Here is a 54,789-nt window from a genome sequence, read left to right as displayed (position 1 = left end):
CGCTTCAAGGGTGAGCTGATGGAGGCCAGCGCGGCGCTGGCCGCTGCCGGGATCGCGCCGGTGACGCTGGCCGCGAAAGAGGGCCTGGCGCTGATCAACGGCACGCAAGTGTCGACCGCACTCGCCCTGCATGGCCTGTTCATGGCCGAGCGCCTGGTGGAAGCGGCGATGGTCACCGGCGCCCTGTCGGTGGACGCCGCGCGCGGCAGCGACGCCCCGTTCGATGCCCGCATCCACGCGGTGCGCGGCCAGCCGGGCCAGATCGCCGCCGCCGCCATCTACCGCGAACTGGTCAAGGGCAGCGCGATCCGCGCCTCGCACCTGGTCGGCGACGAGCGCGTCCAGGACCCGTACAGCCTGCGCTGCCAGCCGCAGGTGATGGGCGCCGTGATGGACCTGGTCGCGAATGCCGGCCGCACGCTGCTGATCGAAGCGAATGCCGTGACCGACAACCCATTGCTGTTCCCGGACGACGGCGCCATCGTTTCGGGCGGCAACTTCCACGCCGAGCCGGTCGCCTTTGCCGCGGACACGCTGGCCCTCGCCATCGCCGAGATCGGCGCGCTGTCGGAACGCCGCATCGCGCTCCTGATCGATGCGAATTTGTCCGGCCTGCCGGCCTTTTTGGTGCGCGAGCCGGGCCTCAATTCCGGCTTCATGATCGCCCACGTGACGGCCGCCGCGCTGGCCTCGGAGAACAAGTCGCTGGCCCATCCGGCCAGCGTCGACAGCCTGCCGACCTCGGCCAACCAGGAGGACCACGTCAGCATGGCGACCTTCGCGGCGCGCCGTCTCGACCAGATGGCGCACAATACGGCGGTTATTGTCGGGATCGAGCTGTTGGCGGCGGGGCAGGGGATCGAGTTCCACCGTCCGCTGGCGACATCAAGGCACCTGGAGCACGTTCACGCCCAGTTGCGCGAGCGCGTGGCGCCCTTCGACGCGGACCGTTTCTTTGCTCCCGACATCGAAGCGGCCCGCCTGATGGTGGTCAAGGGCGAGCTGTCAGCTTCCTGTAAAGAGTTGTTCGCAGTATTGCATCCTTAACTCAACAAGCGTAGGAGCAGGCAATGGATTTCCGGTTCAAGGCAGGTGACGCCCCGATGCTGCTGTCGATGCCGCACGTGGGCACCGACATTCCCGACGAGGTGGCCGCGCACATGGCGCCCTGCGCGCTGGCGAAAGCCGACACCGACTGGCACCTGGCCGAGCTGTACGAGTGCGCGGACCGGCTCGGCATCTCGACCCTGGCGGCGCGCTGGTCGCGCTATGTCATCGACCTGAACCGGCCGCCGGAGAACACCAACCTGTACCCGGGCATGGACACCACCGGCCTGTGCCCGCTCGACACCTTCGGCCGCGAAAGCCTGTACCAGGAGGGCCGCGTGCCCGACCAGGCCGAGGTGGCGCGCCGCCTGGAGCGCTACTGGCAGCCCTACCATAACCAGCTGCGTGCGGAACTGGCGCGCCTGCTGGCGCTGCACGGGCGGGTCGTGCTGTGGGATGCGCACTCGATCGCCTCCCGGGTGCCGCGCTTTTTCGAGGGCCGCCTGCCGGACCTGAATTTCGGGACGGCCGAGGGTCAATCCTGCGATCCCGGCCTGGAAAACGCCGTGGTCGGCGTGGCCCGCGCCCAGGACCGGTTTTCGATTGCCGTCAACGGCCGCTTCAAGGGCGGCCACATCACGCGCTTCTACGGCCAGCCGCGCGAGGGCGTGCACGCGATCCAGCTCGAGATGTGCCAGTGCCTGTACATGGAGGAGGCGCCGCCGTTTGCCTACCGTCCCGAGGTCGCGGCCGAGGTGCAGCCGCTGCTCGGCGACATGGTGCAGGCCGCGCTCGACTGGGTGCGCGCATGAATGCCCTGTTCGCACGGCACGCCTTGCTGCCCGATGGTTGGCAGGGCGACGTCCTGATCGAATGGGACGGGCGCGGCAACCTCACCCGCGTCCAGGCCCACGCGCGCCCGCCGATCGGCGTCGCGCGCGCCGACTATGTGGTGCCGGGCATGGCCAACCTGCATTCGCACGCCTTCCAGCGCGCGCTCGGCGGTTTGACCGAAAGGGCGGGGGACGGCCCCGACAGCTTCTGGACCTGGCGCGACCTGATGTACCGCTTCGCGGCCAACATCACCCCCGAACAGCTCGAAGCCATCGCGGCCCAGCTGTTCGCCGAATGCCTGCGCCACGGCTATACCTCGCTGTGCGAGTTCCACTATATCCAGCGCGACCCGCAAGGCGCCTTCTACGCGCGCCCGGCCGAGATGGCCGAGCGCATCGCCGCCGCCGGCCAGCACAGCGGCATGGGGTTGACCCTGCTGCCTGTGCTGTACAGCCACAGCGGCTTCGGCGACCAGCCCCTGACGCCCGGGCAGGCGCGCTTTCGCACCGATGTCGACGACGTGCTGCGCATCGTGGAAAGCCTCGCGCCGCTGCGCGGCGGCCAGCTCGAGGTCGGGGCGGCGCCCCATTCGCTGCGCGCGGCAGGCATCGAACAGATCCGCGAACTGGCGCAGGCGCTGCCCGCCGCGCGGCCGCTGCACATCCATATCGCCGAGCAGCCGGGCGAGGTCAGGCAGAGCATCGAGTTTTCGGGTCGCCGTCCGGTCGAGTACCTGTTCGAGCATGTGAACGTCGATGCGCGCTGGTGCCTGGTCCATGCGACCCACTTGAGCGATGAGGAAATCCTGGCGCTGGCCGGCAGCGGCGCCGTGGCCGGCCTGTGCCCGACCACCGAGGCCAACCTGGGCGACGGCTTGTTTCCCTTGCCCGCCTACCTTGCCGCGGGCGGCCGCTTCGGCATCGGCAGCGACAGTCATGTCTCGCAGAGCCCGGTCGAAGAATTGCGCTGGCTCGAGTACGGCCAGCGCCTGGTGCGCGGCAGCCGCAACGTCGCCGCGACCCCAGCGCGGCGCGACGTCGGCTTGAACCTGTGGCAGGATGCGCTATCCGGTGGCGCGCAGGCGACCGGACGGCCGGTCGGCGCGCTGGCGGCAGGGCGCCGTGCCGACCTGCTGGTACTCGACAGCGCGCACCCGAACCTGGATGGCGCGCTCGAGACCGATGTGCTCGGGCGCCTGGTCTTCTGCGGTAACGACAACCTGGTGCGCGACGTGCTGGCCGGCGGACGCTGGGTCGTGCAGGGCGGACGCCACATGGCGCAGGAAGCGATCGCGCGCCGCTACCGGGAAGCCATTAACCAGTTGCGCGAGGTACAAGCATGAACATTCTGATTCCGTTCGCAGGGCTGTCGGCGCTGCCGTGGAAAAACGGTGGCGGCAGCACCACCACGATTGCGATCGGTCCGCCGGAGGCCGGTTTCGACGACTTCGACTGGCGCGTCAGCCTGGCCACGATTGCCGAGGACGGACCGTTCTCGCGCTTTCCGGGCGTCGACCGCACGCTGGCCCTGGTCGACGGCCACGGCATGACGCTCGACATCGACGGCAGCGAGCGCGTCATCATCTGCGAGAGCGGGCCGGTGCTGGCCTTCGATGGCGACTCGGAAGTGGTGGCCAGGCTCAATCGCGGCCCGACCACCGATTTCAATGTCATGACCCGCAGCGAACGCTGTTACCATCAGTTCGGACGCCGGCGCCTGGCCGGCAAGTCGACCTTCGTGGCGCGCGCCGACCTGACCATCATGTTCCTGGCCGAGGGAGAGGGCCTGGAAATCGCCAGCGATGCCGAGCGCATCAACATGGTGCGCTTCGATGCCGTGATGTTCGATCCGGGCACGGTGTGGTCGCTCGAGACCACCCAGGCAGTGATCTTCATTGTCGACATTTTCTACCACAGCGAGGAAGAAGAAGATGAGTGAGCGCCACGGCCCGCGCTTCGACGCGGTGTTTGCGAACGTGAACCTGGCCACGATGGCCGAAGGCTACGGCGAGATCAAGGACGGCGCGATCGCCGTGCACAATGGCCGCATCGCCTGGATCGGCGCGCGGCGCGAGGCGCCGCGTGCCGCCGTCATCCACGACTGCGACGGCGCCTGGATGACGCCCGGCCTGATCGACTGCCACACCCACATCGTCCACGCCGGCAACCGCAGCGACGAGTGGGAAGCGCGCCTGGAAGGGGCGAGCTACGAGGACATCGCGCGTAACGGCGGCGGCATCATGTCGACCGTGCGCGCCACCCGCGCCGCGACGGTGGAAGACCTGCTGCGCGAAAGCGCGCCGCGCGTCTCGCAACTGCTGGCCGAGGGCGTCACCACGCTCGAGATCAAATCCGGCTACGGGCTGAACCTCCAGGGCGAAGCGAACCTGCTGCGCGCCGCGCGCCGCATGGGAGAATTGCTGCCGGTGCGGGTGCGCACTACCTTCCTCGGGGCGCACGCGCTGCCGCCCGAATTCACGGGCCGTCCCGACGACTACATCGCCGAGGTGGCCGAGCGCATGCTGCCGCTGCTGGTCAAGGAAAAACTGGTCGACGCGGTCGACGCTTTTTGCGAACACATCGGTTTTACCTACGACCAGACCGAACGCGTGTTCGCCGCCGCCGGCAAGCTCGGCCTGCCGGTGAAACTGCATGCCGAACAGCTGTCCGAGCAGCGCGGCGCGGAACTGGTGGCGCGCTACCGCGGCCTGTCGGCCGACCACCTCGAGCACCTGAACGGGGCCGGCATTGCCGCCATGGCCGAGGCCGGAACAGTCGCCGTCCTGCTGCCGGGCGCCTATTATTTTTTGCGCGAGACCAAGGCGCCGCCGCTCGCGGCGCTGCGCGCGGCCGGCGTGCCGATGGCGATTGCCACCGACTGCAACCCCGGCACCTCGCCGCTGACTTCCTTGCTGCTGGCGATGAACATGGCCTGCACCCTGTGGCGCCTGACGCCGCGCGAAGCGCTGCAGGGCGCCACCGTGCACGCGGCGCGCGCGCTCGGCCTGCATAGCGAGGTCGGCACCCTGGAAGTCGGCAAGCGTGCCGATTTCGCCCTTTGGGATATTGCTCGCCCGGCAGAACTGGCCTATGCGATCGGTTTCAATCCCTGCCAGGCGGTCGTCAACGGCGGCGTGATGCGTGAGCGCGATATCGGCTTGCCTGCCGGCTTCTAAGCGGGCAGGCGGCCGGATCAGATACGGCCTGGGGCTTTGTCACTGCGCTTTCCTTGCTGCTGCCCCAAGCATGCGCCTTGTGGTCTTATCACAGCGACTGCAGCTTCGAGCGCGTGGCCGACACTGCCCGGTGCAGCAGGCGCTCGGCATGGAAATCGTTTTCGCGCTGGGCCGCGATGGCGTGCAGGCTGCGCGTGTAGTTGTCGAGGCGGGAGCGCAGCCAGGCTTTATAGAGCTGCCTGGCAAGCGATTTCAGGAGCAATCTCATGGTCTCTTCCTTATGCGAAGAGCACATTCTCGTTGCGGGTCGGTCGTTGTAGTTGTGATAACTCAATCGTGCGGCAGCGCGCTTCAACCCTTGACAATGCTCAAGTCGCCCATCTCCAGCTCGGTAATTATAGGTATCAGAGAATCCGTAAGAGAGGTAAGCAATTGTAAGAACAACCACTTCCGACGAGCTCACCCGGCTATAGTGAAATCGTTGATTTCCAGTCTCCCCTCCCCATTCTAAAAAATGGGTTCGCCCACGGCACCTCACGGTCCCGTGGGTTTTTTCTTGTGCGTCGGGAGATTGCTGCTTTTAATTTCTATTAAGCAGCGCGGCGCGCCAGGTGGGCCAGCGATTCGCCGGTCACGCGGCAGATGCGCCATTCGGGCAGGATCTCGGCGCCCATGGTCTGGTAGAAGCCGATGGCCGGCTCGTTCCAGTCCAGCACCGACCACTCGAAGCGGCCGCAATTGCGCTCGACCGCAATCTGCGCCAGGCGCGACAGCAGCTGGGTGCCGTAACCCTTGCCGCGGTGGGATTGGCGCACGTACAGGTCTTCCAGGTACAGGCCCTTCTTGGTGAGGAAGGTCGAGAAATTATGGAAGAACAGGGCGAACGCGACGACCTCGCCGTTTTCCTCGCCGACGATCGCTTCGCAGGCCGGACGGGGGCCGAACAGGCCCTCGTGCAGCAGCTCTTCGGTGGCGACAACCATGTGTTCGAGCTTTTCGAACACGGCCAGCTCGACGATCATCGAGTGGATGTGGGAGACGTCGGCCGGTTCGGCAGGGCGGATGGAAAAATGGGTGACAGCGGTCATGGGGTTTCGATGGCGTTGTGCGCGTTGTTCAGGGAAGGGGAGTGTACCGGTTTGGCGGCGGGCGCGCGCAGGGCCCAGGCCACGCTGGCCAGGCACAGGATCATGCCCAGGAACTCGACGGCGCCGGGGCGGTAGTGTTCCAGCCGGATCGACAGCAGCACCGACAGCACCGGCGTGATGACGCCGATGTAGACGGCCTTCTGCGGCCCGATCCGGTTGATCAGCGTGAAATAGGCGAGGAAGGCGATGACCGAGCCGAACAGGGACAGGTAGAGTAGACCCAGGGTATAGGTGAGCGAAGGCGGCGCAACGAAGCGCTGGCCGGTCAGGACCACATACAGCGCGACCAGCAGGGTGCCCCAGAGCATCGACCAGGCCGTGGTCAGCATCACGTTGCTGGACTGGGCGCGCACCTTGCCGACGACGATGCTGCCGGCCGAGCTGGCAATCGTGGCGACCAGCGCCAGCAGCACGCCCAGCAGGAAGTGGCCGCTGCCCCCAACCTGCATGTCGCGCCAGGCGGCGCCGATCGAATGGTAGAACAGCAGGGCGACGCCGCCGGTGGCAACCGCGCCGGCGCTCCAGGTGCGCGGCGCGATCGGCGTACCGTAAAAAATGCGTCCCAACAAGGGCGTCCAGAACACCATCAGCGCGAACAGGACGGCGACCAGCCCGGATACCACGACTTCTTCCGCCTGGTAGGTGCAGATATACGACAGGCCGAAAGTTGCCACGCCCTGCAGCATCAACCATTTCTGTGTGCGCCAGGGCAATTGCAGCTTAAAGCCGCGCATCATGCAGATCGCAAACAGGGTGGCCGAGGCCAGCGCAAATCGGTAGACGACGGAAACGGATGGAGGCACTTCGCCCAACTGCAAGGTGATGGCCCAGAAGGTCGAGCCCCAGATGAGCGAGGCGATGATGAACAGGACGGATGTAGGCATCGCGGAAGTATACGTGCTTTCCACCTTGCCCGTTATCCATAAGTTGCTGCCCAGTTAGATAAATCGGGCCCGGCAGCACGTGCATGCGCCTTGGTGTTGCGTCCCGTCCACGCGCCTGGCCTTAGTGCGTCACGCGCGTCTGGTAACCGTTGCTCACCAGGCGCACGCGCTCTCCGGGGCGGAACAGTTCGTCCGCCGCCTGGGTCACGGCGCGCAGCTCGCCGCTGTCGAGTTTGACGGTGATCTCGAAACCGGGGCGGTTGTTGGCGCTGGCCTCGACGCGCTGGCCGAGCAGGCCGCCGGCAATGGCGCCGACGATGCCCATCGCGGCCGAACCGTTGCCCCGGCCGACGTTCGATCCCGCCAGGCCGCCCAGCGCGGCGCCGCCCATGGTGCCCACGCCCGATTCCGGATTGGCGATGGTGACGTTGCGTACCGATTCGACCGTGCCGGTACGCACGACCTGTTCGTTCTGGGTCTGATAGGCGCGGTAGACGCTGCCCGAGGGCGGCGTGGTGGCGCAGCCGGCCAGCAAGGCCGCGCAGATGAGGGGGAAGGTAGCTTTCATGGCTTTCTCCGGAAGCGCAATGCGTTTCCTCGAAGCTTACGCTTCCCAGGCAGGCGGCGCCGCACAGGTCCGCGCCCGCAACAGTGCTGCTCAGTAAGCCACTCAGTAGGCCAGGTTCAGGCGGCGGTACAGGAAGCCCAGCACGAACAGCGGGCCGATCAGCAGAAAGCGCAGGTCCTCCAGAAAGGACGGCTTCTTGCCCTCGATCTTGTGGCCGATGAACTGGCCGATCCAGGCCACCACGAACACGGCGATCGACAGCGGCAGCACCGTCATCGGCGGCATCAGCGCGAGAATGGCCAGCATGAGGGCCGACATCGCCAGCATGCCGTAAGCGAAAGGCTTGGACAGCTGGAGGTAGTACCACAGCGCGCCCAGCACCGCGGCCAGCGCCACCACCGGGTGGATTGCCCACAGGATGCCCAGCAGCGAGAACACGATCAGCGGCACGCACACGAAGTGAAACAGTTCGTTGGTCGGGTTGCGGTGGCTTTCGCTGTATTGCTCGAGCAGGGTGTCGATATTGCGCGGCTGTGCGCTCTGGTCCATGGATGTCTCCGGCCGGGATTGTTATGCCGCCGATTCTACACCGGCGTCGGCGCTTTCAGGCCGCCTCGGCCGGCTGCGGCACAGGAGCCGTGCGCGCGCCCAGGCGCATCTGCGGATGGTTGGCGAACAGCTCCGAAACCCACTCGACGAACACGCGCACCTTGGCCGACATGTGGCGGTTCTGGGGGTAGACGATGTGCACGGGCATCGGGTCGCTGACCCACTCCGGCAGTACCCGCACGATGCGGCCCTCCTCGACGTGGCGCATCAGGAGGTAGTCGGTCATCTGGATGATCCCGAGCCCGGCAAGCCCGGCCTGCACGTAGGCGTTCGAATCGTTCAGGGCGATCACGCCGGGCAGCGGCACCTCGATCCGCTCGTCGCCGCGGTTGAAGTCCCAGTTGGAGATCCTGCCCGTCTTGGCCGAGAAATAATTGACGCAGCGGTGGCGCGCCAGGTCGTGCGGATGCTGCGGGACGCCGTGGCGCGCCAGGTAGGAAGGGGCCGCCGCCGTGACGAAGTTGATGACGCCGACCCGCCGCGCGATCAGGCTGGTGTCGAACAAGGCTCCGCCGCGCACCGCGCAATCGACGCCTTCCTCGACCAGGTCGACGGGGCGGTCGGTGCTGCCGAGTTCGAGCGTGATGTCGGGGTAGCGTTCGAAAAAGGCGGGCAGGGCCGGCACCAGGATTTCGCTCGACAGGCCGGTCGGCGTGTCCACCCGCAGGCGCCCGCTCGGGTTGACGCGCATGCGCGACAGCGATTCCTCGGCGTCGCGCACGTCCGACAGGATGCGGATGCAGCGCTCGTAATAGGCGGCGCCGTCCGAGGTCACGGTAACCTGGCGCGTCGTGCGGTGCAGGAGCTTGGCAGAGAGCGCGCCTTCGAGCGCCTGCACCAGGGTCGAGACGGTCGCCTTGGGCAGGCCGAGCATCTCGGCGGCGCGCGTAAAGCTGCCGGTATCGACCACCTGTACGAACACTTCCATTGCCTGCAGCTTGTTCATTTTTCCTGGCCGGTTCAGATTTTGACTGTTTTTTGCTTATTGTTCGCGATTCCCGAACAATCAATTCAAAATTGACGTCTTTATCAGATTGTAGTCCATGTCTATGATGCTGGTACTGGAGTAGCAAACCACATAACCGGGCAGGAGCAGGAAATGAAAACGCGGGAAACCTTTGTGGCAACGATCGTATGCGCTGTCGGCGCGCTGGCAATGGCCGGCCTGATCGGCAGCGGCGCCTATGCGCAGGCGGCCGGCGCCGAGGCGCGCGGCGTGCATGCGCTGTCGACGGTCGTGGCGCAGGCGGTGTGCGCCGAGCCGGTCACGCTGATGGCCGCGGCACCGGAGGCGGCACGATGAATGCGCCACGCGACAATGTCACCGCATCCCTGGCCCCTGGCGCCGACGACGTGCGCGTACGCGAACTCGAAGTGGGCGGCGAGCAGGGACCTCTCAAAGCGCGCCTGTACGCAGCCGGCGCTCCCGCCGCTGCCTCCAGCAAGCGCGACACCCTGATCGTCTTCTTCCACGGCGGCGGCTTCGTCGGTGGCGACCTGGACGACGCCGACGGCTTCCTGCGCCACCTGGCCCATGCCAGCGGCTCGCAGGTCGTCCTGGCTTCCAACTACACGCTCGCCACCGTGCGCCCCTTCCCGGCGGCGGTCGAGGATGCCCACGCCGTGCTGCTGTGGGCGAAAAAGAACAAGACCAAACTCGGCTGGAACGGCAAGCGCATGCTGGTGGCCGGCATCGAGGCCGGCGCCAACCTGGCCGCCGTCTGCGCGCTGATGTCGCGCGACCGCGGCGCTCCCAGGCTGGCCGGCCAGATCCTCCTGATGCCGATGCTCGACCCCGGCCTGTCGACCTGCTCGATGCGCGAAATGCCGCAGTGCCGCGACCAGGAGCAGCTGGCCGACGGCTGCGCCGCCGCCTACCGCGGCTACCTGCCGAACGCGGCCGACCGCACGCATCCGTATGCCTCGCCGCTGCAGTCGAGCCGGTTGAAGAACCTGCCGCCGGCCCTGATCCTGTCGGCCGAGGACGATCCGCTACGTGACGAGGCGGAAGCCTACGGCGCCAAGCTGGCGAGCTTCGGGGTCGAGGCGACCGTGCGCCGCCTGTTGCCGGCGCCGCAGCAGGCCGGAGACCGCAACGAATGCGCCTGCGAAGCGCCGGCGCTGGTCGAAATCGCCGCCTTCATCGCAAGCCTCGGCGGGCAGGAGGCCCCGCCCGGCTAAGTCAGCACCTCTCTTCGCTTTTCCCATCACCGATTGACCAGGACACGCGCCAAAAACAGGCGCGGCGAGCCCCCTTTTTCCCGCGATTCGTCGCCGGGCGGGACGGGTGTCGCCGATTGATTAACATTCTTACAAGAAAAGGAATCCAACATGAGAAACCATCGCCCATTCGCCGCCATCGTGCGGCCACTCGCGGCAGCGCTGGCCAGCGCCGGCCTGCTCGCCGCCGCCCTGTCCGGCTGCAGCGATGCCACCGGCAAGGCGGCCGCCACCACGCCTGCCGCACCGCCCGTTTCGGCCGCCCTGGTGCTGGAAAAGCCGGTCGCCGAAACCCAGGAATTCTCGGGCCGGCTGGAAGCGGTCGAGCAGGTCGAGATCCGTTCGCGGGTGAGCGGCTTCATCACCGCCGTCAACTTCAAGCCGGGCAGCGAAGTCAAAAAGGGCGACGTCCTGTTCGTGGTCGATCCGCGTCCTTACCAGGCCGAGGCGACGCGCGCCGCGGCCGCCGCTGCGTCGGCGCGGGCCAAGCTGGAGCTGGCGCGGCGCGAACTGGCGCGCGCCGAGAGCCTGCTGGCCGACAAAGCGATCGCGAAACGCGAGTTCGACGAGGCGCTCTCGGCCCAGAAGGAACTCGAAGCCAACGCCAACGCCGCCCAGGCCCAGTATGAGTCGGCACGCCTGAACCTGGCCGATACCCGCGTGGTGTCGCCGATCGACGGGCGCGTCTCGAAGGCCGAGATCACGCTCGGCAACCTGGTCGACCCGAGCGCCGTGCTGACCACGGTCGTGTCGCTCGATCGCATCTACGCCAGCTTCGACGGCGACGAGGAGACCTACCTGCGCGTCGGCGCGCGTGCCCAGCAGGGCGCCCCGGTGACTGTCCGCGTGGGCCTGGCCAACGAAGCGGGCTTCCCGCATGAAGGCCGGCTCGAATTCGTCGACAACCGGCTCGACGCCGGCACCGGCAGCGTGCGCATGCGCGCCGTGTTCGAGAACCGCGGGCGCAGCCTGGTGCCGGGCCTGTTCGCGCGTGTCCAGCTGGGCGCCGCCGACAGCCGCCAGGCGGTCCTGATCAGCGACCGCGCGGTCAGCACCGACCAGAGCCGCAAGTTCGTGGTCGTCGTCGATGCCGCCAACAAGGCCGAATACCGGCAGGTGGCGCTCGGCCCGGTCATCGATGGGCTGCGCGTAGTGCGCTCGGGGCTGAAGGCGGGGGAGAAGATCGTCGTCAACGGCCTGCAGCGCGTGCGCCCGGGCGAGCCGCTGGCGCCGCGCATGGTGCCGATGGAAGGGCAGCCGGCGCTGGCCCTCGCTGCGGCAACCGGCGCCAAGGAGTAATGCGATGAACATTTCCCGCTTCTTTGTCGACAAGCCGATTTTCGCGGCAGTGCTCTCGGTGCTGGTGTTCGTCGGCGGCCTGATCTCGATCTTCCAGCTGCCGGTGTCCGAATACCCGGACGTGGTGCCGCCCTCGGTGGTGGTGCGCGCCCAGTACCCGGGCGCCAATCCGAAGATCATCGCCGAGACGGTGGCCGCGCCCCTCGAGGAGCAAATCAACGGCGTCGAGAACATGCTCTACATGTCCTCGCAAAACACCTCGGACGGGGCCCTGATGCTGACGCTGACCTTCGCCATCGGCACCGATATCGAACAGGCCGAGTCGCAGGTGCAGAACCGCGTCCAGCGCGCGCTGCCGCGCCTGCCCGAAGAGGTGCGCCAGATCGGCGTCACCACCGTCAAGAGCTCGCCGAATCTCACCATGGTGGTGCACCTGCGCTCGCCCGACGGCCGCTACGACGACCTTTACCTGCGCAATTACGCCACGTTGAACATCAAGGACCGGCTGGCGCGCATCGACGGCATGGGTGAAGTGCAGCTGTTCGGTTCGGGCGACTATGCGATGCGCGTCTGGCTCGACCCGCAGAAGGTCGCCGCGCGCGGCCTGACGGCGGGCGACGTGGTCGATGCGATCCGCGAGCAGAACGTGCAGGTGGCGGCCGGCGTGATCGGCCAGGGACCGGCGAAAGGCGCCGAGTTCCAGCTGACGGTGAATACCCAGGGCCGCCTGCAAACGGTCGAGGAGTTCGGCCAGATCATCGTCAAGACCGGCGAGGACGGTGCCACCACGCTGCTGAAGGATGTGGCGCGCCTGGAGATGGGCTCGAATTCCTATGCGCTGCGTTCGCTCCTGAACAACAAGTCCGCGGTCGCGATCCCGATCTTCGAGGCGCCCAATGCCAACGCATTGCAGCTCTCGACCGACGTACGTGCGACGATGGACGCGCTGTCGAAAGATTTCCCGGAAGGCGTCGAATACAGCATTGTGTACGACCCGACCCAATTCGTGCGCGAGTCGATCGACTCCGTCATCCGCACCCTGCTGGAGGCCATCGTGCTGGTCGCCCTGGTGGTGATCGTGTTCCTGCAAAGCTGGCGCGCCTCGCTCATTCCGCTGCTGGCGGTGCCGGTGTCGGTGGTCGGCACCTTCGCCGTGATGCTGATGTTCGGCTTCTCGATCAATACGCTATCCCTGTTCGGCCTGGTGCTGGCGATCGGCATCGTGGTCGATGACGCCATCGTCGTGGTCGAGAACGTCGAGCGCAACATCGCCAACGGCCTGTCGCCGCACGACGCGACGGTCCAGGCCATGAAGGAGGTCAGTGGCCCGATCGTCGCCATCGCCCTGGTGCTGTGCGCGGTGTTCGTGCCGATCGCGTTCGTGTCGGGCCTGACCGGCCAGTTCTACCGCCAGTTCGCGCTCACGATTGCGATCTCCACCGTGATTTCGGCGTTTGCCTCGCTGACCCTGGCTCCGGCATTATCAAGCGCCCTGCTGCAGCGGCACGACGCGCCGAAGGACCGCCTGACGCGCATGATCGACTCGGTGTTCGGCCGCTTCTTCGCCGCCTTCAACCGCTTCTTCGGACGCGCCTCGCATCGCTACGAGGGCGGCGTCAGGACGGTCCTGCGCCGCAAGACGCTGTCGCTGGCGGTGTACGCGCTGCTTGGCGCCGGTGCCGTCGTCATGTTCAAGGCGGTGCCGCCCGGCTTCGTGCCGCAGCAGGACAAGGCTTACCTGATCGGCTTTGCCCAGTTGCCCGACGCTGCCTCGCTCGACCGCACCGACGCCGTGATCCGCAGGATGTCGGCGATCGCCCAGGAAATCCCGGGTGTCGATTCCTCGGTGGCCTTCCCCGGCCTGTCGATCAACGGTTTTACGAATGCGCCGAACGCGGGTATCGTGTTCACCACCCTCAAGCCCTTCGGCGAGCGGCGCGGCAAGGAGCAGTCGGCCGAAGCGATTGCCGCCGAGATCAACAAGCGCATGGGCGCGGTCGAAGACGCCTTCGTGATGGTGCTGCCGCCGCCGCCCGTCAACGGTCTCGGCACCACCGGCGGCTTCAAGATGATGCTGGAAGACCGCGGCAACCTCGGTTACGACGCGCTCTACCAGGCAACCCAGGCGATCCAGGCCAAGGCCTGGGGCGACCCGCGCCTGCAGGGCGTGTTCTCCAGCTTCCAGATCAACGTGCCGCAGCTGTTCGCGGACGTCGACCGGGTCAAGGCCAAGCAGCTCGGCGTGCCGCTGCACACCATCTACCAGACGCTGCAGGTCAACCTCGGCTCGCTGTATGTGAACGACTTCAACCAGTTCGGCCGCACCTACCAGGTGCGGGTCCAGGCGGACGCCCAGTTCCGCTCGCAGCCGGAGCAGATCGCCCAGCTGAAGGTGAGGAGCAGCAAAGGCGAGATGATCCCGCTGTCGTCCCTGATGCAGGTGAAGGACAGCTACGGCCCGGACCGGGTGCAGCGCTATAACGGCTATGTCTCGGCCGACCTGAACGGCGGCCCGGCGGCGGGCGTGTCCTCGGGCCAGGCCCAGGCCATCATGGAGCAGATCGCGAAGGACACGCTGCCCAAGGGGATCGCGTACGAGTGGACCGACCTGACTTACCAGGACATCCTGTCCGGGAACACGATGGTCTACGTCTTCCCGCTGTGCGTGCTGCTGGTGTTCCTGGTGCTGGCCGCCCAGTACGAAAGCTGGACGCTGCCCCTGGCCGTGATCCTGATCGTGCCGATGTCGATCCTGTGCGCGCTGGCCGGCGTAAAACTCACCGGCGGCGACAACAACGTGTTCACCCAGATCGCGCTGTTCGTGCTGGTCGGCCTGGCCTCGAAGAACGCGATCCTGATCGTGGAGTTTGCGCGCGAGCTGGAACACCACGGCCGCAGCGTGGTCGAGGCCGCGCTGGAAGCGAGCCGCCTGCGCCTGCGTCCTATCCTGATGACCTCGATCGCCTTCATCATGGGTGTGGTGCCCCTCGTGTTTTCGAGCGGCGCCGGCGCCGAGATGCGCCAGGCCATGGGCGTGGCCGTGTTCGGGGGCATGCTGGGCGTGACCTTCTTCGGCCTGTTCCTGACCCCGCTGTTCTATGTCCTGCTGCGCACCCTCGCGCAGCGTTTCGAGAAACCGTCCGCGCGCCCAGTCGCCGTGGCCGCCGAAGGAGTCCCGCAATGAAAACGATGATTGCAAGCGGCATCGCGCCGCTCCTCGCCGCACTGCTGCTGTCCGCCTGCGCAGCCCCGGCCTTCCAGCAGCCGAAGCTCGACGTCCCGGCCGCCTTCAAGGAGGGGCAAGACCCGGTACGCACGGCCGCCGACGGCAGCCGCTGGCAGCCGGCGCGCCCGGCCGAGGCGCAGCCGCGCGGCGAATGGTGGCTGGCCTTCGGCGACCCGGCCCTGAACGCGCTGGTGGCCGAGGCCACGCGCAACAATGCCAGCCTGGCGGTGGCCGCCGCCCGCGTCAGGCAGGCCAGGGCGATCGCCGGCATCGCACAGGCGGACCGCAGTCCGCAACTGGGACTCGGCGCCGGCGCCCAGCGTACCCGGCCGTCGGCACGGGAGGCGGGCCTGCCGCCGGGGACGGGCGTGGCGCCGGTCAGCACCTACACGGCCAGCCTGAGCGCGAGCTACGAGGTCGACCTGTTCGGCCGCGTGGCGGCCGGCGTCCAGGCGGCGCGCCGGGATGCGGGGGCGGTCGAGGCCAGCTACCGCTCGGTGCTGCTGTCGCTGCAGGCGGACGTGGCGCAAACCTGGTTCCGGCTGCGCGCGCTCGACGCCGAACTCGACACCGTGGAGCGGGCGGTGCGCCTGCGTGCGGAAAGCGTCGCGGTCAACCAGCGCCGCTTCGACCTCGGCGACATCGGCGAATTCGACCTGGCACGCGCCAGGACCGAGCTGGCCGCGAGCCGCGCCGAAGCAGTCGGCCTGCAGCGCCGGCGCACGACGGCGGAACATGCGCTGGCGGTGTTGCTGGGAAGCCCGGCGTCGCAGTTCAGCGCCGGCACCGCGCCGCTGCCGGAGGACGCCGTCATGCCGCGCATTCCGGCCGGGCTGCCCTCGACCCTGCTCGAGCGCCGGCCGGACATCGCCGGCGCCCAACGCGCGATGGAAGCGGCCAACGCGCGCATCGGCGTGGCGCGCGCGGCGATGTTCCCGGCGCTGAACATCAACGCCGCGGGCGGCGGCGTGGGCGGGACGGTGGCCGAGGTGTTCAAGTGGAGCAGCCGGTCCTGGGTATTGGGGGCGCTGCTGAACCTTCCACTGGTCGACGGCGGGCGCAATGCGGCCAATGTCGCGCGCAGCGAAGCGGCGCTGGAGGAGGCCGTCGGCGCCTACCGCCAGAGCGTACTGGGCGCCTTTGCCGAGGTCGAGGACAACCTGGCCGGGCTGCGCATCCTGGCCGAGCAGGGCGCCCAGCTGGACGAGGCCGTCCTGTCGGCGCGCCGCTCCGCCGACCTGGCGCGCAAGCTCTACGATGCCGGCCGCTCGAGCTACCTCGAGCTGCTCGACGCCCAGCGTCATTTGGCGGCAGCCGAGCGCAGCGCGGTCCAGCTGCGCGGCGACCGCGCCCTGACCACGGTGGCGCTGATCCGTGCCCTCGGCGGCGGCTGGGAGGCGCCGCCATCGCAGGACCTGGCACGCAACTGACAGGCGACCAGTCTCCTGTGCGGCGGCGCGCGGCGGCGGCCGCCGCTTTTTTCGTGCGGCCGGAGCGCCCGGCGGCAGCTAGAATGCGGGAATGAGCAACGACTCCAAGCGGATGACCGGCCTCGCTCCGGTGCTGGCCCCCGACACGCGCATCCTCGTCCTGGGCAGTTTTCCCGGCGCCGCCTCGCTGGCGGCAGGCCAGTACTATGCGCACCCGCGCAACCAGTTCTGGAAGCTGGCCGGCGCCCTCGTCGGCGAAGAATTGTATGCCTTGCCCTATGCCGAGCGCCTGCCGCGCCTGCTCGCGCACCGCTTCGGCCTGTGGGACGTGCTCGATGCCTGCGAGCGCGAAGGCAGCCTCGACTCGAGCATCCGCAACCCGGCCGCCAACGATTTCGAGCGGCTGCGGCACCTGTGCCCGATGCTGGAAACCGTCGGTTTCAATGGCCAGGCTTCCGGCAAGTTCGCGCCGCAGTTTGCGCAGGCCGGTTATCGGACCGTGGTGCTGCCGTCGAGTTCGCCGGCCCACATGGCGATGTCCTTCGAGCAAAAGCTCGCCGTGTGGCGCCAACTGGTGGAGGCGGAAGAAAGCGGCAGCGCGCCGCGTCCGCCGGTTCAGGCTGGCTTGTTCCCCTGAGCACGCGGACTGCCGCCGCGTTTCCTCTGCCATACGCGGTTTCGCAAACCGTGCTACACTGTGTCCAGTCGTAGAAGTTCTGGTGACTTCCACGGCATCCCGCAGCAGCCCGCAGTGCGATATGTGTAATGTCGCCGCGACCAGCAAAGCGGGATTGTGATTCGAGATACGTTGGTCGACTTACACCGACGGAGGCACCACGCAGATAGCATGGGCGTCCAGGGCTCCGCACCTTGCAGATAGCATCGGCTGGAGCAGCGATACAAGCATTGGCAATACATTGAAACGAAGCCCGCAGCAAGCGGGCTTTTTTTTCTCTACCGCGCAGGTCGGCGTCCGGCTGCAGTCCCGGATCGAAGCCGCCGCCGTTCACCTATCCGCTCCCCGAGCGGCCTGTCCACTCTTACTCCGATCCAGTCCCGCGGGCGCTGGTATCAGGCAGCATCGTCGCGGCGCTTTTGTTATGCGCTGGCCCGCAGCACAACTCTCAAAGGAAGAACAACATGGCAAAAGAAGAACTCATCGAAATGAATGGCCTCGTCACCGAAGTGCTGCCGGAACTGCGTTTCCGCGTCGACCTCGACAATGGCCACAAGCTCGTCGCCTATACCTCGGGCCGGATGAAGAAAAACCATATCCGCATCCTGGCCGGCGACAAGGTGACGCTGGAACTGTCGCCGTACGACCTGAACAAGGGCCGTATCGTGTTCCGTCACATCGAACAGCGCGGCGCCCCTGCGCCACGCACCGGTTTCCAGCGCCGCCGCTGAGCGGGAGCCGCTGAGCCAGCTTTGCTTTCCCGCACGCAGCGCACGGTTTCCAGCGCGCGGCGGGCAGCAACAGCACATGCCGCAGCCCCGGTCTCGGGGCGCGCGCAGTCATTCCCCATCATGCCGCGGGCAATCCGCGCACGCGGCCGGCACGTCGAGCGCCCATCAGCCGGGCTCCCGCTCGGCTGTGGCATGTCTTCTCCAGGGTCAGTCCGGCTCGCGCTGCTTGGCCAGCCCGCCCGGGGTGCGCTCCAGCGGAGCGGCCGTCGAACGCAATCCGAACAGGAAGCCGGACAGGTGGTGGGCCAGGTGGTCGGCGTTGAGCCGGTAATACACGAACTGCCCGCGCCGCTCGCCGCTGACCAGCCCGGCGTTTTCCAATACCGAGAGATGACGCGAAATGGCCGGCGTGCTGATGCCGAGCTGTTCGGACAGGCTGCTGGTCGTCAGCTCGGCGCTGTTGAGCAGGGCGAGGATCTTGCGGCGCGGCGCCGACGCCAGGGCGTCGAAGATTTTATCGATGCTCATTTCACATTCGTTTAACACTTAGCTAATAAGTTAATTTAGTGTGCGCCGAAGGCCGCGCGCTGTCAATGCGCCCTGGTATGCCGCGGCTCGGCGCTACTGCCGGCGCGGGAGCGGCACGCTGGCCGCGCTGGCGATGCGCAGGTGTTCCAGTTTGGCCGAGTAGCGTTCGCGGGTGTCGGCCCGCACGCTGGTATCGCGCGCCAGTGCCAGCTGATTCGCCGCCTGGCGCCATTCTCCCAGGCGCAGGTGGGCCAGCCCCAGCCAGAAGTGAAACTCGTCGTTGTAGGGCGCGCGTGCCACTTCGCGTGCGAACAGCATGCGCGCCCGGGCGAAATCGTTCGCGTGCCAGGCGGCCATCCCCTGGTCGAAATAATGGAAAGGCGGCTCTGGATTGAGTCGCGCGATGCGCTGCGCCAGGGCCGCCGATTCGGCCGGCTTGCCGTTGGCGGCCAGCAGCGGCGCCAGGTTCTGCATCACGACCAGGTTATCCGGCTCGCGCTCGAGCGCGGCGCGGTAGACGCGTTCGGCCAGCAGCGGCCGGCCGCTGCGGTAGTAGATCACGCCCAGGGTGTTGTAGGCGGTCAGCACCGAGGGCCGCGCCCGGAGCGCAGCCCGGGCCCACCAGTAGGCTTCGGCGTTTCTCCCCTCGACCAGTTCCTCGACAGCGCGGTTGTTCATGTACAGCGCCACGATATCGGCTTCTTCCAGCTGGCGCGTGCGCATCCGGCCGGCGGCCGCCGCGGGCAGGAAATCGACCGTCAGTTCGCTGCCCGCTTCGATCGAGTCGAACGAGCGCGCGCCCGGCGCCAGGTTGATGTTGACGTGCTCGCTGACGAGATAGAGCGCATTCGCGCGGCTCCAGGTCTCGTCGGCCTGGACGCTCTGGAAGCGTACCCGCATGCCCAGTTCGCGCGCGAATGCGGCCGTCATGATGACCAGCGACAGGCAGTTGCCTGAGCGCGCCGCATAGGTTTGCGCGGCCGTCTGGGTGCGCGTGGCATCGTAGTCGAGCTTCAGGTCGCTCTTGTCGTAGAGCGCCGTCAGCAGGCCGCGCGCCGTGCCCTGTTCGCGCAGCCTGGCCTGGAAAGCGCGGCTGCGCAGGTGCGCCGACATGGCGGGGCTCAGGGTGAACAGGTCGGCCGCCGTGACGGGAGAGGCGGGCGCGGGGAAGGCGCTGTCGTCGAGCAGTCCGGCCAGCGAGGGCGGGGGCGGCGGCGCGCTGGCGCAGCCGGCCAATGACACGAACAGCAGCAGGAACCAGTGTCGCATAGCGCCTCCCTTACCGGTGATCTGCTTCCAGTATCGGCCGCTTGGGGGGCGCTGTCAAAGACCGCGGAGCCTGTGGCGCCGCTAGTGGTCGTCGTGCAGGGCTTCTTCGAGTTCGTCGAGCAGTTCGGCGGTTTCGTCTTCGTCGAGCGACAGGTAGGCCTGGGCGCGGGCGCCGCCCTTGTCCCATTCGATCGACGCGGCCAGGCCGCGGTAGCGGCAGATCGCACGCTCGGCCAGCAGCGACAGCGCCACCAGCGAGCGCACCGCGTCGTCCGTGCTCTCGTCCTCGAGCACCGCGTAGTCGTGATGGTGCAGGATGGCCCACGCGACTTCGCTCGACAAGCCCCAGTTACGCGCCAGCAGGGTGCCGATAGCCGCATGGTTGGCGCTGTGGCGCTCGTCCTCGACCGCCGTGAAGGCGCGCAACGCTTCGGCGCCGGCGTCGAGGAAGGTGCCTTCATAGCCGGGGAAGCGGCCCATCATGAGGGGCATGCCGGTGTCGCAGAACAGGCCGAAGGTATGGGCGATGTCGGGCGCGCCGATGCGCAGCCGGCGCGACAGGAAAACCATCGCGTGCGAGCGCTTGGTCGACACGTCCCAGAAGTTCGCCAGCGCCGGGCTCTCGGCGGGAATCGCCTGCCGCGCCAGCAGGCCGGTCATCAGCGCCGCCACCTGGTTAATGCCGAGGAACAGGATGGCCTGCTCGATCGACTTCGCGCGGCGCCCGCCGAACAGGGACGAATTGGCCAGTTTCAGCAGCGCGCCGGCCATGCCGACGTCGCGCGCGACGATGTGCCCGATCCGCTCCGGCGCCGGATCGGCGCAGGCCAGTTCGGCCTGCAGGTCGGCCAGCAGGCTGGGACGGGGCGGAATGCGGATCGACTTGATCAGGGCATCGACGGCGTCGCCTGCCGGCGCAGCTGCCGCGGGCGCGGCTGCGGCACGGGGGGCGCGTGCGGGCATGGCTTTGGCGGCAACTGTACTCATGGGGGAGGGATGCTAGGGAGAAATAAAAAACGAAGAGTGCCACTATAAACCATGCCGCATTTCTGTGCAGCAACAGGCTGCGTAATGTGGCAAAACGGACAGAACGGTGTTGCGAACATGCCTAGAATGACCTCCATGAATCCGACTACGCTTGCAGGAATCGATTTCAACGCCCCGGCCGAGGAGGTGGCGCGCCGGCTGATCGGCGTGGTGGTGCTGGTCGACGGCGTCGGCGGACGCATCGTCGAAACCGAGGCGTACGACCGCGAAGACCCGGCCTCCCACGCCTACTCCGGCCCTACCGACCGCAACTTCGCCATGTTCGGCCCCCCGGCGCACGCCTACGTCTACCGCTCCTACGGCATTCACTGGTGCCTGAACTTCGTCTGCCGCGAGGAGGGGCACGGCGCCGGGGTGCTGATCCGGGCGCTCGAGCCGCTTGCCGGGCTGGACGTGATGCGCGCGCGGCGCGATGCCCAGGACCCGGTGCAGCTGTGTTCCGGCCCCGGCAAGCTGTGCCAGGCGCTGGAAGTGACGCGCGCCTTCAACGGCCGCTCGCTGGCGCAGCCGCCGTTCCAGCTGGAGGCGGCCGCGCCGGGTCTGGAGGTGGTGACGGGGCCGCGCATCGGCATCTCCAAGGCGATGGACGTGCCCTGGCGCTTCGGCCTGGCCGGCTCGCGCTTCGTCAGCCGTCCGTTCCGCTGAGGCGCCCGGGCCGCTTGCGGTCCTGCTCATGGGCGAGGGCGCGCGGCGCGCGCGCACGCAGCGGGCTGTCGGGAGCGCGCCGCTCGAGCGGATCGCGGAAGGCCTCAACCTGCTCCTGCTCTTCCGGCGCCTCGGGAGGCGGTTCCACGCCCTCGATCTGGAAGACCGACACGGCGCGCGCCAGGTTCACCGTCTGCTCGTGCAGGCTCTCGGCCGCCGCCGCCGCTTCCTCGACCAGGGCCGCGTTCTGCTGGGTCATGTCGTCCATCTGGCCGACCGCGCGATTGACTTCGGCGATGCCCTCGGCCTGCTCGGTGCTGGCCACGCTGATGCGCTCGATGATGTCGTTGACCTGCTGCACCGAGGCGACGATGTGGCCCATGCTGCTGCCGGCTTCGTTGACCGAGGCGGCGCCGCCGTCGATGATCGCCACCGAGTCGGCGATCAGGGCCTTGATTTCCCGCGCCGCCGCCGCCGACCGCTGGGCCAGCGTGCGCACCTCGGACGCCACCACGGCAAAGCCGCGCCCCTGCTCGCCGGCGCGCGCCGCCTCGACCGCGGCGTTGAGCGCCAGGATATTCGTCTGGAACGAGATGCCGTCGATGACGCCGATGATCTCGACGATCTTGCGCGAGCTGGCGCGGATCGATTCCATCGTCGTCACCGCGCGGTCGACCGCCTGCCCGCCGTGGCTGGCCAGGCGCGCCGCTTCCGCCGCCAGGTCGGTGGCCAGGCGCGCATTGTTGGCGTTGTCCTTGACGGCCACGGTCAGGGTCTCCATGGCGCTGGCGGTCTGCTCGAGCGATCCGGCCTGCATTTCGGTGCGGGTCGACAGGTCGAGGTTGCCGGTGGCGATCTCCTTCGAGGCGATGTCGATCGAGCGCACCGAGGTCGATATCGCGTGCAGCGTCGTGTTCAGGGTGGCGATCGTATGGTCGAGGGCGCGCGAGGTGTCGGCGATCTCGTCGCGGCCGGTACTGGCGGTGGCGCTGGCCAGCCTGCCCTCGGCCAGCTCCGCCACTACGTTCGAGATGGCGCGGATATCGAGCAGCATGGCCCGGCGCACCAGCATCGTTACGGCGAGCGACAGCGCGATCGACAGCACTACCAGTACCGCCATCGATATCCCGAGCGTACGGAACTCGGTGCCGGCCGCCGCATAGGCTTCTTCGCTCAGGCGTCTTTCCAGCGTCGACAGCTGGGCGAGTTGGGTGTCGAGGACATTGAATTGCTTCTCCGCCTTCTGCATCGAATTGGTGCCGAGCGACTGGTCGACCTGCGCCATCTCGATCGTTTCCAGCACCGCCTTGCGGTAGGCTGCCAGGGCCGTGGCGGAAGCATCGATCAGTTTGCGCTCTGCCGGGTCCGCCACTTTCGCCAGCGCGTCGAGGCGGGTCTTGATGACGGCGTGCTTCTTGTTGATGTCGCCGATCAGCGCGTCGAGCCGGTTCTTGGCGAAGCTGCCGCTGACCCAGGCCAGCAGCTGGTAAATGTTCGCGTGTGCGTATTTCGCATCGCCGGCGACATCGGCCGCATCCTGCAGGCGCGCGGCGCGCACCTGGACCATGTTCTCCAGCGAGGCATGCTGGCGCACCATGCCGTAATAGGCGGCGCCGGAGAGCAGCGTCAGCAGCACCAGCACCAATCCCGGCGCCAGCAGCAGCTTCGGGCCAATCCGTAGTTTTTTCAGCATGCTCATCCCCTTGCAAATGAAAAAGGCGGCCGAAGCCGCCCTGGCCGATTAGCGGCTTACTTCTTGTAAATGCCTGCTTCCAGCACGACGCCGTCGACGAGCAGGACATAGCTGCTCTTCTGCTCGATCTTGCCGGTGCGCGGGTCCTTGTATTGGTAGTCGACCCAGCCCTTGCCCTTGGCTGCAGCGAGCTCGATGATCTCGCGGCGGTACTTCTTGCCGTTCGCGTCCGGGACATCGGTCAAGTCCATGCCGACGATCGATGGGTTGTACGGGTGCGCCAGCACGATGCCCGTCTTGACGTCGCGCAGGTCGACATGCAGCGAGCCCTGGGCAAACGCCGGGTCCCTGGCCTGAAGGCGCTTGATCATTTCCTTTTTACCCTTGGCCTTGATCAGGGCAGCGCCACGCTCGACCATTGCGATGGCGTCCTGTTCGCTAGGTTCGTTGGCCAGTGCGCCGGAGCAGGCAAGTCCGAGGCAGAGGGCGGTGGCAGTGGCGAGGAGCTTCATGAGGCAATCCTTTCGATAAGACATGCCGCTCCAGGCCATGTCGAGGGTGTACTGCAGCGCTGTCGCCAGGCGCACCGCGCGGCAGCCGGCTGGCCGGCGATGGCCCGTGCTCTTGCCGGCTGCCGCCGATCAGAAGGCTTATTTCTTGTAGATGCCCGCGATCAGGACAATATCGTTCACCCGCATCAGGTAGCTGGTCTTGGCCTCGATCTTGCCGTTATCCGGGTTCTTGTACATGTAGTCGACCCAGCCCTTGCCGTCCTTCTTGGCCATTTCCATGATTTCGCGGCGGTACATTTTGCCGTTGACATCAGGGACGTCGTTGAGGTCCTTGCCGACGATCGACTGGTTGTAGGGGTGGGCGATGTTCACGCCGACGGGGAAATCGCGCACATAGATGTACATCGATCCCTGTACGAAGTCCGGGTCCTTGGCAGTGATCTTCTGCAGCAGGGCTTCCTTGCCGTTCGCCTTGGCAAAAGCGGCACCGCGTTCGACCATCGCGATTGCATCCTTGGCAGTCGGCTCGGAAGCGACGGCGCTTGCCATGGAAAGGCCGAACAGGGCGGCGGTCAGCACTCGTTTCATGTCATCTCCTTGTTCAAAATTGGTTAGGGCAGCAGTCTTGTTGCCTCTGCGCATGCGTAATGTACGCTTTCCTCAAGGCATTCAATTGCGGCAGCGCAAGGTTGGCTTGGCTTGGGCAACGCGCCGCCACTGGCCGCATACGTGCCAATTTAATTTCTTCAAGGTAACTTATTAACCATGGATCCTTTGTTGATTTGCTGCAACTGATTTCCTAGGTGCAAGTTCTAGTATTGATTCTTCAAGGAAATTTGAGTCCCTAATGGCCATTGCTTCCCTTCTTGGAGAATGTCGTGATTACCGAAACAACGTCGACCAGGTTCAAGCCCTATACCCGCCAGACGATTTTCCTGGCCCGCCAGTGGCAGTGGATGAGTGCCGACCAGCAGGAAGCCGTACAGGTGATGTCGCATGTACTGCCGTTTCGGACCAACCAGTTCGTCCTCGACCGATTGATCGACTGGCACAAGGTCCCCGACGACCCGATCTTCCGGCTGACCTTTCCCCAACGCGCTATGCTGCCCGCCGAGGACTATGCACAGCTGCGCGAACTGGTGCTGTTTAAAAAAGACGAAGCAGCCATTGCCGCGATGGCGCGCAGGATCCGGATGCGCACGCATCCGCACCGGCCAGGCCCGGCCACGCACGGCCTGGCTGGGCTGGACGACGCAGCGCAGCGTGGCCTCCGGCACAAATATGCGGAAAGCCTGCAGTTCTTTCCCAGCTCCGCCCAGACCTGCTACGCCCGCTGCACCTGCTGCCCCCGCCGGTCCCGGGTCTCTACCAAGGACGCGATGACGCTCGATACCCGGGCGGTGGCCGGGTTGGTCTCCTACCTGCGCACCCACCTCGCGGTGAGCGACGTCCTGATCACCGGCGGCGACCCGCTGAGCATGTCCACCGATGCGCTGGCCGCGTGCATCGAACCCTTGCTGGCGCCTGAACTGGCGCATATCCGGAGCATCCGGATCGACACCAGGTCGCTCGCATGGTGGCCGCACCGTTTCGTCAGTGGACACGATTCAGGCGACCTGCTGCGCCTGTTCGAGCGCGTGGCCGCCAGCGGCAAGCGCCTGGCCGTCCTCGGCCACTACAGCCACCCGGTCGAGCTGCGCAACGAGGTGGCGCAACAGGCAGTGCGGCATATCGTCGCCAGCGGCGCTTCGCTGCGCATGCAAGGTCCGTTACTGCGCGGCGTGAACGACGACCCGGCCAGCTGGGCCGAGCTGTGGGCCGCCGGAGCGAAGCTTGGCGCCGTTCCCCACCATCTGCTCGTCGGCCGCGACAGCGGGCCACAGGACTATTTTTCGGTGCCGCTGGCGCGTGCCCATGAGGTCTTCCAGGCCGCCTGCCGCACCCTTCCCGGGCTCGAGGACATCGTCACCGGTCCCTCGATGAGCACATCCGCCGGCAAGGTGGCGATCGACGGGATCGTCACCATCCAAGGCGAGCGCGTGTTCGCGTTGCAGTTCCTGGCGGCCCACAACCGCGATTGGGTGGGCCGGCCTTTCTACGCCAGGTTCGACCCTGGCGCGACCCGGTTCGACCAGCTACTACCGGCCTTCGGCCACAGCAAGTTCTTCTTCGAGGCCGCCGATACCGGCGCCGCCCGCCAACGCAAGGTGATTCCGGTTGTGCCGGCGGTGGGCCGCGATGCGCACGCGCACGATGCCTCGCTGGAACTGGCCTGACCATCATGCGGACCGCTATCGACCTCGACGGAAAGCCGCAGCGGCTCTCCGGCATCGCAGTATTCTTCCACGTGTTCCTGCCGTTCGCGTTCGGGCACTACCTGTCCTTGTTGCTGCGTAACGTGAACTCGCTCCTGGCGCCCCACCTGGTCGGATCGCTGTCCCTGAGCCCCGGCCAGCTTGGCTTGCTCACCAGCGTCTTCTTCCTCTCCTATGCGCTGGTGCAGCTGCCGGTCGGGATTGCGCTCGACCGCTATGGCCCACGCAAGGTGCAACTGGTGCTGATGCTGGTGGCGGCGGCAGGCACGCTGTTGTTCGCGAAAGGGGAAAGCTTCGCCCAGCTGGCATTCGCGCGTGCCCTCATCGGACTCGGCCTGGGAGCCTGCTTCATGTCGGCGGTGAAGGTGATTTCGAGCTGGATCTCACCAGGCAAGGTGCCTTCCGTGCACGGCTACCTGATCGCCGTCGGCGGCCTGGGCTCGGCCTCGGCAACGGTGCCGGTGCGGATGGCACTGGAGCATACCGACTGGCGCGGCCTGTTCGTCGCCCTCGCCGCGCTGACCGCCTGTGCCGGCATACTGATCTGGATGGTGGCGCCGCGCGAGGCGCCGGTGCGCAGCGCCAGGGTGCCGACATTGAAGTCGGTGCTGGACGTCTACCGCGAACCCGCGTTTCGCAAGACCATCTCGCTGATCCTGATTCCGCACACGGTCTTCTTCGGTATCCAGGGCTTGTGGATCGGGCGCTGGCTGACCGACGTGGCGCGGTTTCCGGAGGCCGCCGTGGCCTACCTGCTGTACATGAGCATGGCGGCAGTGATCTTCGGCGCCATCGCCGTCGGCATCGGGACCGAACGCGCTGCGCGGCGCGGCATCAAGCCGCTCGACCTCGCCGGGTTCGGGGTGGCGGTCTTTGTCGGCGTGCAGTGCATGATCGTGTTGAATTATGCCCCCAGTTACCAGTTGCTGGCCGTGCTGTTTACCCTGGTGGGCACGATCACCGGCATGGAATACGCGATCGTCGCGCAGACGGTGCCGCGTGAACTGACCGGGCGCGCCTCCACCTGCCTGAACCTCCTGATCTTCGTCGGCGCCTTCCTGGTGCAGGCCGGGTTCGGCCTGGTGGTCGGGTTGTGGCAGCCCGACAGCTTCGGCCATTATCCGCCGCTGGCTTACCAGACCGCGTTCGGGCTGCTGGTGCTGCTCCAGCTGCCGGGCCTGCTGAAGTGGGCACGGCAGCGCATGGCGCCGCCGCGCTCGCACGTCGAGATCGGCGAGGAGGTGCAGCGGGCGGCGTGAAGGCGCATCGTAGTGCGTCGCATTTGCATGTGTATTGCATGGAAACGGGCACAGGGGTATTGTTATTCTTGCCACCATTCCGGTCAGGAGAACACCATGCGCCTTCACCCGCCAGCCGTCATCGCTGCCGCCGTACTGCTTACCCTCGGCGCCTGCGGCGACAAGTCCACGCTTCCGGCCGGTGCCGGCATCGGTCCCACGCCGACGCTGCCGGCACCGCACAAGACCCTGATCCCGACGGTGGACATCGCGCCGGCCAGGGGCTGGCCGGAAGGGGGCAAGCCGGCGGCGGCGGCGGGCCTGCAGGTCGCCGCGTTCGCCACTGGCCTCGATCACCCGCGCTGGCTGCACGTGCTGCCCAACGGCGACGTGCTGGTGGCCGAATCGAACAAGCCGCAGACTCCCGAAACGAAGCAATCCGGCATCCGCGCCTGGGTCATGGGCATGGTCATGGCCAGGGCCGGCGCCGGGGTGCCGAGCGCCGACCGCATCACGCTGCTGCGCGATGCCGACGGCGACGGCGTGGCGGAAACCCGCAGCGTCTTCCTCAAAGGCCTGCATTCGCCGTTCGGGATGGCGCTGGTCGGCGAGACCTTGTATGTGGCGAACGCCGACGGCATCGTGCGCTTCCCGTACCGGGAGGGCGCCACCGACATCACGGCAGCGGCGCAACAGGTGGCGCCGCTGCCGGCCGGCCTGAACCACCACTGGACCAAGAACATCATCGCCAGCCGCGACGGCGCCAAGCTCTACGCCACGGTCGGCTCGAACAGCAACGTCGGCGAGAACGGCATGGCGATCGAAGCCCACCGCGCCGCGATCCTCGAGGTCGACCTGAAAAGCGGCGCCACGCGCCTGTTCGCCTCCGGCCTGCGCAACCCGAACGGGATGGGCTGGGAGCCGCAGACGGGCGTGCTGTGGACGGTCGTGAACGAGCGCGACGAGATCGGCAGCGACCTCGTGCCCGACTACCTGACCTCGGTCAAGGAGGGCGGTTTCTACGGCTGGCCCTACAGTTACTACGGCCAGCACGTCGACCAGCGCATCCAGCCGCCGCGCCCGGACCTGGTGGCGCAAGCCATCGTGCCCGACTACGCGCTCGGCGCCCACGTCGCCGCCCTCGGCCTGGCCTTCGCCGAAGGCGCGCAGCTCGGCCCGCAGTTCGCCGGCGGCGCCTTCATCGGCCAGCACGGCTCCTGGAACCGCAAGCCGCTGTCGGGCTACAAGGTCGTGTTCGTACCCTTCGCGAACGGCAGGCCGAACGGCAAGCCGGTCGACGTGCTCACCGGGTTCGTCAACCGGGATGGCGACGCCTACGGCCGTCCGGTCGGCGTGGCGATCGACAAGGCGGGAGCCTTGCTGGTGGCGGACGACGTCGGCAACGTCATCTGGCGCGTGCGCAAGGCACCGTAGCCTAGGCGCAGCCGGCGACAAACCACAGCGGCACCGAAGTCCACGCGATTCCCATGAAGCCCAGCACGGCCATTCCGGCCTCGGCGCGTTCGAACAGCGAGGCGGGCGCGCCGGCCAGCGTGGCGCGCATGCGCCAGGCCAGCACGGCGCAGACCCCCAGCGCCGCCAGCGTCATCAAGGCCAAGGGCAGGCGCTGCGGACTGCCCGGCGCAAAACCCGCCGGGCTGCATTGAAACGCGACCAGCACGTAACAGGCGGCGAAGTGAACGCCCCACACCAGCAGCGGCAGGGTCGCGCGCAGCAGCTTGCCAAAGAACCGTTCGCGCATCAGTCGCTCCATCGTTAATCCATCAGCAGGGGCACGACGTGCACCGCCAGCGCCCCGACGATGCCCTGCAGCGTCGTGTAATAAAACAGCAGGGCCGTGTTGTCGAAGGTGGCGCGGCTGGACGCCGTCAGGCGCCCGCTCCAGGCGCGCGCGGCCAGGTAGCAGCCCGCGATCGCCAGCACCACCACGTGGAAACCCTGGTAGGCGACGATCGCCGCGATCGTCGCGCTCCAGGCCAGCGTGCGCGGCGCCAGGCCGGCGAGCTGGTAGCCGTGCAGGTCGACCAGGAAGCCGGCCGCCATGCAGGCGGTGGCGGCCAGCACCAGCCAGGGCAGCCAGCGGCGGCCGATGCCGCGCGCGCCCAGCAGCATCAGGCTTGATGCCGCCAGCAGCAACAGGCCTGAGAGCAAGGGCCAGATCCGCCCGGGCAGGCTGGCCGACGGCGGCGGGCAGACTTCCAGTCGCATCGAGATGTGGATGTAGGCGAAGACGAGCGAAGCAAAAATGGTCGCGTCCACCACCAGCATGATGATGGTCGCCCACCACGAATGCGAGTGCACGCCGCGCGCGCCGACCGGCAGCGTCAGGGTGTCCGATACCTTGGCTTGCCTGATCGGCTGCGCCTGGTCCGAGCCCCACAGCCAGGCGATGGTCGACGCCACTGCGATGATGCCGCAGGTCCAGGCGACGAATATCATCTTGACCGTCAACAGCAGGAAGAAGCCGGCGGTGCCGGCCGCCGCGAGCAGTGGCAGCCAGCTGTCGCCCGGCAGGATCATCAGGTAGGTGGGCCTGGCGGCGATCGGACTGGTGGCGATGGTCTCGCGCTTGCCGCTGACCGTGCCGGGCAGGTAATGCCGGCCGGCCTCGACCTGTTCGGCCAGGCCCGGCTGGTCCCACAGCGGATCGGCCGAGTGGATCTCGGGGATGCTGCGCGTGGCATACGACTCGGACGGCAGCCACTCGAGGGTGGAGGCATTCCACGGGTTGCCGGGGGCTTGCTCGGGACGGCGCTGGGTGCGCACGAGGTCGACCAGGAACAGCAGCACGCCGGCGCCCAGCACGAAGGCGCCGAGCGTCGACACCATGTTCAGGGTATCCCAGCCCATCTCGCTCGAATAGGTGTAGACCCGGCGCGGCATGCCCAGCAGGCCGGTCAGGTGCATCGGCAGGAAGGAGATGTTGAACCCGCCGAACATCAGCCAGAACACCCATTTGCCGACCCGTTCGGACAGGCGCTGGCCCTTGACCAGCGGCAGCCAGTAATACAGGGCGGCGAACACCGGGAACACCATGCCGCCGACCAGCACGTAATGCAGGTGGGCGACGATGAAATAGGTGTCGTGGGCCTGCCAGTCGAAGGGCAGCACGGCGACCATCACGCCGGTCAGGCCGCCGAGGACAAAGATGAACATGAAGCCGGCCAGGAACAGCGCCGGCGCGGTCAGCTCGACCTTGCCGCGCCAGAGCGTGGCGATCCAGCCGAACACCTGGATGGCGGTCGGCACCGCGACCGCCATGCTGGCGGCGGAAACGAAACTCATCGTCATCACGCCCAGGCCGGCCGTGAACATGTGGTGCGCCCACAACCCGAAGCTGAAGAAGCAGACCCCCACCAGCGCCACGATGATGGCGCGGCGGCCTACCAGCGGCGAGCCGGCGATGGTCGGGATCATGGTCGAAACCATGCCGGCGGCCGGCAGGAAGATGATGTACACCTCGGGGTGGCCGAAGAACCAGAACAGGTGCTGCCACAGGATCGGGTCGCCGCCGCGCTCGGCGATGAAGAAGGGCCAGTCGAAGGCGCGCTCCAGTTCCAGCAGCGTGGTGCCGGCAATGATGGCCGGGAAGGCGAACACGATCATCACGGCCACCACCAGCATCGCCCAGGCGTAGACCGGCATCCGCGCCAGCGTCATGCCCGGCGCGCGGGTGAACAGGATGCCGACGATCAGTTCGATGGCGCCGGCGATCGCCGAGATCTCGATGAAGCCGATCCCGAGCAGCCAGAAGTCGGCGTTGATTCCCGGCGAATACTGCTTGCCGGTCAGTGGCGGATACATGAACCAGCCGCCGTCCGGCGCCAGGCCGAAGAACAGGGTGGTGAAGAAGGCCAGCCCGCCGATCGCATAGGCCCAGTAGGCATAGGCCGACAGGCGCGGGAAGGGCAGGTCGCGCGCGCCCAGCATGTTCGGCAGCAGGTAGACGGCGATCGCCTCGACGATGGGAATCGCGAACAGGAACATCATCACCGTGCCGTGCATCGTGAAGACCTGGTTGTAGACGGAGGCGCTGAGCAGGTCGTTGTCCGGCACCGCCAGCTGGGTGCGCATCATCAGCCCCAATATGCCGGCGAGCAGGAAGAACAGCATCGCCGTACCGATGTAGAGCAGGCCGATGCTGGTGTTGTTGACGCTGGTGAGGAAGCGCAGCCCGGTCGGGGTGCGCCAGGCCTGCTTCAGCCGCTCGAATTCGCCTTCGGGGCGGGGCAGCGAGGAGGGCAGCGAGGCGGGCTGGCGTTGGTCAAGGGCGGTCTGCGTCATTTCAGGTGCTCGAGGTAAGCGGCGAGCGCGTTCAGCGTGGGGCCGTCGATGTCGGTGGCGGCGGGCATGCGCGCGCCAGGCTTGATGGCCTGCGGGTCGGCGATCCAGCCGGCCAGCGTGCCGCTGTGGTTGCGCAGGGTGCCGGCCGCGATGTGCGTGCGCCCGCCCACGTGGGTCAGGTCCGGCCCCAGGCGCGCGCCTTCGGCCACGCCGCGGATCGTGTGGCAGCTCTGGCAGCGCTGCTCGAGGAAGGCGGCGCGCCCGCGCTCGATCAGGGGGCCGCTCGGTTCGCGCGCCGGCTGCGCTTCCTGCGCCAGCCAGCGGTCGAATTCCTCCTGGGGCAGCGCCACCACGTGCAGCGCCATGCGTGCGTGCTGCTCGCCGCAGTACTCTGCGCACTGGCCGCGATAAATGCCGGGCTTGTCGGCCTGCAGGGTCAGGCCGTTGATGCGGCCCGGGACGGTATCCATCTTGCCGTTCAGGGAAGGGATCCACAGGCTGTGGATCACGTCGGTCGAGGTCAGGCCGATGTAGACCGGCTTGCCGACCGGGATGCGGATTTCGTTGGCGCTGGTGACTTCGCGCCCGCTGGCCGGGTCGTGGTAGCGCACTTCCCACCACCACATCTTGGCGGTCACGCCGACCGTCATCGCGCCGCGCGAGGTCTGGGGTGTCAGTTCGGCGCTGCGCAGGGTGCTCCACACCAGCAGGACGCTGAGCACCACCACCGGGAAGGCGAAGCCGGCGCCGAGGATCCAGCGGCGCGGCGTCACCGGACGCCCGCTGCGGCGCATGCCCAGGGCCGCGAGCACCATCACGCCGGCGAAGATGAGCGCGCCGCCGCCGAACAGCACCCAGGTCATGTTGGCGATGATGGCCGCGTCCGGGCCGGCCGGATGCAGGGCAGACTGCAGGGGCGCGCTCATTGCAGCGTGGCCAGGTAGGCCGCCATGTGGCGCGCTTCACCCGGCGAGACGCCGAGATCCGGCATCGCGGTGCCCGGCTTCATGGCCTGCGGATTGTCGAGCCAGCGTGCCAGGTTGGCGGGCGTGTTCGGGATGCCGCCCGCGATGTAGCTGCGCCGGCCGAAGCGTTCCAGCGGCGGGCCGGCGTTGCCGGCGGCGCCGGGCACCTCCGGGATCGCATGACAGGCCGTGCATTGGTATTGCGCCATCAGGCGCTGGCCCTGGGCGGGATCGCCGCCGGCGACGACGGCCGCGGCTTCGCGCTCGCCGCAGCCGGCCAGCGCCACGCACAGCCCCAGCGCGCCGAGGCGGCGGACCAGCGGGAAGACGGAGCAGACGAATTGGTTGCGCACAATTGAATCCGGCGAAGTGTGTCGGCTCTATATAATACAAGAATAAAAATATCAATTTTTCAACAGTGTGCACCCCAGCCAAGCGCCATCGATGCCTTCCAACCGTACCCGCCTGATCCTGAAAACCGCCGCCGCCACCCTGGTGTTGGCCGGGCTGGCCGCCGGCGTCGCGGGTTTCGTCGTGCTGCGCGCCGGCTGGTACGACACCACCGCCACCTCCCAGCACCTGCAGCTGACTTATTCGGTGCTCGAGCAGGGCATGCGCTACTCGGTCGGCCACCATTCGCGCGACGTGGTGGTGCCGGCGCTGGGCGCGCCGCAGCAGGTAGCGCGCGGCGCGCAGGTCTACAGCGCCCAGTGCGTGCAGTGCCACGGCGCTCCGGGCGTCGCGCAGGCCAAGATCGGGCAGAGCATGCAACCCTTGCCGGGCCCCCTGGTCGACGCCAGCAAGCGCTGGCGGCCGCGCGAGCTGTACTGGATCACGCGGCACGGCATCAAGATGAGCGGCATGCCGGCCTGGGAGTTTCATTTGAGCGAGACCGATTTATGGGCCGTGGTGGCCTTCATGCAGGTGCTGCCGGCCATGTCGGCAGGCGACTATGCGGCCGCCACTGGGCCAAGGGCGGCGCCATCGGCGGCCGCGCCGGCCCCTGCGCAGGTGGCCCGATGAGCGCGCGCCTGCTGACATGCGCCGTGGCGCTGGCGCTGCTGGCCGGCTGCGGCCAGGCGCCCGCCACCTCGACCGCCTTGCAGGGCGACCCGCAACGGGGGCGCGCCGCGCTGGCCCAGCACGCTTGTCGCGCCTGCCACATGATCCCCGGCATCAGCGGTCCCGAAACCTATGTCGGCCGCCCGCTGGTCGACCTGGCCGAACGGCGCTTCATCGCCGGCGGCCTGCCCAACAACCAGGCCAACCTGGTGCGCTGGATCCGCGATCCGCAGGCGATCGACCCGCATACCGCCATGCCGGCGATGGGCGTGAGCGAACGCGATGCCATCGACATGAGCGCCTGGCTGCTGGGACCGGGAAAGTAGGGCCGTCCAGTCCACGCCCGGTTCTTGGTATCATGCATTCCCCTGCTAAATTGGAAGAATGCAATGAGATTGGTGCGCTATGGCCGCCCGGGTAAAGAGAAGCCGGGCCTGTTCGACGATGAAGGGCGCCTGCGCGACCTGTCCGGCGTGATTGCCGACATCGACGCTTCGGTATTGAACGACCGCGCCCTGCGCAAGCTGGCGAAGGTCGATCCGGCAAGCCTGCCGCTGGTGCGCGGCAATCCGCGGATGGGCGTGCCCGTGAAAGGTGTCGGCAAATTCATCGGCATCGGCATGAACTACGCCGACCACGCGGCCGAGACCGGCGCCGAGGTGCCGCCCGAGCCGATCTTCTTCACCAAGGCGATCAGCTGCCTGAACGGCCCGGACGACCCGATCCGGCTGCCGAAAGGGTCGAAAAAGACCGACTGGGAAGTCGAACTGGGCGTCGTGATCGGCACCCGCGCGCAGTACGTGAGCGAAGAAGAGGCACTGAAATGCGTGGCCGGTTATTGCGTCGTGAACGACGTCTCGGAACGCGCCTACCAGTTCGAGATGGGCTCGCAGTGGGATAAAGGAAAAGGCTGCGATACCTTCGGCCCGGTCGGCCCCTTCCTGGTCACCCGCGACGACGTGTACGACGTGCAGGACCTCGACCTCTACCTCGAAGTGAACGGCAAGCGCATGCAGACCGGGAACACGGCGAACATGATCTTCACGGTGGCGCAGATCGTCAGCTACCTGTCGCGCTTCATGACGCTCGAGCCGGGCGACATCATCGCCACCGGCACCCCGCCGGGCGTCGGCATGGGCCGCAAGCCGCAGCGCTACCTCAAGAAGGGCGACACCCTGCGCCTCGGCATCGCCGGGCTGGGCGAGCAGCAGGCGGAAGTGGTGGCGTAGGGTGGACACCTGTGTCCACGCGTGAAGCATGCGTCAACGCGGCGCACGCTTTACGCGTGGAGTCGGGATACGTCAACGCGGCGCACGCTTTACGCGTGGAGTCGGATGCGTCAACGCGGCGCACGCTTTACGCGTGGAGTCGGGACTCCACCCTACGTCATTACACCTTGATCGCGGCGTCGACCGCCTCCGCCAGCCGCGCCACCATCTCCGACAGCTCGTAGGCGGTGACGATGAAGGGCGGCGCCAGCAGGATGTGGTCGCCGCGCTGGCCGTCGATGGTGCCGCCCATCGGGTACACCATCAACCCGCGCGCCATCGCCTCCGCCTTGATCGCCGCGTGCAGCTTGCGCGCCGGCGCGAAGGGCTCCTTGGTCGCCCGGTCCTGCACCAGCTCCATCCCGAGGAACAGCCCGCGCCCGCGGATATCGCCCACGTGCTCGTGCTTGCCGAAGACGTCGCCCAGCATGCGCCGCAAGGTCGCGCCGCGCCGCTGCACCTGTTCCAGCAAGCCGTCGCGCGCGATCACCTGCTGCACGGCGAGCGCCGCGGCGGCCGCCACCGGATGGCCGCCATAGGTATGGCCGTGCAGGAAGCTGCCGCTGCCGTGGCGCAGGCGCTCGACGATCGCCCCCTGGGCCAGCACCGCGCCCACCGGCTGGTAGCCCGCGCCCAGGCCTTTGGCCACGGCGATGATGTCCGGCGCCACGCCGTCCTGCTCGATGGCGAACATGGTGCCGGTGCGGCCCATCCCGCACGTCACCTCGTCGGCGATGAACAGGATGCCGTGGCGGTCGCAGATGGCGCGCACGCCCCTGAAATAGCCCGGCGTCGGCGGGATTGCGCCGCCGCTGGCGCCCACCACCGGCTCGGCGACGAAACCGATGACCCGCTCCGGCCCCGCAGCCATGATCGCTGTTTCCAGTTCGTCGAGCAGCAGCGCGGTGTAATCGTCCACGCTCTGGCCGTCGCGGCGGTCGCGGTATTCGTAGCAGGGCGCCACGCGCGGCACGTCCATCAGCAACGGCGCGAAGGGCTGGCGGCGCCACGCGTTGCCGCCGACCGCCAGCGCCCCGAGCGTGTCGCCGTGGCCGCTCTGGCGGCGTGCGATGAACACCGAACGCCTGGTTTCGCCGCCCTCGACCACGTACTGGCGCGCCAGCTTGAGCGCCGTCTCCATCGCTTCCGAACCGCCCGAGACCAGGTACACCGCCTTGATGCCGCTTGGCGCGACGGCGACCAGCCGTTCGGCCAGCTCCTCGGCCGCTTCGGTGGTGAAGAAGGCCGTGTGCGCATAAGCGCAGCGGTCGATCTGGCGGTGCATGGCGGCGATCACGTCCGGGTGCCCGTGTCCCAGGGAGGACACGGCCGCGCCGCCGCTGGCGTCGAGGTAGGCATTGCCGGCATGGTCGAACACGGTGACGCCGGATGCGTGCACCGCGACTGGCGGCGCCTGGCGCAGGCTGCGGTGGATGATGGTGCTCATTGTCTTTCCCTCCAACAAAAAAAGTTGACGGTTGACAATAAACGGGGCGGCTTCGGATTCCTTTGATCTTTAACGGAAGCTGTGCGAATATTTTTCCGTCCATACACTTCTGCGATGCCGACCCGGATCCCATGACCGACCGCCTCCGCCCGATTCCCCCGGACCAGCTGACCGAGGCCCAGCGCCGCGCCGCCGACGCCGTCATCCATGGTCCGCGCGGCGCCTTGTACGGCCCCTTCGTGCCGCTGCTGAGGAGTCCCGAGCTGCTGGAAAATGCCCAGCGCATGGGCGAGTACTTGCGCTACCGCAGCGCGATCGGCGCGCGCTTGTCGGAGCTCGCCATCCTGGTAACGGCGCGCCAGTGGAACCAGGGCGTGGAATGGGCGATCCATGCGCCGATCGCGGCGCACGTGGGGATACCGCAGGGCGTCATCGACGCCATCGGGCGGCGCGAACGGCCGCAGAACATGCTGGTGGACGAAGCCGCGGTGCACGACTTCTGTATCGAGCTGCACCGGGACAAGGGCGTCTCGGACCCGACCTACCATGATGCGCTCGCGCTGTTCGGCGAGCAGGGCGTGGTCGATTTGGTGGGATTGAACGGCTACTACACTTTCCTGGCGATGGTGATGAACACGGCGCGCACCGAGGTGCCGGCGTCGAGCGCCGCGGCGCTGCCGAAATGACAGGCAGCGCGCCGAAATAACAGGCAGCGCGCCGGACTAGCCGGCAGCGTGGGCGTCCGCGCTCAGGCCAGCGCTTCCTTGGCCGCTTCTTCCGGCGTCAAGCCGTCGTAGAACAGGTCGGTGAACCACTCGACTTCTTCCTCGATGTGGTCTTGCGCCTGCTTCTGGGTGGCGCCGCCGGCGACCAGGTGCTTTTCGACTTCGATGCACCAGTTAATCAGCGCCATCGTTTCTTCGTCGAGCTCTTCCTTCTTGGCCATACCTTGTCCCTTTACTGTTGCATCGGCAAATCGACGTGATCGGCCGCCGTCTGATTTTACAGCAGGGGGCCGGACGCGCTTGTCCTGACTTTCGTTGCATCGGGAAACCCAGTTGACGAGCCATTCCGTCTCGCTGAACTCAAGAGCGCGATTGCGGTCACAGTGGATGACCCCTGTGTTTCGAAAGGCGCACCATGGAAGACCTGTTCCGCTTCGCGCAGATCCGGCGCGCGCATCGTCTCGCCCACGAGGTCGGGTCGATCGGCCTCGGCACCGGCTCCGACTTCCAGGCCAGCCTGGCCGACGCCGCGGTCGATCCTGTGAAGCGTCATCAGCTGGCCGAAGCCTTCGCGAAAACGGACGGCTTCGTCCATGGCGGCGCAGCGCATCCTTTTCTTGAGACGCTCGAGCGCATCGCGGCACCAATCGATGCTGCGCTGGCGAGCCCTGCCGGCACCGTCACCCCCGGCGAACTCGACACGATTCTCGCCGACGTGCTCGGGCAAGGCGCCGCCGCGTTCATTGCCCTGCCCGACACCCAAGAGCAGTTGGCGCGACTCAAGGATTCGATCGTCGCGATCAAGTTCGCGCCGAGGCTGCACGGCGAGCCGATCGCGCGCCTCGCCGATGCGCTGCGCATCCTCGACCTCATCCGCCTGCGCGCCGAGCAAACGGCCTTCCCGCAAGACCGGGCCAGGCTGCTGGCGGCACGGCGCCGGCCGCTGCGCATTCCGGACGGCATCGTGCATCCGCGTCCTCGTCCCGAACGCGGGACGCCCGACAGTGTTTCCGGCAAACTCAGAACCCTGGCCGAGCGCTACGGGGCGGTCGACGCGGCGCTCGCCGAGCTGTCGGCGATCCGTCCGGGCGCGTTCACGGCCAAGCCCGCCGTCGAGAGTGCCGGGCGCCTGCCGCCCGAGCGGTTCCGACCAGAGAAATTGTTTGAAGGCGAGTTCGAGGTCCGCCAGAAGGTGCTTGCCGCGACCGTGGGCAGCGCCGGCGCGACCCTGGTGTCGCACGAGAGCGACCTGGCCAAGTTGAGCGGCGCCATGCCCGCCGTGGTCGCGGCCTCCGGCGCGCTCGGGCTCGAACGGCTGGCGAGCACAGGGCCGGCGCTGACCGTCTCGCGGGGCGCGCGCCTGGCCCTGACGGGGCGGGCGGCATTCAATGCAGCCGCCAGCGAGACTATCCTCCAGCTGAGCGGGGAAGCGGTGGGCAAGCTTAGCGACACCACGCAGGCGGCCCTGAAGGAGCGTGGCCTCGATACCGGGCAGCCGCTGTCGACGACGGTGGCGGCGCTGCTGGCCGAGCGCAGGTCGATTCACGAGCAGGCGCAGGGCCTGGTCAAGCCGCTGGTGCCGCAAAGTTTTCGCCGGGTCGGCAACACGCTCGTTGCCTTGTCGAACACGCTGCTGGCGGAAATCATCCATGCCACGCCGGGCCGGCTGGTCGATATCGCGGACACGCAAACGCCGGCACTGCCCGAGTCGGTGCCGACCAGCCATGCGGACATCCTGCCGGCAGGGGTGATGGACTTGCTGATCGTGCGCCAGCAGTTGAAGGGCTACGAGGCCGCCGACGTCTCGCACATCGAGAACGTCCTGCGCGGCGAGAAGCGCGAGCGGGTCCACACCCGGCGCATGGAAACCGAGACCACGATCGTCCGCGAGACCGAACGTGAAACCACCACCGAGGAAGAACTCCAGACCACCGACCGCTTCGAGATGCGGCGCGAATCGCAACGCGCGATCGAGGAGCAGGCCACCGCCCGCGGCTCGCTGACGATCTCGGGAAGCTATGGGCCGGGCATCGACTTCGAAGCGAGCGGCGAAGCGAGCTGGTCGCGGCGCGAGCAGCAGGCCAGCTCGGCGGCGAGCACAATCAGCCGGGAGGTCACCCAGCGGGCGAGCGAGCGGGTGGTCGAGCGCGTGCTGCGGCGCGAGACGACCCGCACCTTGCTCGCGATCGAGGAAATCAACCGGCACGGCTTCGACAACAGCGTGCCGGGTTCGGCCAATGTGGTCGGCGTCTACCAGTTCGTCAACAAAATCTACGAAGCGCAGGTCTATAACTACGGCGAGCGCGCCATCTACGACCTGACCGTGCCGGAACCGGGCGCACTGCTGCTCGCGGCCTTCCGCCGCAACCGCGCCGAGGCGATCGAGCTGGTCGAGCCCTTGCCGTTCACGCTCGAGCCGAAGGCATTGGCGCCCGACACCTATCAGGCCTGGGTGGTCCGTTACCAGGCAACCGGCATCAAGCCGCCGCCCTTGCCGTTCATGACCGAGACCTACGACTTCAACACGGGTGGCGAGGACGAGGATCAGGAGTTCACCACCTCGACCCGCATCCAGGTTCCGGACGGCTACGAGGCCTATCAGGCGAATGTCGGGATCACCGTCGCCATCTGGGACGACTGGAGCGTCGATACCGTGGTCGGCCGCCAGGCCTACCGCTTCGAAGAGGGCAAGGACTGGGTCTGGCTCACCAACCTGTCGGGCGAGACGGGATCGGTTCCCTTCGCCATGTGTACCGACCGGGTCGGCGATATCGCGCTGGCGGTCGAGATCGTCTGCAAGGCGACGCCGCGCGCCTACGAGCTGTGGCAGGCCGAAACCCATGCCGTGTTGATGGACGCCTACCGCGCCCGCCAGTCGGAATACGAAGCGAAGCTCGCGGCGCTCGAGGCCGAAGCGCCGGTCGACATCCCCAGCCGGTCGGCGGCCCGTAATTACGAGTCGATCGCCACCGAACTCAAGCGCGCCTGCATCTCGGTCCTCACCGAGCAGCACTTCGGGCTGTTCTCCGCCGTGCGCGAGGCGGCCGACGGGCTGCCCGACATCGACTTCGTGGAGGCCGGCGCGGAAGGGGCCTATGCGCGCTTCTTCGAGCAGGCCTTCGAATGGTCGAACATGAGCTGGGTCACCTATCCCTATTTCTGGGGGCGGCGCTCGCGCTGGGTGGACCGCTTGACGATCCAGGACGGCGACTGGGCGTTCGAGGAATTCCTGCGCGCGGGCGCGGCGCGCGTGGTCGTTCCGGTGCGCCCCGGCTTCGAGGCCGCGGTCGACCATTTCCGCTTGTTCGGCGAGCCCTGGTTCGGCGGGCCGCTGCCCACCGTCACCGACGACCTGTATTTGCCGATCGGCGACGAGCTCGCCGAACGCCTGGGCCGGCCCGGCACCGAGGTGGCGACCGGCGCGCCCTGGGACGTGCGCGTGCCGACCGACCTCGTCAAGCTGCGCGCGGACGGCAGCTTCCCCGCCTGGACCCGCCAGCCCGACGGCAGCTGGACGCCGGCCTGAGCGGGCGCCCGATGAAGGTCAAGGACGGAGAGAAGTACTCGATCATGCCCTTCCTCGACGGCATGCTCCAGGTCGAGGAATTCGAGGACCCTGCCGCCGGCAAGGCGCGCTTCACGCTGACCGACACCAACACCGGCGGGCAACGGAGCTATGTCTTCACAGAAGGGCGCAAGGGCTGGTGGCGCGAGCGCGGGATGGCGCCGGTGGTCTGGCACTACGTCCCGCCGACCCGCGAGCGCGCGCCCCAGCTCCTGATCGCGGTCGACCGCCTGACGGCGATCGAAGAGACGCCGCCCACGCAGAAGTTCCCCACCTTCTGGGTCCCCCAGCCCGCTTCCAGGCAGCTCCCGACCTTCCGCAGCGCCGACATGGGAAGAGGGGGCGGCGGCTGCGCCTGCCACAGCGGCCACCACGTGCCGCCGCCGCGCTTCACGAAGCCGGCCGTGCTGTCCAACTACGAGGGATACGAGCCCGTGTATCTCGAGCCGAAGGTCACGATCTTCCGGGTCCAGAACCCCTCGCTGATGCCGGACCTGTTCGACCCCTCGACCATGATGTCCTCGATCGGCGAGCCCCACATCGTGCTGCCGGGAGAGCGTGCCGAGGCGATCGACCAGGGCGATTACGACGCCAGCGGCGAGCTCGATTTCAAGAAGCTCACCGAGCACCGGGACCGGGCCGAGATCGCCACCGGCCTCCTGGTGCTGCCCCAGCCGCAGGGCGTCCTGTTCCAGGCGCTGGACAACGGGTTCTACCTGACCATCGAGGTCAAGGACAAGAACCGTCCCGGCTGCTTTGCCTACAGGGCCTTGCCCAGCGCCGGGATCAAGGTGTTCTTCATCGAGCATGACGGCAACGTCAAGATCGAGGTTACGCCGGTCGAGGCGTCCTCGACCAGGCCGATCCTTGTCTTTGCGCGGCGCCATGGCAATTCAGCCAACGTGCCGGCGCAGGGCGCGCCGATCCTGTTCTCGAAGGACTCGTTCAAGCAGGTCGAGGTGCCCGACACGAGCAAGACCAGCCTCGTGCTTGCCGCGCAGCTGGTGGTCGAGACCGCCATGGGCTTCATCCCCGTCATCGGCGACCTCTACCAGTTCGGCCAGCTCGCCTATATGTGCGCAACCGGCAAGGATTTTTGGGGCAACAAGGTCAGCCATGCCGAGATCGTCGCTTACGGCGCCTTGTCGCTGGTCGCCTCCGGCGCGCCGATCCTGATCGCGAAAGCGAGCGCGCGTGCCAGCCTGAAGGCGCTCAAGGGGGCCGAATCGATCGCCGGCGCGATGCAGACCTCGAACGGGGTCGCGCTTGCCGCCATGCGCCAGGCCGACGAGGTGGTGTCGCGGGTCGGCGGCAACCGCCTGGTGCGCGAGCTCAACGCGCTTGCCGGACCGGAGCGCGAAAAGATCCTCGATCCGGTACTCGACGTGCTGGCCGCAACACAGGATGCTGCCCAGGCCAGCGAAAAGGCGGCGCAGTTGCTGCAGAAGGGGATCGCCCAGGCCAAGGCTGCCGACGAGACGGTCAGCAATGCCATCGACGACATCCGCGCCGCGTCGCTCCTGAGCAGCGACGGCAAGACCTTCCAGAACCAGTATTTGCGCTTCGAATACGACAAATACCTGGCGAAGGCGGGCAAGAACGGCGCCGACCCGCTCCAGTGGCTGGGATCGGGAAGCCGCAATCCCTGGGTCGACAAGTATTGCAGGACCCTGTTCGGCGAGGATTACAAAAAGGTCATCCGCGGCAGCCTGAAGCGCAACAGCGTGCCGGGCACGATGACGGCCGAGCACATCGCCCATTACGACAAGATCATCGGCAAGGGCGTCGGCAACTACGCCACGCTCGGGCGCCAGGCGGCCAAGGTCAAGGGCTTCCGCCAGTTCTTCGAGCTCGATCATGTCGTCGAGCAACGCTTCCTGAAGCGTTTTTTCGAATATACCGACGCGTTTGCCGAGGGCCAGGCCTTCACGACCTTCCTGGTGCCGAAAAACGCCGCGGTGGCGGCCGAAATGGTCAAGGTCGCCAAGGACTCGCGCCTGATCACGTATGTGCACGTGGTAAAGACACGCATGCTTTCCCAGCGCATCCCGTTCGGCGCCGAACATCTGTTCAACGTCCAGCAGGTCGCCGATGCGACGCTCTACACGCTGCAAAAGCTCGGCGCCCGCGAGTACCTCGATTTCGGTGTATTCGCGGCCGATTTCAAGCTGCTGGCCAAGGCGATGAAGCAGCCGATCCCGCGCCTGAAAACCGCCGCCGAGCTGACCGACGACCTGTTCACTGCGGCCAAGGGCTGGCCGCAGGTCAAAAGCGACAACTGGGGACGTGCGGTGTTCTAAATACTGGACCGGAAATCAATGTGACAACGGCAAATAGACCGGATGCGGTGCAGGATGGCGAGCGCGCCGCCAGCGCTGCCGCTGCCGGAACTGCCTAGTACATTCGTACTGCATAAAACAGCCCGATCGTCCCTTGGCGTGCCCGACCCGGCGCACCTACACTGGGTTTGACAATAATTAAATCAAAACCGGGGATGGAAATGGGCTTGCGTCTTGCCGCCATTGTGCTGTTGTGTGTCCTTGCGGGATGTGAGCGCCGCGCCGCCGCGCCCCTCGACGGCGCCGCTGCGGGCAACGCCTTGCCGGCACCGGTCGCGGCAGCACAGCGCGCCGCCGGCACGAGCACGGGCGGTTTCGGCGATGCCTGGTCGATGCGCGACCCTGTGCCGGCCGGCCGCGCCGATGCACCGGCCGCGGCCGCCACGCCACGCGAACAGATGCGCGACCAGATCGCGCGCTTCCGCGCGGCGCGCCTGCGTGCGCAGCAGGCAAGGCAAGCCACCGATCCTTTCGCCCGCCCGCAGCCCGGCGCGCGCCCGGGCGACCTGGTCGAACAACGTGCCGGCGACCGGGTGTTCGCGGCGGCCGACGCTGGCGCGGCCCAGTTCACTGAGCGCGGCGCGGCAAGCGGCGTCGTTGCGCGCGCCGGCAGCGACCCCGCCATGAAATCGAGCATCGAACGATTCAGGGCGGCCCAGCTGTCCCGAAACGGTACGGTTCCAGCTCGGCCAACCGCGGTGCCCGGCATTGCCGCCGGCACCCGGCCGGGCGACACGCCGGGCCAACGCCCCGGCGACCTCGCGCCACCACGATGGTGACGCAATATCAAAACGGGCAGACCACTGCCTTCATATACCAACTGGGAGAGAACAAATGAAAATGTCGCATATCGCCGCAGCACTTGGCCTGGCCGCCGTCACCTCGTTCGCCAGCGCCGCCGTCGCCTACGACCCACTCACCGGCGGCTTCGTCGGCAAAGGAGACGTCCAGCTGGCCTTCGGCTGGAATAACGCCGCCCTGCAGAAAAATGCGGCCGCTGTGAGCTTTTCCTATCGCTTGAGCACCGATTACAAGGCGGTGTGCACCTGGACGACGGGCGAAGGCACCCGGGGCGAGCGGGAGCATAACGTCAAACATACCGAGGTCTACGTCGTAGGCGATACGGTTGCCTACGACGCGCGCCTCAAAAGCCAGATCACCGGGTTCAACCTGGCAACGGTGAATCTGGAAGCGGCGCCTGTATTGGAGGGCACCCTGCCGGTCGTGGGTGAAGGTTGCCCGGGCGAGCAAGGCCACGACGGTACCTGGTCCAGCGTGGCAAAGGTGGAGGGTTCCGAGATCGGCATGCTGTCGGTGCGCCACGGCATTCAATCTACGGATCTGCCAAATACGCCGGTCCTCTGATGCAATCGAGGGGGAACCAAACGGTTCCCCCTTGTTCCGTGTTACCGATTTCCGACAACGTTTAATAGTATTCTTGCAATTCTCACTCGGGGTGGGTAAATTGGGCGACGGGTCGTATTTACGGCCTTCCATGTCCAACTGATGACACCACAACCGACCCGGCACGCAGGCGAGGGCGACTTCGCTTTCGAAAGTAATTTTTCGTTGATTGCGGCGATTCGCCTGACGCTCGCAGGCGCGGTGCTGGTCGCCTACCTGATCGACATCCCGGGGCAGGTCAGTTCCCACCACCTGACCTGGGCCGTCATCGCGGCCTACCTGCTCTACAGCGTCTTGCTGTTCGGCCTGCCGCAACTGCACGGCCATCCCGGCATCGACCGCCACATCTATTGGGCCGACCTCGCCTGGTATGGCCTGCTGACCACGGTGACCGACCCATCGATCGGCGGCGTGTTCCTGTTTTACTTCTTTGCCATCCTCGCCGCCTCGTTCCGCCAGGGTTTCAAGGCCGGCATCGCGATCACCTTCGCCAGCGCCGCGATGTACCTTGCCGTCCTCTCGCTCGGCCCGCCCGGCCATGGCGTTCCGGAAGCGATGACGGTCTTCCTGCGCGTCTTTTTCCTCATCTGCCTGGGTTCGATGATTGCGATGTGGGGCGGCTCCGAACTGGCGTCCAAGCGGCGCCTGGCGCTGCTGCGCGAGCTCAATGCCCTGTCCAATCCCCGCTTCGGGGCCGAGCAGGGCTGGGTGCTCGCGATGACGAAACTGCGCCGGTTCTTCGACGCCGATGCCTGCATCGTCGTCTTGCGCGACGACGCCGGCGCCAAGACCATGCGCGAGTACAGCGCCACCTCATCCGGCAAGCCCGACGGCATTTCCGAGGAACTGTGCGCCGCGCTGGCGCCCACCGTCGACGAGGGGCGCGTATTCACCTGGCAGTCCCGCGCGTGGCACACGGGCCGCCTGCAAGCCTGGGACCCGGCCGCCGGCGCCTGGGCTGCCGAAGCCGCCATCGACGGCGCCGCAGTCGCTGGCCTGCTCAATGCCCCTGCCTGGATGTCGGCGCCGCTGCGTGTCGGAAAAGAGAAGGGAAGGATCTACCTGCTTGCCCGCGATGGCCGCTTCAGCCGCGGCGACGCCGTCTTTTTCCTGCAGGCCGTGGAGCAGGTGTTCCGCCTGATCGAGCACGTGCGTGCACTGGACGGGCTGGCCTCGGGTGCGGCGGCGGTCGAGCGCGGCCGGATCGTCACCGACCTGCACGACACGGCGATCCAGCCCTATATCGGCCTGCGCATCGGCCTGAGCGCATTGCGCACCCAGGTGGCCGACACGCATGCGCTCGCCGAACCGCTCGACAGGATGCTGAAAATGACCAGCGCGGTCGTCCAGGACCTGCGCAACTATGTCGGCCAGCTCGAGCGGCACCATGTGGCCTGCGGCAGCCTGCTGGCCGACGCGCTGCACGACATCGCCGCCCGCTTCGAGGAGTTCCACGGCGTGGCGGTCCGGCTCAGCCTGCAGCCCGGCCTGGAGCTGGGCGACCGCCTTGCCGCCGAGGTGCTGCACATCGTCCGCGAGGGCTTGAGCAACGTGCACCGGCACACCCGCGCACGCGAGTGCACGCTGACCCTGTCCTGCGAGGCGAACCGGCTGCATATCCTCATCGGGAATCCGCGCGATGGCGCCGATCCATGCCCGGCATTTTCGCCGCGCTCGCTCCTCAAGCGGGTACAGGCCCTGGGCGGGGAGATCGAGGTGCGGGCGGCCGCCGGCCCGAGCACGCTCGTGCGCATCGCGATTCCGCTCTGAGCCCGATGACGATGCCCCTGCGGATACTGCTCGTCGACGACCACGATATCGTCGTCTGGGGGCTGCGCCAGCTGATCGACGGCCAGCGCCCGGCCATGGAGGTGGCCGGCACGGCGCACTGCGCCGAGGAGGCGCTGGCGGCGGCGCGCAGCCTGCAGCCTGACCTGATCGTGCTCGACATGCAGGTAGGCGACAGCGATGGCGCCGCGCTGATTCCGGACCTGCTCGCGCTGTGCCCAGCACGCATCCTGGTCCTGACCGGTGTGCGCGACGAGCGCCGCCTGGACGACACCATCATCCAGGGCGCCCGTGGCCTGGTCATGAAGGATGCGCCACCCGAGCTGCTGCTGCGCGCAATCCGCAGCGTCGGACAGGGAGAACTCTGGGTCGACCGCGCCACGAGCGGACGCTTGCTCGATCGCCAGCGAGGAGTCAGAGGCGATGGCGCGGGCGGCAGGGACAAGTACGGCACGCTCACGCCGAAGGAGCGTGAGATCGTGGGCAAGGTGGTCGAGGCTTCCGGTGCGGGCAACCGCGAACTGGCACGCATGCTGTTCATGAGCGAACACACGCTGCGCAATCACTTGTCCTCGATTTACCAGAAGCTCGAGGTCGACAACCGGCTCAAGCTGTATGTCGACGCCGTCAAGAACGGCTTCGTGAAACCCTGACGCGAGCGCGCCAGGCCGCGGCCGCGGTCAAGCCTTCAGGCCAGTACTTTCCTGAGCCAGGCCGAGATGTCCTGCACCTCTTCGAAGCACAGCGAATGCTGCATCGGGTACTCGTGCCACTCGACCTGGTAACCCAGGCCTTTCAATACGTCGCGCGACTGTTCGGCGCGGATAAACGGCACCACGTGGTCCTGGCGCCCGTGGGCCATGAGGATCGGGGTGTCGATGCTCTCTTCGGTGCGCTCGTGGGCGACCTTTTCGTTGAGCGGCAGGTAGCCCGACAGGCAGAGCATGCCGGCCAGCTTTTCCGGGTGGCGCAGGCCGGTCTGCAGGGTCATCGCGCAGCCTTGCGAGAAGCCGGCCAGGATGATCTTCGAGGCCGGGATGCCGCGCGCCTTTTCGCGCGCGATCAGGGCCTCGACGTCGCGCTGCGAGTCGCGCAGGCCGGTCTCGTCTTCACGGCGGGTCAGTTCGGCGCCGGTGATGTCGTACCAGGCGCGCATGATGTAGCCGCCGTTGATCGTCACGGGAATCGTCTTCGCGTGCGGGAACACGAAACGGATGCCCGGCAAGCCCTGCAGGTTCAGTTCGCGCACCAGCGGTACGAAGTCGTTGCCGTCGGCGCCCAGGCCGTGCAGCCAGATGATCGCGGCGGCCGGGTTCGGCGCGGTCTCGATTTCGATGTTTTGCAGCAGATCGCTCATGCGTTTTCCTGGGAGGGTGGCGTGGCCGGGCGCTGCGCCGATTTTGGGCGCCAGGCGGTGGTCACGGCCGGATTGGTGTCGATATACGGGCCGCCGATCAGGTCGATGCAGTAGGGGACGGCGGCGAAGATGCCGCCGGCGACCAGCTTGCCGTCCGCGTCCCGCAAACCCTCCAGCGTTTCCTTGATTGCCTTCGGCTGGCCCGGCAGGTTCATCACCAGCGCCGCATGGGTAGGCGTTTCGCGGATCACGGCGACCTGGCGCGACAGGATCGCGGTCGGCACGAAGCGCAGGCTGATCTGGCGCATCTGCTCGCCGAAGCCCGGCATCTCCTTGGTGCCGATGGCCAGCGTCGCCTCGGGCGTGACGTCGCGCCGCGCCGGGCCGGTGCCGCCGGTGGTCAGCACCAGGTGGCAGCCGGCCTGGTCGACCAGGTCGACCAGCGCCTGCTCGATCTGCGCGCGCTCGTCGGGAATCAGGCGCGGCTCGATCCGGTAAGGCGTGGTGATGGCCGAAGCCAGCCAGTCCTGCAGCGCCGGGATGCCCTTGTCTTCATAGACGCCGCCGCTGGCGCGGTCGGAGACCGAGACCAGGCCAATGACCAGCTCGTGCGCCGGCTGTCCGTTATTCGTCTGCTGGCTCATCCTCGTCCGCCTCGTCGTCTTGCGCTGCCGGCTTCGCCTTCTTGCTCAGGTCCTTCAGGATCTGGAACAGTTCGCGGTAGGCCTTCGGCGGCTTGTTGTCGGCCTGCTCCTTGCGCGCGTTGCGGATCAGGGTGCGCAGTTGCTGCGCGTCGAGTTCCGGATGCTCTTCCAGCAGCACCGTCAGCGCCTTGTCGTCGGCGAGCAGCTTTTCGCGGCGGCGCTCGAGCGCGTGCAGCGCGGCGGTCTCGGCCTTCGAGGCGCCTTTCCAGCTGTCGATGGTGCGCTGGATGACGGCCACTTCCTCTTCGGTCAGGCTGCGCATCTTCTTGCCAACGAACTGGAGCTGGCGGCGGCGGCCCTCGTGGTTGGTGATGGTCTGGCACATCAGGATCGCTTCCTTGACGTCCTCCGGCATCGGCACGCGCTTGACGCGGTCGCGCGGCTCGGCAACGAGTTGCGCCCCGAGCTTTTGCAACTCGTCCATCTGGCGCTTGAGTTCGGACTTCGATGGGCGTTCGTATTCTTGCTCGAACTCGTTGGACTGGAAGCCCACGGAGCCGCGGTTTGGATTAGGCATGGTATTTGGATGATCCGATTGGCGCTCTGCCGATCAGTGAAAACAGTAAACGGCTGCTATGATAACTGTTTTACGGCTCGCTACGAAAAACACACATGAACGACACCGTTTTTACCCACACCCAGGACCAGTTGCGGGAACTGGCGCAGAACGTCCTTGCGTTTGCCCGCGAACAGGGCGCCAGCGATGCGTCGGTGGAGATCAGCGAGGGTAGCGGGCTGTCGGTGTCGGTACGACGTGGCAAGATCGAGACCATCGAGCAAAACAAGGACAAGGGCATCGGCGTCACCGTGTATGCCGGCCAGCGCCGCGGCAACGCGAGCACCTCCGACTTCTCGGAAGCGTCGCTGCGCGCCACGGTGGAAGCGGCCTGGAACATCGCCCGCTTCACCGCCGAAGACGATGCCGCCGGCCTGCCCGACGCCGACATGCTCGAAATGAACCCGCGCGACCTGCGCCTGTGCTACCCATGGCGCATCTCCACCGAGGAAGCGGTGGAACTGGCCCAGCGCTGCGAGAACGCGGCCTTCGAGGTCGACCGCCGCATCACCAACAGCGAAGGCGCCAGCGTCTACGTGCAGCAATCGCATTTCGTCGCCGCCAACACGCGCGGCTTCATCGGCGGCTACCCGTTCTCGCGCCACACGATGTCGGTGGCGCCGATTGCCGGCAAGGGCAATAAAATGCAGCGCGACGACTGGTACACCTCGGCGCGCGACCCGAAAAAGCTGGCCAAGCCGGAGGCGGTCGGCCGCTACGCCGCCGAGCGCGCGCTGGCGCGCCTGAACGCGCGCAAGCTCAACACCCGCACCTGCCCGGTGCTGTTCGAGGCGCCGCTGGCCGCCGGCCTGATCGGCGCCTTCGTGCAGGCGGTGTCGGGCGGCTCGCTCTACCGCAAGTCGAGTTTTCTGCTCGACACGCTGGGCAAGAGCGTGTTCCCGAACCACATCCAGATCGTCGAAGACCCGCACCTGATCGGCGAGGTCGGTTCTTCTCCCTTCGACGAGGAAGGCGTGCGCACGGTGCGCCGCAAGGTCGTCGACAATGGCGTGCTGCAGGGGTACTTCCTGTCCTCGTACTCGGCGCGCAAGCTCGGCATGAAGACCACGGGGAATGCCGGCGGCTCGCACAACCTGTCGATTACCTCGGATGAAACGAAGCTGGCCGACACCTTCGAGGGCATGCTGCGCAAGATGGGCACCGGCTTGCTGGTGACCGAGCTGATGGGGCAGGGCGTGAACTACGTCACCGGCGATTATTCGCGCGGCGCCTCGGGCTACTGGGTCGAGAACGGCGTCATCCAGTATCCGGTCGAGGAAATCACGATCGCCGGCAACATGCGCGAGATGTTCCAGCAGGTCGTCGGCGTCGGCAACGACGTGCTGGCGCGCGGCAACAAATCGACGGGCTCGATCCTGATCGAAAAGATGGTCATCGCAGGCGAATAAAACGGTACCCGCCGTATTCAACCAAAGGAACACCGTGAGCAAATTCGTTCGTATCGACAAGGAAAACAACGGAAAGAAGGCCGTCCTGCTGAACCTCGACCTGGTCGCATCGGTCGAGCTGGCGCCCCAGTCCGACCTGCTCAGTTCGGCCGACGAGAAACGGGTGTATGCCAGCTGCCTGGCGAGCGACAAGACGGTGATCGCGACCGTGCACTTCGACAGCATCGAGGACGCGCACGCCTGGATCGACACGCACCTGGGCGTGCAGCTGTAACGTCGGGATTGCGGAAGGAGCGGGTTCAGTAGGCCCGCGCCCTCCCGCTCAGGCCGCGCTCGATGCGGCCGTGTCTTCCTTGTCCACCTTCTGCAAGGCGCGCTCGACGATCGCCGCCAGTCCGGCCAGCTGGAAGGGTTTGCGCAGCAGCATGTCGTCGTCGATGACCTGCTCGATCGCCTTCATGTCGGCGTAGCCGGTGGCGATGATCATCGGCACGTCCGGCAGCAGCACGCGGGCGCGCCGCACCAGCTCGGCCCCGGTCATGCCCGGCATCAGGTAGTCGGTGATGATCAGGTCGGGCTGCGCGCGTTCCAGTTCGCGCAGGCCGGCCTCGCCGTTCGGCGCCTGCGCCACGGTGTGGCCGAGCGCCTGCAAGGATTCGACCATCGATTCGCGCACGAAATCGTCGTCCTCGACCACCAGGATGCGCGCGCCCGGACGCGGCGGCGCCGCGGTCGCGGACGGCACCGGCGCGGCATCGGCGCTGGTGCCGGCGGCGCGCAGCCAGATTTCCACCGTCGTGCCCACGCCGCGCTCGCTGAGGATGCGCGCCGCGCCGCCGGACTGCTGGGCCATGCCGTAGACCTGGGACAGGCCCAGGCCGGTGCCCTTGCCGACGCTTTTCGTCGTGAAGAAGGGCTCGAACACGCGCGCGGCGATCTCGGGCGGCATGCCTTCGCCGCTGTCGGTGACCGCGATCCGGACATACTGGCCGGCCGGCAGCAGGTCCGCGGGCGGCGCCGCCGGGCCCGCCTCGAAGCGCAATTCTCCGCCGCCGTCCATTGCGTCGCGGGCGTTGATGGCCAGGTTGAGCAAGGCCATTTCCATCTGGTTGCGGTCTGCCATCACGCTGCTGCCCGGCGTTTCGACGGCGAAGTGCAGGCGGATGCTCGAGCCGAGCGAGGTGGCGACCAGTTCCTGCACGCCTTCGAACAGCAACTGCACGTCGAGCGGGCGCAAGTCGAGGGTCTGGTTGCGCGAGAAGGCCAGCAACTGGCTGGTGAGCTTGGCGCCGCGCTGGCAGGCGCGGCGCGCCACCTCGGCGCGGCTCCTGGCCACCTCGTCCTTCGACATCAGGAGGATCAGGTCCATGCTGCCCTGGACCACGTTGAGCAGGTTGTTGAAGTCGTGCGCGATGCCGCCGGTGAGGCGCCCGATCGCTTCCATTTTCTGGAGTTGCACCATTGCCTGCTGCACCCGCTCGCGCTCGATCACTTCGTTCATCACGCGGTCGTTGGCCTGGGCCAGCGCGCGGGTGCGTTCCTCGATGCGCGCCTCCAGCGTCTCGTTCAGGTGCACCAGCGCTTCCTGGCTCTGGCGCAGGCTCGAGGCGGTGCGCTCGCGGTCGGCCAGCACGTCGCGCGAGCCGTATTGGCGGCGCCGCGCGCGCAGGGCCGAGGCCACCGCGCTGCGCAGGGTCTGGGCATTGAGCGGGCGTTCCAGCAGGACCACGTTGCCGAGCTGGTTGATGCGGGCGCGGGCACCGTCCGGCGCCATCCCGATGACCTTGCCAAGAAGTACGACGAAGGGGAAATCGGACCAGGGCGGCTGGCCCTCGAGCCAGGCGCGCAGGCGCGTCAGGTCGACGTCGGCCAGCGCTTCCTCGGCCACGATGGCCGCGCCGGCGCCGGCCTCGATGTGGGCGACGAAGGCCTCGAAGCCGGGCATGATGTCGCAATCGAAGCCGTCGTCGGTCAGGACCGAACACATGACATCGGCATCGCGCCCGCGCGGCGCGAACACGAGGATGCGTTCTTCGGAGGTGTTATTCAGCGGCATGGAGAGGAGTCGGCATCATCGCCGTCGTGCCGCGATAGCTCGGCAGCCCCGTCAGCACACCCTCGAAGCCGGCCAGCGGCTCGCCGATGCGCACCCCGTCGGGACCGAGCTGCAGTTCGTGGATGGTCAGCGCGTGGGTCGTGGTGCGGCTCTTGATGACCGTGATCGCGCGCCGCAGGCGGCCGTTCGATTCGAAAAAGCGCAGCAGCACCGTGGTGTCGGACAGGTAGCTGAGGTCGACGTCGGTGCGCACTTCGCCGATCAGGCCGTGCTGGCCCAGCACCAGGACCGTGGTCACGCCCTGCTGGTTCAGGTAGGACAACAGCTCGTGCATCTGCAGCGTCAGGTACTGCTCGCCCGGCATCGCCTGCAGGTAGGCGTTCAGGCTGTCGATGACGATGAACCTGACCCCGTCGACCTCGACCGCGTCGCGCAGCTTCTGCGCGAACTCGCCCGGCGACAGCTCGGCCGGGTCGATGTGCTGGAGGTTGAGCTGGCCGTTCTCGGCGTAGGGGCGCAGGTCCATGCCGAGCGCCGCGCTGCGCGCAAAGAAGGTGCCGAGGCCCTCGTCGAACAGGTAGAAGGCGGCCTTTTCGCCGCGTTCCATGGCCGACAGCAGGCAGCGTGCCGAGAGCGTGGTCTTGCCGATGCCGGAAGGCCCCACGATCAGGGTGTTGGTGCCGCGCACCAGGCCGCCGCCCAGCAGCTCGTCGAAACCTTGCGATCCGCTCGAGCTGACCTCGGGCGTGAAGTCGCGCATGTGTTCGGCCGCCACCAGGCGCGGGAACATGGTGATGCCGCCGGTATCGAGGTTGTAGTCGTGGTAGCCGCCGCGAAAGCGGATGCCGCGCATTTTGATGATGTTGACCCGGCGCCGCTCCTTGCCGAATTCCTTGGCGATCTGTTCGAGGCTGATGACGCCGTGGGCGATGCTGTGCAGATGCTGGTCGGAGGCGCTGGTTTTGTCGTCCAGCAGCAACACGGTGCAGCCGCGCGCGCCGAAAAACTGTTTCAGGGCGAGGATCTGGCGCCGGTAGCGCAAGGGATTCTGCGCCAGCAGCCGCATTTCCGACAGGCTGTCGAACACCACGCGCACCGGTTTCAAGCGGTCGACCTGGTTCATCACGTTGCGCGTCGTTTCGCCGAGTTCGACTTCGGACGGGTGGAACACCGACTGCTGGGCGTCGATGTCGAGCGCCTGGTCGCCGGCCAGTTCGAACACCGAAAAGCCCTCGATCGACCAGCCGTGGCTGGCCGCCACCGCGCTGAGTTCGGCGGCGGTTTCGGACAGGGTGATGTACAGGCCGCTCTCGCCCTTGGCGACGCCGTCGAGTAAAAATTGGAGGCCGAGCGTGGTCTTGCCGGCGCCGGGCGAGCCCTCGACCAGGTAGATGCGTTGCGGCGTCAGGCCGCCGGCCAGGATGTCGTCGAGTCCGGCAACGCCGGTCGACATGCGTGGTCCTGGAAGCGCCGCGGGGCGCGCTGGAAAGTCGGAATTCATGGTACGGCCTATTGAAGTGGCCGGGACCGATACCGAAGCTCGCCCGACCGGGTAGGTGGCGCCGGATACGTCACGGCGCTCTGCAAGGAGCAATTATAGTGTGCTTCGGACAGCCTGCGGCGCCCCGCTGTGCGCGGCAGGGCGGGCCGAAAAAAGCTCAGGCCGGCTCGATACGGCTCAGGCGCTGGCCGTAGATGCCCCAGCTGACGTCGACGCCGTCGACCTGGCCGCGCAGCGCCCAGCCGGTGCCGATCTTCTCGACCGTCACCGGGGCTTCGATTTCCTTTGCGACCTTGGCGGCCCAGCCCTCGGCCGCGCCGCGGCCCTTGAACAGTTCCTGGCCGTTGTAGATCACGGTGGCGTCGAAGACGGGGGCGGAAAAGATGGTCATGGTGCTTCCTTCAGGGGGAAAAACGCCCCGGCAGGCGGGGCGTTCGGTTTTATTTGATCGCGTCACGTAGTGCGCGGATCGACTGCAGCACCGGCTGCAGCACCGCCGCGCCGAGGCGGGCGCTGCGCGCGCCATCCCAGCCGACCAGCGGGTCGGGGTCGTTGGCGTTGTCCTTGAACGGCAGTTCCAGCGTCAGCGACAGGCAGCCGAAGGCGTGCGTGATGTGGGGCGAACCCATGGTCAGCGTTTCTTCCGTGTAGGGCGTGGCGCCGTAGCCGTGCACGTCCTGGAAGTCGGGGCTGGCGATCTTGAAGTCGTCGCTGAAACGCTGTTGCGCGGCAGCCTGCTCGGCGGTGAAGTTCGGCAGGGATTCGCTGCCGGCGATGAACACGTAGGGCAGGCCTTCGTCGCCGTGCACGTCGAGGCAGAGGTCGACGCCGGTCTCGTGCATCTTCTGGCGCACCAGGAACACTTCCGGGCTGCGCTCCATGCTCGGGTTGAGCCACTCGCGGTTCAGGTTGGCGCCGGCGGCGTTGGTGCGCAGGTTGCCGCGTACCGAGCCGTCCGGGTTCATGTTCGGCACCACGTAGAACACGGATTCCTTCAACAGCTGGCGCCCGAAAGGATGCGCCGGGTCCAGCAAGGCGTCGAGCATGCCTTCGACGAACCACTCGGCCATGGTCTCGCCCGGGTGCTGGCGCGCGATGACCCAGACCTTCTTCTTACCCTCGGCAGGCTCGCCGATGACCAGCATGTTCAGGTCGCGGCCGTCGACGGTCGAACCCAGGTCGAGCATGCGCACGTTCTCGCTCATCTGCGCGCGGTCGAGCAGCTCGAGGTGGCGTTCCCACGA

The 54,789-nt window shown here is 67.2% G+C and carries 53 protein-coding genes (2 of these 53 only partly in view); 28 read left to right on the top strand and 25 right to left on the bottom strand.

Annotation, left to right across the window (positions count from 1 at the left end):
* The 5 genes in view from hutH to hutI are tightly spaced (at most 23 nt apart) and all read left to right on the top strand, a layout consistent with a single transcriptional unit that may run on beyond the window.
* On the top strand, positions 1 to 1,047 hold the 3' portion of the coding sequence (hutH, locus tag ACFPAH_RS17295) for a histidine ammonia-lyase (RefSeq protein WP_379747773.1). 504 nt of this gene lie to the left of the window's left edge; the window shows 1,047 of its 1,551 coding nt (coding positions 505–1,551); its start codon lies off the left edge, out of view; it ends in the stop codon at positions 1,045 to 1,047.
* A 23-nt stretch (positions 1,048 to 1,070) separates the two neighbouring features.
* Entirely contained in the window at positions 1,071 to 1,859 is a 789-nt protein-coding gene (gene hutG / locus ACFPAH_RS17290) for an N-formylglutamate deformylase (RefSeq protein ID WP_379747771.1), read from the top strand.
* The gene (locus ACFPAH_RS17285) at positions 1,856 to 3,223 is read left to right on the top strand and encodes a formimidoylglutamate deiminase (protein WP_379747769.1); all 1,368 of its coding nucleotides are present in this window, start codon (positions 1,856 to 1,858) and stop codon (positions 3,221 to 3,223) included. Before hutG ends, ACFPAH_RS17285 begins: the two co-directional genes overlap by 4 nt.
* On the top strand, positions 3,220 to 3,819 hold the full coding sequence (locus ACFPAH_RS17280) for a HutD family protein (RefSeq protein ID WP_379747767.1): 600 nt from the start codon (positions 3,220 to 3,222) through the stop codon (positions 3,817 to 3,819). Before ACFPAH_RS17285 ends, ACFPAH_RS17280 begins: the two co-directional genes overlap by 4 nt.
* Entirely contained in the window at positions 3,812 to 5,056 is a 1,245-nt protein-coding gene (gene hutI / locus ACFPAH_RS17275) for an imidazolonepropionase (protein WP_379747765.1), read from the top strand. Before ACFPAH_RS17280 ends, hutI begins: the two co-directional genes overlap by 8 nt.
* Before the next feature lie 88 nt (positions 5,057 to 5,144).
* On the opposite strand, the gene ACFPAH_RS17270 is transcribed toward hutI, so the two are convergent.
* From ACFPAH_RS17270 to ACFPAH_RS17245, 6 genes are all read right to left on the bottom strand, one after another.
* On the bottom strand, positions 5,145 to 5,324 hold the full coding sequence (locus ACFPAH_RS17270; RefSeq protein ID WP_379747763.1) for a hypothetical protein: 180 nt from the start codon (positions 5,322 to 5,324) through the stop codon (positions 5,145 to 5,147).
* Positions 5,325 to 5,646: 322 nt separating this feature from the next.
* The gene (locus ACFPAH_RS17265) at positions 5,647 to 6,144 is read right to left on the bottom strand and encodes a GNAT family N-acetyltransferase (RefSeq protein ID WP_379747761.1); all 498 of its coding nucleotides are present in this window, start codon (positions 6,142 to 6,144) and stop codon (positions 5,647 to 5,649) included.
* Positions 6,141 to 7,088, bottom strand: a complete 948-nt coding sequence (locus ACFPAH_RS17260; protein ID WP_379747759.1) for a DMT family transporter — start codon at positions 7,086 to 7,088, stop codon at positions 6,141 to 6,143. Before ACFPAH_RS17260 ends, ACFPAH_RS17265 begins: the two co-directional genes overlap by 4 nt.
* A gap of 121 nt (positions 7,089 to 7,209) precedes the next feature.
* Positions 7,210 to 7,656 carry a glycine zipper 2TM domain-containing protein gene (locus tag ACFPAH_RS17255; protein ID WP_379747757.1) on the bottom strand — a complete coding sequence of 149 codons (447 nt, stop codon included), beginning with the start codon at positions 7,654 to 7,656 and terminating at the stop codon, positions 7,210 to 7,212.
* 102 nt (positions 7,657 to 7,758) lie between these two features.
* Complete coding sequence (locus tag ACFPAH_RS17250) at positions 7,759 to 8,205, bottom strand: DUF962 domain-containing protein (RefSeq protein WP_379747755.1); 447 nt, start codon at positions 8,203 to 8,205, stop codon at positions 7,759 to 7,761.
* Between the two features lie 55 nt (positions 8,206 to 8,260).
* A complete protein-coding gene (locus ACFPAH_RS17245; protein ID WP_379747753.1) occupies positions 8,261 to 9,211 on the bottom strand; it encodes a LysR substrate-binding domain-containing protein in 951 nt (316 codons plus the stop codon).
* Between the two features lie 174 nt (positions 9,212 to 9,385).
* Here ACFPAH_RS17245 and ACFPAH_RS17240 point away from each other — a divergent pair, with 174 nt between their 5' ends.
* From ACFPAH_RS17240 to infA, 7 genes are all read left to right on the top strand, one after another.
* The gene (locus ACFPAH_RS17240) at positions 9,386 to 9,568 is read left to right on the top strand and encodes a hypothetical protein (protein WP_379747751.1); all 183 of its coding nucleotides are present in this window, start codon (positions 9,386 to 9,388) and stop codon (positions 9,566 to 9,568) included.
* The gene (locus ACFPAH_RS17235; protein WP_379747749.1) at positions 9,565 to 10,446 is read left to right on the top strand and encodes an alpha/beta hydrolase; all 882 of its coding nucleotides are present in this window, start codon (positions 9,565 to 9,567) and stop codon (positions 10,444 to 10,446) included. Before ACFPAH_RS17240 ends, ACFPAH_RS17235 begins: the two co-directional genes overlap by 4 nt.
* Positions 10,447 to 10,596: 150 nt before the next feature.
* The gene (locus ACFPAH_RS17230) at positions 10,597 to 11,784 is read left to right on the top strand and encodes an efflux RND transporter periplasmic adaptor subunit (protein ID WP_379747747.1); all 1,188 of its coding nucleotides are present in this window, start codon (positions 10,597 to 10,599) and stop codon (positions 11,782 to 11,784) included.
* 4 nt (positions 11,785 to 11,788) lie between these two features.
* The gene (locus tag ACFPAH_RS17225) at positions 11,789 to 14,968 is read left to right on the top strand and encodes an efflux RND transporter permease subunit (RefSeq protein ID WP_379747745.1); all 3,180 of its coding nucleotides are present in this window, start codon (positions 11,789 to 11,791) and stop codon (positions 14,966 to 14,968) included.
* Complete coding sequence (locus ACFPAH_RS17220) at positions 14,965 to 16,440, top strand: efflux transporter outer membrane subunit (RefSeq protein WP_379747743.1); 1,476 nt, start codon at positions 14,965 to 14,967, stop codon at positions 16,438 to 16,440. Before ACFPAH_RS17225 ends, ACFPAH_RS17220 begins: the two co-directional genes overlap by 4 nt.
* A 91-nt stretch (positions 16,441 to 16,531) precedes the next feature.
* On the top strand, positions 16,532 to 17,077 hold the full coding sequence (locus tag ACFPAH_RS17215) for a DNA-deoxyinosine glycosylase (protein WP_379747741.1): 546 nt from the start codon (positions 16,532 to 16,534) through the stop codon (positions 17,075 to 17,077).
* A gap of 503 nt (positions 17,078 to 17,580) precedes the next feature.
* Positions 17,581 to 17,847 carry a translation initiation factor IF-1 gene (gene infA, locus ACFPAH_RS17210; protein ID WP_379747739.1) on the top strand — a complete coding sequence of 89 codons (267 nt, stop codon included), beginning with the start codon at positions 17,581 to 17,583 and terminating at the stop codon, positions 17,845 to 17,847.
* 207 nt (positions 17,848 to 18,054) lie between these two features.
* On the opposite strand, the gene ACFPAH_RS17205 is transcribed toward infA, so the two are convergent.
* The 3 genes from ACFPAH_RS17205 to ACFPAH_RS17195 form a co-directional block, all read right to left on the bottom strand.
* A complete protein-coding gene (locus ACFPAH_RS17205; protein WP_379747737.1) occupies positions 18,055 to 18,375 on the bottom strand; it encodes an ArsR/SmtB family transcription factor in 321 nt (106 codons plus the stop codon).
* Between the two features lie 93 nt (positions 18,376 to 18,468).
* A complete protein-coding gene (locus ACFPAH_RS17200) occupies positions 18,469 to 19,644 on the bottom strand; it encodes a tetratricopeptide repeat protein (protein WP_379747735.1) in 1,176 nt (391 codons plus the stop codon).
* An 81-nt stretch (positions 19,645 to 19,725) separates the two neighbouring features.
* Positions 19,726 to 20,631: an HDOD domain-containing protein gene (locus ACFPAH_RS17195; RefSeq protein WP_379747732.1), complete on the bottom strand. Its 906-nt coding sequence runs from the start codon at positions 20,629 to 20,631 to the stop codon at positions 19,726 to 19,728.
* A 135-nt stretch (positions 20,632 to 20,766) separates the two neighbouring features.
* Between ACFPAH_RS17195 and ACFPAH_RS17190 the strand changes: the two genes are divergently transcribed.
* On the top strand, positions 20,767 to 21,336 hold the full coding sequence (locus ACFPAH_RS17190; RefSeq protein WP_379747730.1) for a DNA-3-methyladenine glycosylase: 570 nt from the start codon (positions 20,767 to 20,769) through the stop codon (positions 21,334 to 21,336).
* Here ACFPAH_RS17190 and ACFPAH_RS17185 read toward each other — a convergent pair.
* From ACFPAH_RS17185 to ACFPAH_RS17175, 3 genes are all read right to left on the bottom strand, one after another.
* Positions 21,317 to 23,029, bottom strand: coding sequence for a methyl-accepting chemotaxis protein (locus tag ACFPAH_RS17185; protein WP_379747728.1), 1,713 nt, complete (start codon positions 23,027 to 23,029; stop codon positions 21,317 to 21,319). The genes ACFPAH_RS17190 and ACFPAH_RS17185 overlap by 20 nt on opposite strands.
* 56 nt (positions 23,030 to 23,085) lie before the next feature.
* The gene (locus ACFPAH_RS17180) at positions 23,086 to 23,541 is read right to left on the bottom strand and encodes a cache domain-containing protein (protein ID WP_379747726.1); all 456 of its coding nucleotides are present in this window, start codon (positions 23,539 to 23,541) and stop codon (positions 23,086 to 23,088) included.
* Positions 23,542 to 23,679: 138 nt separating this feature from the next.
* Positions 23,680 to 24,129 carry a cache domain-containing protein gene (locus tag ACFPAH_RS17175; RefSeq protein ID WP_379747724.1) on the bottom strand — a complete coding sequence of 150 codons (450 nt, stop codon included), beginning with the start codon at positions 24,127 to 24,129 and terminating at the stop codon, positions 23,680 to 23,682.
* Between the two features lie 290 nt (positions 24,130 to 24,419).
* Between ACFPAH_RS17175 and ACFPAH_RS17170 the strand changes: the two genes are divergently transcribed.
* The 3 genes from ACFPAH_RS17170 to ACFPAH_RS17160 all read left to right on the top strand — a co-directional run bounded on the left by ACFPAH_RS17170 (position 24,420) and on the right by ACFPAH_RS17160 (position 28,528).
* Positions 24,420 to 25,817, top strand: a complete 1,398-nt coding sequence (locus ACFPAH_RS17170) for a lysine 2,3-aminomutase (protein ID WP_379747722.1) — start codon at positions 24,420 to 24,422, stop codon at positions 25,815 to 25,817.
* Positions 25,818 to 25,822: 5 nt separating this feature from the next.
* Positions 25,823 to 27,115 (top strand): MFS transporter, encoded by a 1,293-nt coding sequence (locus tag ACFPAH_RS17165; RefSeq protein WP_379747720.1) that lies wholly within the window; start codon positions 25,823 to 25,825, stop codon positions 27,113 to 27,115.
* A 96-nt stretch (positions 27,116 to 27,211) separates the two neighbouring features.
* Positions 27,212 to 28,528, top strand: a complete 1,317-nt coding sequence (locus tag ACFPAH_RS17160) for a PQQ-dependent sugar dehydrogenase (RefSeq protein WP_379747718.1) — start codon at positions 27,212 to 27,214, stop codon at positions 28,526 to 28,528.
* Position 28,529: 1 nt separating this feature from the next.
* On the opposite strand, the gene ACFPAH_RS17155 is transcribed toward ACFPAH_RS17160, so the two are convergent.
* From ACFPAH_RS17155 to ACFPAH_RS17140, 4 genes are read right to left on the bottom strand one after another with little or no spacing between them, the layout of a single operon-like run.
* Positions 28,530 to 28,856, bottom strand: coding sequence for a hypothetical protein (locus ACFPAH_RS17155; RefSeq protein WP_379747716.1), 327 nt, complete (start codon positions 28,854 to 28,856; stop codon positions 28,530 to 28,532).
* 14 nt (positions 28,857 to 28,870) lie between these two features.
* The gene (ctaD, locus tag ACFPAH_RS17150; RefSeq protein ID WP_379747714.1) at positions 28,871 to 31,399 is read right to left on the bottom strand and encodes a cytochrome c oxidase subunit I; all 2,529 of its coding nucleotides are present in this window, start codon (positions 31,397 to 31,399) and stop codon (positions 28,871 to 28,873) included.
* On the bottom strand, positions 31,396 to 32,325 hold the full coding sequence (coxB, locus tag ACFPAH_RS17145; protein ID WP_379747712.1) for a cytochrome c oxidase subunit II: 930 nt from the start codon (positions 32,323 to 32,325) through the stop codon (positions 31,396 to 31,398). Before coxB ends, ctaD begins: the two co-directional genes overlap by 4 nt.
* Positions 32,322 to 32,717, bottom strand: coding sequence for a c-type cytochrome (locus tag ACFPAH_RS17140; RefSeq protein ID WP_379747710.1), 396 nt, complete (start codon positions 32,715 to 32,717; stop codon positions 32,322 to 32,324). The genes coxB and ACFPAH_RS17140 overlap by 4 nt, the downstream gene beginning before the upstream one ends.
* A 91-nt stretch (positions 32,718 to 32,808) precedes the next feature.
* On the opposite strand from ACFPAH_RS17140, the gene ACFPAH_RS17135 reads away from it, so the two are divergent.
* The 3 genes from ACFPAH_RS17135 (at position 32,809) to ACFPAH_RS17125 (ending at position 34,655) form a co-directional block, all read left to right on the top strand.
* Entirely contained in the window at positions 32,809 to 33,387 is a 579-nt protein-coding gene (locus ACFPAH_RS17135; RefSeq protein ID WP_379747708.1) for a c-type cytochrome, read from the top strand.
* Positions 33,384 to 33,752 (top strand): c-type cytochrome, encoded by a 369-nt coding sequence (locus ACFPAH_RS17130; protein WP_379747706.1) that lies wholly within the window; start codon positions 33,384 to 33,386, stop codon positions 33,750 to 33,752. The genes ACFPAH_RS17135 and ACFPAH_RS17130 overlap by 4 nt, the downstream gene beginning before the upstream one ends.
* A gap of 63 nt (positions 33,753 to 33,815) precedes the next feature.
* Positions 33,816 to 34,655 (top strand): fumarylacetoacetate hydrolase family protein, encoded by an 840-nt coding sequence (locus tag ACFPAH_RS17125; protein ID WP_379747704.1) that lies wholly within the window; start codon positions 33,816 to 33,818, stop codon positions 34,653 to 34,655.
* Between the two features lie 160 nt (positions 34,656 to 34,815).
* Here ACFPAH_RS17125 and ACFPAH_RS17120 read toward each other — a convergent pair whose 3' ends face one another.
* Positions 34,816 to 36,141 carry an aspartate aminotransferase family protein gene (locus ACFPAH_RS17120; RefSeq protein WP_379747702.1) on the bottom strand — a complete coding sequence of 442 codons (1,326 nt, stop codon included), beginning with the start codon at positions 36,139 to 36,141 and terminating at the stop codon, positions 34,816 to 34,818.
* Positions 36,142 to 36,272: 131 nt separating this feature from the next.
* Between ACFPAH_RS17120 and ACFPAH_RS17115 the strand changes: the two genes are divergently transcribed.
* On the top strand, positions 36,273 to 36,827 hold the full coding sequence (locus ACFPAH_RS17115; RefSeq protein WP_379747700.1) for a carboxymuconolactone decarboxylase family protein: 555 nt from the start codon (positions 36,273 to 36,275) through the stop codon (positions 36,825 to 36,827).
* Between the two features lie 62 nt (positions 36,828 to 36,889).
* Here ACFPAH_RS17115 and ACFPAH_RS17110 read toward each other — a convergent pair whose 3' ends face one another.
* Positions 36,890 to 37,087, bottom strand: a complete 198-nt coding sequence (locus ACFPAH_RS17110; protein WP_379747698.1) for a hypothetical protein — start codon at positions 37,085 to 37,087, stop codon at positions 36,890 to 36,892.
* 194 nt (positions 37,088 to 37,281) lie between these two features.
* On the opposite strand from ACFPAH_RS17110, the gene ACFPAH_RS17105 reads away from it, so the two are divergent.
* The 6 genes from ACFPAH_RS17105 to ACFPAH_RS17080 all read left to right on the top strand — a co-directional run bounded on the left by ACFPAH_RS17105 (position 37,282) and on the right by ACFPAH_RS17080 (position 46,615).
* Complete coding sequence (locus ACFPAH_RS17105) at positions 37,282 to 40,392, top strand: hypothetical protein (RefSeq protein WP_379747696.1); 3,111 nt, start codon at positions 37,282 to 37,284, stop codon at positions 40,390 to 40,392.
* 11 nt (positions 40,393 to 40,403) lie between these two features.
* Positions 40,404 to 42,731: a hypothetical protein gene (locus tag ACFPAH_RS17100; RefSeq protein WP_379747694.1), complete on the top strand. Its 2,328-nt coding sequence runs from the start codon at positions 40,404 to 40,406 to the stop codon at positions 42,729 to 42,731.
* Between the two features lie 200 nt (positions 42,732 to 42,931).
* Positions 42,932 to 43,549: a hypothetical protein gene (locus ACFPAH_RS17095; RefSeq protein ID WP_379747692.1), complete on the top strand. Its 618-nt coding sequence runs from the start codon at positions 42,932 to 42,934 to the stop codon at positions 43,547 to 43,549.
* A gap of 55 nt (positions 43,550 to 43,604) precedes the next feature.
* Positions 43,605 to 44,135, top strand: a complete 531-nt coding sequence (locus ACFPAH_RS17090; RefSeq protein WP_379747690.1) for a hypothetical protein — start codon at positions 43,605 to 43,607, stop codon at positions 44,133 to 44,135.
* Between the two features lie 141 nt (positions 44,136 to 44,276).
* On the top strand, positions 44,277 to 45,944 hold the full coding sequence (locus ACFPAH_RS17085) for a sensor histidine kinase (RefSeq protein ID WP_379747688.1): 1,668 nt from the start codon (positions 44,277 to 44,279) through the stop codon (positions 45,942 to 45,944).
* A gap of 5 nt (positions 45,945 to 45,949) precedes the next feature.
* A complete protein-coding gene (locus ACFPAH_RS17080) occupies positions 45,950 to 46,615 on the top strand; it encodes a response regulator (RefSeq protein ID WP_379747686.1) in 666 nt (221 codons plus the stop codon).
* A gap of 35 nt (positions 46,616 to 46,650) precedes the next feature.
* On the opposite strand, the gene ACFPAH_RS17075 is transcribed toward ACFPAH_RS17080, so the two are convergent.
* From ACFPAH_RS17075 to yjgA, 3 genes are read right to left on the bottom strand one after another with little or no spacing between them, the layout of a single operon-like run.
* Positions 46,651 to 47,319 (bottom strand): alpha/beta hydrolase, encoded by a 669-nt coding sequence (locus ACFPAH_RS17075; protein WP_379747684.1) that lies wholly within the window; start codon positions 47,317 to 47,319, stop codon positions 46,651 to 46,653.
* The gene (mog, locus tag ACFPAH_RS17070; RefSeq protein WP_379747682.1) at positions 47,316 to 47,963 is read right to left on the bottom strand and encodes a molybdopterin adenylyltransferase; all 648 of its coding nucleotides are present in this window, start codon (positions 47,961 to 47,963) and stop codon (positions 47,316 to 47,318) included. The genes ACFPAH_RS17075 and mog overlap by 4 nt, the downstream gene beginning before the upstream one ends.
* Positions 47,944 to 48,540: a ribosome biogenesis factor YjgA gene (gene yjgA / locus ACFPAH_RS17065; RefSeq protein WP_379747680.1), complete on the bottom strand. Its 597-nt coding sequence runs from the start codon at positions 48,538 to 48,540 to the stop codon at positions 47,944 to 47,946. The genes mog and yjgA overlap by 20 nt, the downstream gene beginning before the upstream one ends.
* Before the next feature lie 95 nt (positions 48,541 to 48,635).
* Here yjgA and pmbA point away from each other — a divergent pair, with 95 nt between their 5' ends.
* Positions 48,636 to 49,988 (top strand): metalloprotease PmbA, encoded by a 1,353-nt coding sequence (gene pmbA, locus ACFPAH_RS17060; RefSeq protein WP_379747678.1) that lies wholly within the window; start codon positions 48,636 to 48,638, stop codon positions 49,986 to 49,988.
* Positions 49,989 to 50,022: 34 nt separating this feature from the next.
* The gene (locus ACFPAH_RS17055) at positions 50,023 to 50,262 is read left to right on the top strand and encodes a hypothetical protein (RefSeq protein WP_379747676.1); all 240 of its coding nucleotides are present in this window, start codon (positions 50,023 to 50,025) and stop codon (positions 50,260 to 50,262) included.
* A 48-nt stretch (positions 50,263 to 50,310) separates the two neighbouring features.
* Here the strand turns inward: ACFPAH_RS17055 and ACFPAH_RS17050 are convergent, their stop codons facing one another.
* From ACFPAH_RS17050 to ACFPAH_RS17035, 4 genes are all read right to left on the bottom strand, one after another.
* On the bottom strand, positions 50,311 to 52,044 hold the full coding sequence (locus ACFPAH_RS17050) for a response regulator (RefSeq protein WP_379747674.1): 1,734 nt from the start codon (positions 52,042 to 52,044) through the stop codon (positions 50,311 to 50,313).
* Positions 52,031 to 53,497, bottom strand: coding sequence for an ATPase domain-containing protein (locus ACFPAH_RS17045; protein WP_379747672.1), 1,467 nt, complete (start codon positions 53,495 to 53,497; stop codon positions 52,031 to 52,033). Before ACFPAH_RS17045 ends, ACFPAH_RS17050 begins: the two co-directional genes overlap by 14 nt.
* A gap of 205 nt (positions 53,498 to 53,702) precedes the next feature.
* Positions 53,703 to 53,936, bottom strand: a complete 234-nt coding sequence (locus ACFPAH_RS17040; protein WP_379747670.1) for a hypothetical protein — start codon at positions 53,934 to 53,936, stop codon at positions 53,703 to 53,705.
* A gap of 49 nt (positions 53,937 to 53,985) precedes the next feature.
* A protein-coding gene (locus ACFPAH_RS17035) for a M14 family metallopeptidase (RefSeq protein ID WP_379747668.1) crosses the window boundary here: on the bottom strand, positions 53,986 to 54,789 show its 3' portion. Its footprint extends 342 nt past the window's final position; only the last 804 of its 1,146 coding nucleotides appear in the window; the start codon falls outside the window, past its right edge — the gene reads right to left on this strand; it ends in the stop codon at positions 53,986 to 53,988.

Source organism: Massilia sp. GCM10023247, assembly GCF_042653325.1.
Lineage (GTDB): Bacteria > Pseudomonadota > Gammaproteobacteria > Burkholderiales > Burkholderiaceae_D > Telluria.
This window is presented reverse-complemented; position numbering and strand designations above follow the sequence as displayed.

What these genes read in the sequence shown, in the direction of transcription:
- ACFPAH_RS17160 (WP_379747718.1), top strand. Translation starts at nt 27,212, where the DNA reads ATGCGCCTTCACCCGCCAGCCGTCATCGCTGCCGCCGTACTGCTTACC.
- ACFPAH_RS17115 (WP_379747700.1), top strand. Translation starts at nt 36,273, where the DNA reads ATGACCGACCGCCTCCGCCCGATTCCCCCGGACCAGCTGACCGAGGCC.
- ACFPAH_RS17190 (WP_379747730.1), top strand. Translation starts at nt 20,767, where the DNA reads ATGAATCCGACTACGCTTGCAGGAATCGATTTCAACGCCCCGGCCGAG.
- ctaD (WP_379747714.1), bottom strand. Translation starts at nt 31,399, where the DNA reads ATGACGCAGACCGCCCTTGACCAACGCCAGCCCGCCTCGCTGCCCTCC.
- ACFPAH_RS17075 (WP_379747684.1), bottom strand. Translation starts at nt 47,319, where the DNA reads ATGAGCGATCTGCTGCAAAACATCGAAATCGAGACCGCGCCGAACCCG.
- ACFPAH_RS17265 (WP_379747761.1), bottom strand. Translation starts at nt 6,144, where the DNA reads ATGACCGCTGTCACCCATTTTTCCATCCGCCCTGCCGAACCGGCCGAC.
- ACFPAH_RS17245 (WP_379747753.1), bottom strand. Translation starts at nt 9,211, where the DNA reads ATGAACAAGCTGCAGGCAATGGAAGTGTTCGTACAGGTGGTCGATACC.
- ACFPAH_RS17225 (WP_379747745.1), top strand. Translation starts at nt 11,789, where the DNA reads ATGAACATTTCCCGCTTCTTTGTCGACAAGCCGATTTTCGCGGCAGTG.
- ACFPAH_RS17040 (WP_379747670.1), bottom strand. Translation starts at nt 53,936, where the DNA reads ATGACCATCTTTTCCGCCCCCGTCTTCGACGCCACCGTGATCTACAAC.
- ACFPAH_RS17185 (WP_379747728.1), bottom strand. Translation starts at nt 23,029, where the DNA reads ATGCTGAAAAAACTACGGATTGGCCCGAAGCTGCTGCTGGCGCCGGGA.
- ACFPAH_RS17110 (WP_379747698.1), bottom strand. Translation starts at nt 37,087, where the DNA reads ATGGCCAAGAAGGAAGAGCTCGACGAAGAAACGATGGCGCTGATTAAC.
- yjgA (WP_379747680.1), bottom strand. Translation starts at nt 48,540, where the DNA reads ATGCCTAATCCAAACCGCGGCTCCGTGGGCTTCCAGTCCAACGAGTTC.
- ACFPAH_RS17180 (WP_379747726.1), bottom strand. Translation starts at nt 23,541, where the DNA reads ATGAAGCTCCTCGCCACTGCCACCGCCCTCTGCCTCGGACTTGCCTGC.
- ACFPAH_RS17050 (WP_379747674.1), bottom strand. Translation starts at nt 52,044, where the DNA reads ATGCCGCTGAATAACACCTCCGAAGAACGCATCCTCGTGTTCGCGCCG.
- infA (WP_379747739.1), top strand. Translation starts at nt 17,581, where the DNA reads ATGGCAAAAGAAGAACTCATCGAAATGAATGGCCTCGTCACCGAAGTG.
- coxB (WP_379747712.1), bottom strand. Translation starts at nt 32,325, where the DNA reads ATGAGCGCGCCCCTGCAGTCTGCCCTGCATCCGGCCGGCCCGGACGCG.
- ACFPAH_RS17165 (WP_379747720.1), top strand. Translation starts at nt 25,823, where the DNA reads ATGCGGACCGCTATCGACCTCGACGGAAAGCCGCAGCGGCTCTCCGGC.
- ACFPAH_RS17215 (WP_379747741.1), top strand. Translation starts at nt 16,532, where the DNA reads ATGAGCAACGACTCCAAGCGGATGACCGGCCTCGCTCCGGTGCTGGCC.
- ACFPAH_RS17250 (WP_379747755.1), bottom strand. Translation starts at nt 8,205, where the DNA reads ATGGACCAGAGCGCACAGCCGCGCAATATCGACACCCTGCTCGAGCAA.
- ACFPAH_RS17090 (WP_379747690.1), top strand. Translation starts at nt 43,605, where the DNA reads ATGAAAATGTCGCATATCGCCGCAGCACTTGGCCTGGCCGCCGTCACC.
- ACFPAH_RS17200 (WP_379747735.1), bottom strand. Translation starts at nt 19,644, where the DNA reads ATGCGACACTGGTTCCTGCTGCTGTTCGTGTCATTGGCCGGCTGCGCC.
- ACFPAH_RS17105 (WP_379747696.1), top strand. Translation starts at nt 37,282, where the DNA reads ATGGAAGACCTGTTCCGCTTCGCGCAGATCCGGCGCGCGCATCGTCTC.
- ACFPAH_RS17100 (WP_379747694.1), top strand. Translation starts at nt 40,404, where the DNA reads ATGAAGGTCAAGGACGGAGAGAAGTACTCGATCATGCCCTTCCTCGAC.
- ACFPAH_RS17155 (WP_379747716.1), bottom strand. Translation starts at nt 28,856, where the DNA reads ATGCGCGAACGGTTCTTTGGCAAGCTGCTGCGCGCGACCCTGCCGCTG.
- pmbA (WP_379747678.1), top strand. Translation starts at nt 48,636, where the DNA reads ATGAACGACACCGTTTTTACCCACACCCAGGACCAGTTGCGGGAACTG.
- ACFPAH_RS17270 (WP_379747763.1), bottom strand. Translation starts at nt 5,324, where the DNA reads ATGAGATTGCTCCTGAAATCGCTTGCCAGGCAGCTCTATAAAGCCTGG.
- ACFPAH_RS17230 (WP_379747747.1), top strand. Translation starts at nt 10,597, where the DNA reads ATGAGAAACCATCGCCCATTCGCCGCCATCGTGCGGCCACTCGCGGCA.
- ACFPAH_RS17195 (WP_379747732.1), bottom strand. Translation starts at nt 20,631, where the DNA reads ATGAGTACAGTTGCCGCCAAAGCCATGCCCGCACGCGCCCCCCGTGCC.
- hutG (WP_379747771.1), top strand. Translation starts at nt 1,071, where the DNA reads ATGGATTTCCGGTTCAAGGCAGGTGACGCCCCGATGCTGCTGTCGATG.
- ACFPAH_RS17205 (WP_379747737.1), bottom strand. Translation starts at nt 18,375, where the DNA reads ATGAGCATCGATAAAATCTTCGACGCCCTGGCGTCGGCGCCGCGCCGC.
- ACFPAH_RS17045 (WP_379747672.1), bottom strand. Translation starts at nt 53,497, where the DNA reads ATGTCGACCGGCGTTGCCGGACTCGACGACATCCTGGCCGGCGGCCTG.
- ACFPAH_RS17130 (WP_379747706.1), top strand. Translation starts at nt 33,384, where the DNA reads ATGAGCGCGCGCCTGCTGACATGCGCCGTGGCGCTGGCGCTGCTGGCC.
- ACFPAH_RS17120 (WP_379747702.1), bottom strand. Translation starts at nt 36,141, where the DNA reads ATGAGCACCATCATCCACCGCAGCCTGCGCCAGGCGCCGCCAGTCGCG.
- ACFPAH_RS17260 (WP_379747759.1), bottom strand. Translation starts at nt 7,088, where the DNA reads ATGCCTACATCCGTCCTGTTCATCATCGCCTCGCTCATCTGGGGCTCG.
- ACFPAH_RS17175 (WP_379747724.1), bottom strand. Translation starts at nt 24,129, where the DNA reads ATGAAACGAGTGCTGACCGCCGCCCTGTTCGGCCTTTCCATGGCAAGC.
- mog (WP_379747682.1), bottom strand. Translation starts at nt 47,963, where the DNA reads ATGAGCCAGCAGACGAATAACGGACAGCCGGCGCACGAGCTGGTCATT.
- hutI (WP_379747765.1), top strand. Translation starts at nt 3,812, where the DNA reads ATGAGTGAGCGCCACGGCCCGCGCTTCGACGCGGTGTTTGCGAACGTG.
- ACFPAH_RS17235 (WP_379747749.1), top strand. Translation starts at nt 9,565, where the DNA reads ATGAATGCGCCACGCGACAATGTCACCGCATCCCTGGCCCCTGGCGCC.
- ACFPAH_RS17255 (WP_379747757.1), bottom strand. Translation starts at nt 7,656, where the DNA reads ATGAAAGCTACCTTCCCCCTCATCTGCGCGGCCTTGCTGGCCGGCTGC.
- ACFPAH_RS17080 (WP_379747686.1), top strand. Translation starts at nt 45,950, where the DNA reads ATGACGATGCCCCTGCGGATACTGCTCGTCGACGACCACGATATCGTC.
- ACFPAH_RS17285 (WP_379747769.1), top strand. Translation starts at nt 1,856, where the DNA reads ATGAATGCCCTGTTCGCACGGCACGCCTTGCTGCCCGATGGTTGGCAG.
- ACFPAH_RS17220 (WP_379747743.1), top strand. Translation starts at nt 14,965, where the DNA reads ATGAAAACGATGATTGCAAGCGGCATCGCGCCGCTCCTCGCCGCACTG.
- ACFPAH_RS17095 (WP_379747692.1), top strand. Translation starts at nt 42,932, where the DNA reads ATGGGCTTGCGTCTTGCCGCCATTGTGCTGTTGTGTGTCCTTGCGGGA.
- ACFPAH_RS17085 (WP_379747688.1), top strand. Translation starts at nt 44,277, where the DNA reads ATGACACCACAACCGACCCGGCACGCAGGCGAGGGCGACTTCGCTTTC.
- ACFPAH_RS17280 (WP_379747767.1), top strand. Translation starts at nt 3,220, where the DNA reads ATGAACATTCTGATTCCGTTCGCAGGGCTGTCGGCGCTGCCGTGGAAA.
- ACFPAH_RS17125 (WP_379747704.1), top strand. Translation starts at nt 33,816, where the DNA reads ATGAGATTGGTGCGCTATGGCCGCCCGGGTAAAGAGAAGCCGGGCCTG.
- ACFPAH_RS17135 (WP_379747708.1), top strand. Translation starts at nt 32,809, where the DNA reads ATGCCTTCCAACCGTACCCGCCTGATCCTGAAAACCGCCGCCGCCACC.